Below are 56937 nucleotides of genomic sequence, written 5' to 3'. Positions count from 1 at the left end.
GCGACCGTCGCAATCATGCCGGTGGCAGACGCCAGCGAAGCATAACGCGCAACGGCATTATTCCATGCAGTCTGGGCACTGGCGCGCTTGCCGAAAGCGCCGATCTGCACGACATATTTGCCCTTAACGCTGCGCGATGCCGCCGATGGGGCCAAGGCTGTACGCGATGATTTGGCGACCGGTGCGATTGTTTCGATCTGGAACTGATCCGGCTCAGCCTTGTTTAACGGCGCCACATGTTGAACTGCTGCAAATTGCGCCGCACTGGCGCTCGTCGGGGTATAGTTTTCAACATCACCCGGCGGCATATCGACGGGACCAGTCGCACCCATCGTGTTTTCTGCCGTCGCATTGGGATCAGCAGTCGCCGGGATATTGGCCAGCGCCAATTGCGTGGGCTGACCCGGATCTTCATGCGGTGTCACTTTCAACAGGCTGGCGACCTGATCCCAATTGTTGCTCGGTCGCGCAAATGCTGACCATTGCTCCATCCGCGCCGTCAGTTCATCCGCCGACACATCCTGCGCGGCGGTAGTGCGGGCTTCCGCCCAACGGCCTGCCAATGCATAGCTCAACGCCAAATTCTGACGCTCCCGCGCGCCTGCGCCATCGGTACGGGCGGCGCGTTCCAGCACCTCGATTGCCTGTCCCGTATTACCCGCCAGCGCGAGACCAAGACCGTAATCCGCAGCCGCCACCGATGGACGCGCGCGATCAAGGGCAGCAAGCGCCTGTTCGCGATTGCCCTGTGCGATCTGGGCAAGGGCAAGGTTCATCGACGTACGGCCAGTATCGCCACCCAGTTCAATGCTGTCCTGAAAACTTTGCGCAGCCGAGGCGAAGCGACCGGCAGCCAGATAGGCCCGCCCCAGCAACGCCCGATAATCGGGATTACGCAAATCGTCTGCAACCGCAGCTTCTGCCTCGCCAATAGCATCGGCCAGTGCGTGACGCTCCAGCGCCCGCGCCGCCTTGTCGGCATGCTTTGCCGCCTGCTTAACGCGGCTCGGCGGCGTGGCCGGTGCGAGGTTCGTCGATTGCAGCGATGATTTCGGGCCGATGGTCGAACACCCCACCGCCGTCGTACCGAGCAAGGCGGAAATGAGTGCGATCTTGGCGAAATTACGGGTTTTCATATATGCCCCCTGCACAAACTTGATAACTATACCGCCTTAATGACGACGTGCGGTTGATTTCGCGTTAAGATGGCTGGTCAATTGATCAATATCTTCAAGCCCTTCGAGGAAGCGATCCAGCGCCTCCGTCACCAGCCGCTGTGCCGAACGCCTAGACACTGCCGATGCAAGCCGCAGCCGCAGATGACGGTCTTCGTCGAGCCGCAGCGTAAAGGCGGCCTTATTGACCGCCGGTTCTTTGTTGCGCGCCGCTGGCTCTTCTACCGTCGCACCCAACAGTTCCGCCAATTTGCGCTGCTGCTCCAAGACGGCCGGGATAAAAGGTGTCGCCTCGTCATTGGCGGCCTGCACGATGTCGGCCTGCACTATATCGGCGAACACCGGCGCTTCCTGCACGACTTCAATCTGCACTGCCACAGGCTGAACAGCCTCAGGCAATTCCGGTTCAGCCAATGTTTCAACCGCCACGACCGGCGCTACCACCGCCAATGGTCGTTGCACAGACACAAGCGGCGAGACTTTCAAGGTCTTGTGCGGATCATGCGTTTCGTGACCCATATCGTTCCAGCCGAGATCCTCCGTCGCCATATGTGGCTGATCCGGCTGCATGTTCGTCATCGCCAGCGACGCATAGCCCTGTGGGCGCATCGCGGGCTTGGCCTGACCTTTACGGGCCAGCAAGGATGAAGAAAGCGACGCAATTGGTTTGGTTACGGCCATGTCCATCTCCCCCCTCATTGCCCCACGATCCGACGGCCAAAGCCGCTGCCCTGACCAACGCCCGCGATGGAGCGCTGCGGCACGGCAAAGCCATGGCTGCCCGGCACGGCAAACACCGTCCGGCGAAAATTCTTTTCCAGCCGGTCGGCGATATAATCCCACAATAAGGTGACTTCATTGGCAGAGCGGCCCTTGGCATCTACCTCCATCACCGTGCGGCCATCGATCATCGACGCCGCGAAATCGGTGCGATGATGGAGCGTCACCGGCGCGACCGTCCCATGCTGGGAAAGGGCCACCGCCGCTTCGAAGGTGATCTTGGCCTTGGGCGTTGCGCCATTGATAACGAAGATCAGCGGCTTTCCGGCGCGTTCGCACAGATCGACCGTGGCACCCACGGCGCGCAGATCATGCGGGCTGGGACGCGTCGGGATGACGATCAGTTCCGCCACTGAAATCACGCTCTGGATTGCCATGGTAATGGCGGGCGGCGTATCGATAACGGCCAGTTTGAAACCCTGCTGACGCAACATCTCCAGATCGGAGGCAAGGCGCGAGACGGTCGTTTGGGCGAAAGCAGGCATTTCTGCCTCGCGTTCATTCCACCAATCGGCAAGCGACCCTTGCGGATCAATGTCGATCAATACGACCGGCCCTGCGCCTGCGCGCTGGGCTTGAACGGCCAAATGCCCGGAAAGCGTGGTCTTTCCAGACCCGCCCTTCTGTGATGCCAGTGCCAATACCCGCATAATCGCCTCTTCTCAGCGCCAAAGTCAGTACCTTCATGCCATGCAGAGATTTTAAATTTGGTTAATTATTGCGGATTAGAATTTACGGATTGGTGAGAAATTACGGTTAAGACAAACCGCGCGAAAAACATTAACGTCTGTATAAACTTGCGGCGAAATGCGCGGTTCAAGGGAGTAGTTGCATGCGGAATTCTGTTTTGGTGCGCGGCGTCATGATGACGGCGGTGATCGTCTTGGCTGTTTCCACCGCGCAAGCGGGGGTAAAAGAAGGCGTCGATGCGTGGCAAAATGGCGATTATCCGACGGCTGTAGCCGAATGGCGTGAACCCGCTAAAGCCGGTGACGCCGATGCGCAATTCAACCTTGGTCAGGCATATAAGCTCGGTCGCGGCGTCCCGCTCGATCTTAAAATCGCGGAAGGCTGGTATGCCAAGGCCGCGCGACAAGGGCATCAACAGGCGGAAGTCAATTACGGTCTGGTGCTCTTCCAGAATGACGATCGCGAATCGGCCCTGCCCTGGATTGCCAAATCCGCCCAACGCGGCGACCCACGTGCACAATATGTTTACGCGACCGCCCTGTTCAACGGCGACAATGTGGGCAAGGATTGGATCAAGGCCTATGCCTATATGGCCCGCGCCGCCGCCGCAGGCCTGCCGCAAGCTATCGCCAGCCGCACAGAGATGGAGAAATTCATCACGCCGGAACAACGCGCGCAAGCCATGACGCTCGCCGACAGCCTGTCCGCCAAGCAACTGGCCCAGTCCAATTGGAGTCCGCCACAAACGCCCGGCGCCAATAACAGCGCCGCGAAACCAGCCGCAGATCCGCTGCCGGTCGCAACGCCTGTAACGGCATCAGAAACGCCTGAGGCAATGGCGGCGAAGCCCTCGCCAAAGACAAAGAGTGAAGCCAAACCAAATCCTGTACCAATAGCGGTACAGATGCCGCCCTCAGTGCCAGTTCCTGTGCCGGACCCAATCCCGACCACAGACCCAGTACCGGAAACCACCACAGTTCCGGTACCACAACCTGCGCCAATTGCGGAGGACGCCCCGTCCCCCAGCGGCAACTGGCGCGTCCAATTAGGGGCATTTGCCGATCAACCCACCGCCAAGGGGGAGTGGACGCGGATCAAGCCCAAAATCGCCGGGCTGTCCAGCCTGCAGCCCTATATCGTCAAAGCGGGCAGCATCATCCGTTTGCAGGCCGGGCCGATTGGCACGAAAGCCGCAGCGGATAAGCTCTGCTCTACCGCCAAATCGGCGCGCGTCGCCTGCTTCGTACTCAAGAAATAATGCAGTCCGCCAGTCTCAGTTTCTAAAATCGCACCAACCCATGGCCCATCGGACCGTGGCCCTGACCAAGGCCGGGGGCATGGAGCAATGCCTCGCGCACGAACAATCGGGCGCGGTCGGTGGCGTCGGCCATCGACATGCCCTGCGCGATGCCGGTCGCGACGCCGCTCGCCAAGGTGCAGCCGGTGCCGTGATTATGCGGCGTGTCGATCTTGTCGCCTTCCCAGCGATGGGCAGCCCCGTTGCGATCAATCAACAGGTCGGACAATTTATTCCCCGGCAGATGCCCACCCTTGGCCAGCACAGCGCAGCGATATTGCCGCGACAATTGCCGCGCCGCGCGTTCCAGCGTGTAGCTCGACACAATATCGGCATTGGTCAGCGCCATCAGCTCCGGCACATTGGGCGTGACGATCGTCGCCCGCGACATCAGTCGGTCGAACATCTGCAACGTCGCATCGTCGATCAACCGCGCCCCGCTGGTCGATACCATCACGGGATCGAACACCACCGGCACATCGGGCGATAAGGTCATGAGCCAGTCGAAAATCCGGCTGGCGATTTCCGCCCCGCCCAACATGCCGATCTTGACCGCATCCAGCCCGATGTCGCGGCTGACGCACTCGATCTGCTGCATCACGAAATCCGGCGGCACCGGCATCACGCCATCGACGCCGAGTGTATTTTGCGCGGTAAGCGCCGTTATCGCGGTCATCGCATGGCCGCCGAGCATCGTCACCGTCTTGATATCCGCCTGAATCCCCGCACCGCCACCAGAATCCGACCCGGCAATGATGAGGATACGGGCCATCTTCCCCGCCATCGTCATCCCTTATGGTGCCTGATGGTCGATGCCGGGAACTCCTTCAACTTGGCCTTGGGCCGGGTCGGGCGATCCAGCAATTCGCCGCTGCAATTCGGGCAGCGTTCATCCAGATCATCCGCGCATTCGGCACAAAAAGTGCATTCAAACGAACAGATGAACGCGCCGGACACATCCGCTGGCAGATCGGTGCCGCAACGCTCGCAATCGGGGCGCATCTCCAACATCAGGCCGCCACCTTCTGCACCGCATCACAAATATCGCCGACAAGCTGTTCAACCAGCCCCGCATCCTCGCCTTCCGCCATGACGCGGATCAGCGGCTCCGTCCCCGATTTGCGAATGACGAAACGCCCGCTTGCGCCCAACCGCGCCTCGGCGGCAGCGATCACCTGCTTGACCTGAGGATGATCAAGCGGCTGCCCCCCGGCAAAGCGGACGTTCCGCAACAATTGCGGATAGGGATCGAATTGATGCAGCACCTCGGATGCGGGCTTATCGGCGCGGATCAGCGCCGCCAGCACCTGCAACGCCGCCACCAGACCATCGCCGGTCGTGCCATGATCCGTCATGATGATATGGCCAGATTGCTCGCCACCGACGTTGAAACCGCCCGCCCGCATCATTTCCAGCACATAACGGTCACCGACCGCCGACCGGTGGAGCGCCAGCCCCTTGCCGGTCAGGAACCGCTCCAGCCCCATATTGGACATGACCGTCGCCACGATCCCGCCACCGCGTAATTGATCGGCCTTGTGCCAATCTGCGGCAATCAAGGCCATCAACTGATCACCATCGACGATCTGGCCTTTTTCATCGACGATGATCAGCCGATCCGCATCGCCATCGAGCGCAATGCCGATATCGGCCTTTTCCGCCAGTACACGGGCCTGCAATGCTTCCGGATGGGTCGATCCGCGTTGATCGTTGATGTTGATGCCATTGGGATGAACGCCTATCGCGACCACGTCCGCACCCAATTCCCACAAGGCGCTGGGCGCGACCTGATAGGCCGCACCATGGGCGCAATCGACAACGATCTTCAGGCCATCCAGCCGCAAATCATCGGGAAAAGTCATCTTCGCCGCATGGATATAGCGCCCGCGCGCATCCTCGACGCGCCGCGCGCGACCGATATGGGCAGGGTCCGCCAGTACCGGCTGCTGATCGAGCGCCGCCTCGATGGCCATCTCGTCATGGTCGGACAGCTTATAGCCGTCAGGACCGAATAATTTGATGCCATTGTCCTGATAGGGATTGTGGCTGGCGGAAATCATCACGCCAAGGTCCGCGCGCATTTCGCGCGTCAACATCGCCACCGCAGGGGTCGGCATCGGGCCGAACTGGATGACGTCCATGCCGACGCTCGTAAACCCGGCCACCAGTGCGTTTTCGACCATATAGCCGGACAGGCGCGTATCCTTGCCGATGACGACCCGGTGCTTGTGCCCGCCACGCAAGAAATGCGCCCCCGCGACCTGGCCTACCCGCATCGCGATTTCTGGCGTCATTGGCGCAGTGTTGGTGAGGCCACGGATGCCATCGGTTCCGAAATACTTACGCGCCATGAATCTGATGTTCCTCGTGACAGGGTGCTGCACATTTTTGACCAAAGGATTATGGCCGCCAGTCCCGCTGCTTGCAATGGCTGATGCAGCAAACGACTCGCATGAATCAAATCGACAGCAGCCGTATCGCGCCCTGTTAAACAGTGACAAATGGCGGATTTAAGCCACTTTGATATAGATACATACCATATTGTCGGATGATCATAGAAAGGTTACCTTTCCGTTAACGGGTTGAGTACCGCTAAACGCCAGCATAAGGGTGAACGGTCTTGATAAACGCACTTGGAGAGAAGATCCGCAAATTGCGGAAAGATCATCGCGTAACCATCGCACGGCTGACAGACTTGTCAGATAATAATAAAAGCTATGCATGGAAACTCGACCTTGAAACCATCGAACGTGAATCGATGAACGGCCTGCCCGCTTATCTGAAAAAGCGGACCAAGCGGCCTACGTTTCTGGTCGATGACAACGCCCCCTTGTCCGAAGAAGATGCACGCGATGCGCTGTTCTTCCGGCAATATCGCCAGATGCCGCAAGCGACCAAAACCAAGGTCCGGCAGATGGTGCGGCTGTGGTCTGACGACTGAGGCTTTACGACTGAAATTCAGGTGGATGGGGTGCGCGGTTTAGGCCGCGCCCCCATAGACAGACTTGATTTCGAGATATTCCTCCATCCCGAACACGCCCCATTCACGGCCATTGCCGGACATTTTATATCCGCCAAATGGGGCAGCGGCATCAAGCGATGCCCCGTTCAGATGCACCATCCCTGTCCGCAACCGGGCGGCAACAGCGCGCGCCGCATCAAGGTCTGCGCTCCAGACATAGCCCGACAGACCATAAGGCGTATCATTGGCGATACGGATCGCCTGTTCCACATCGTCATAAGGCATGATCGCCAGCACCGGCCCGAACACTTCTTCATTGGCGATGGTCTTGTCTGGCGTGACATTGCCGAAAATTGTCGGGCAGACGAACAGGCCGGGTTTCAGGTCGTCCGGACAATCAGGCCCGCCAATCAACAATTCGCAATTTTCCTCAATCGCCTGTTCGATCAACGAGACCACGCGGCGATATTGGTTCTGATTGGCAATCGGCCCAAGGTCTGCATTGCCCGATGGCATGCCAACCGACAATTGCTGCGCCGTTTCCACCGCCAGCTTTGCCACCTCTGGATAGAGATCGCGCGGGACGAGCATCCGCGTCGGCGCGTTGCAGCTTTGACCCGAATTACCCATGCAGCCGCGCACCCCACGCGGGATCGCGACGGCAAGATCGGCATCGGGCAGAATGATATTCGCCGATTTCCCGCCCAGTTCCAGCGCCACCCGCTTGATCGTCCGCGCGGCATTGGTCGAAATCGCAATGCCTGCACGGGTTGATCCGGTGAAGGACACCATATCGACATCCGCATGGCTAGTGAGCGCATTGCCAATGCCGGGGCCATCGCCATGAACAAGGTTGAACACGCCTTTCGGCAGGCCGACCTCATCGATGATCTGGGCAAGGATGACCGCATCGAACGGGGCCAGTTCGCTCGGCTTCAACACCATTGTACAACCCGCCGCAATCGCAGGCGCAACTTTATTGGCAATTTGGTTCATCGGCCAATTCCAGGGGGTGATCAACGTGCAAACGCCAATCGCCTCGCGCCGAATCAGGGTCGTCCCCATCGCATATTCAAACGCATAATTTTCCAACACGCGGATGACTTCGCCGAAATGCTGCGGCCCGGAAGGCGCCTGCGCCCCGCGCGACAAGCCCATCGGCGCGCCCATGGCGGCGGTGATGGCATCGGCGATTTCATCATTGCGGGCAATCAGCGCGGCATGGATCGCTTTCAGATAATCGAGCCGTTCCTTGACGCTGGTGCACGACCAATCATCGAACGCCGCGCGCGCCGCCGCGATGGCGCGATCGGCATCGGCTTCGCTTGCCAATGCCACATGGCCGGAAACGGATAGATCCGCCGGGTTGATGACCTCGGCTATGCTGCCCCCCAAAGGCGACACCCATTCCCCATTGATATAGAGTTTTGTCGCATCCCACATGGTCATCGTCCCTCTACACATCACCCGCGGATCACCTGTGTGATCGAGCCTGAATCCATTTATCCTGCATGCGATAGGCGCAGTTATCAATCCGCAGTTTGCCAATTTTCGTCATTATCAGATAGAATCCATCTTTATTCAGACTGGAATTACCGGGCTGATATGCGCTAAGATGTTTCACAATTGGAACGATAATAGCGTAAAACATCAAGGGTCGCCCATCATATGAACGCGTATGTACCGATTGACATACTGGCTCGACATGCATCGAGTGTAGCGGACATGTTGAAATTATTGGCCAATACGCAACGATTGTTGCTGTTGTGCCGTTTGCGCAACGGCGAATGCGCCGTGGGCGAATTGGTCGATGCCTGCGCCCTGTCACCTGCCAGCGCATCGCCTTCCAGCGTATCGCAACATCTCGCAAGACTGCGTGATGCGAAGGTGGTTGCAACGCGGCGTGAAGGCACGACCATTTATTACCGCCTCGCCAATGATGATATACGCAGCCTGATCGACATTCTGTGCGAACGGTTCGGCCCTCAAATCTGAGCAGCCAGCCCCAAATTTAGGTTCTACGCAATAAGGGGGTAAGGTCGACCGGCAAGCCGGCGCGGCGCAGTTCCACCGTCAATCGTGGTTGATCCCTGCCCAGCCGACCGATCAACGCCCCGCGCGTCACATCCTGCCCATGATGCACCGCCAATACAGACATGCCCGTCAACAAGGTAAACCAGCGGCGGCCATGGTCGATGATGACAATCTGGCCATAGGACCGAAACGGCCCGGCAAAGGCGATGCGCCCACGGTTCGGCGCGATCACCTCGGCATTGGGCAGGCCCAACAGGCTGATCCCCCGCTCGCGCACCCCGGCATCCGACACCTCGCCAAAGCCTGTTACCAAAGCACCCTCGATCGGCAGCACATAAGCAGGCAAGCGACGTGGCGGCACCGGCTTTGGCGCGAGAAGGCCGACAATCGGCAGACTAGTGCTGGCGGTCGTCGCAGGTGATAATTCCGGGCGCGGCAACGGTCCCGGCAAATCGATCAATCCGGCCAGTACCGCCTGTTGATTATCGATCTCGCGAATGACATCCAAGGCATCGCGCGCGCGTTCTCCCAAGGCCAGCGCGCGCGCCGCCTCACGCGGGGAAGGCGCGCCACCGCCAGTTAAAGACGCCTCCATCCGCGCCAATTCATCGCGCCGATCGATCAGGGTCAATTGCGTGCGCCGCAGCGCGACCAGCGCCAATGCCGCATCAAGCCGCAATTGTTCACCGCGCGCGATTTCCGCCCTGATCCCGGCAGTCTGCTGCCTGATCCGTGGCAGGGTAGCGGCCAATAAGGCGCGGACATGCGCGATGTCGTTGATTGAACCGGGCTGTGCAATCGCCAATGCAGGCGGCCTGCGCGCCAAGGTTTGGAGTGCCGCCGTCAATCGGGCCAGCCCGCCTTGATGCGCGGCCAGCCGTGCGCGCTGATCTTTGCGCTGACGCTCGATCACCGCCACCCGCGCTTCGCCCGTCTTCAGCGCGGCCTCGGCGCTGGCGATCCGTGCCGCCAATGCCGCCTTGGCGCGGGCTGCACGTTCATGTTCGTTCATGGTGGCTATGGGGTCGGCAACCGGCAGGCTCAAGACCGGCAGATGATGGCCGTTCGGCAAAATTGGCGCATTTTGTGCAGTATTTTTACCGATAGCCGCCATCGGCGCGAGCAGCCCCAAGGCCACGAAAGGCAATAAAGCGCGCGCGTGCATCTGCTTGATCTTCCCAGAGCGCGCTGCCTTCAACCTGACGCAGGGCGCGCGCTCTGGATTGTTTGTTGTCGCATCGTTTGATGCGGAAAACCGGTGCCCACTTTTCCGCACGATGCTCTAGCCTTCCCGATGATAGGGATGATTAGCAAGGATCGATGTCGCCCGCCAGAGCTGTTCCGCCAGCATCGCCCGCACCATCAGATGCGGCCATGTCGCCCGGCCAAAGGAGAAAAAGGCGGTCGCCTGTACACGTTCTTCGTCGTTCAAGCCATCGGCGGCACCGATGAGGAAGCGCAATTCGCGCACACCCGAGTCGCGCCAGCCCTCAAGCTTATGCGCGAACTCCATCGAGCTCCATTGCGCGCCGGTTTCATCCAGCCCGATAACCTGCGTGCCGGGATCGAGTTTCGGGACCTTGCCCCCCACATCGGGAAGCTCGGTGACCTTGACCGGCAGGCTGACCCGTTTGAGGTAGCGTGCCATGATCTCGGCCTCCGGGCTACGCCCGATGCGACCGCGCGCGACCACATGCAACAGCATGGCCGCGCCCGATCTTAGTTGGTGCTATCGGTGTTGTCGCCAAAGCCCCACATGCGTTCCAGATTATAGAAGCTGCGGACTTCAGCACGGAAGAGATGCACGATCACATCGCCCGCATCGATCAAAACCCAGTCAGCCGTTGCCAGACCTTCGATCCGCACCAATTGCCCGGTTTCGGATTTGATCTTCTGCGCCAGCTTGTTAGCCATGCTGGCGACGTGACGGGTCGAACGGCCAGTCGCGATCACGAGATAATCTGCGATGGTGGATTTACCGGCAAGCGGGATGCTCACCACCTCATCAGCTTGATCATCGTCCAGCGAGGACAAGATCAGGTCGTGCAGCCTCTCAACCTCAGAATCGGAACGGGGGGCGGCAGCGGAAGCGGGCAAAATCGGACTCCTGTCAGATGAGGTCATGAGTAATCACGTCGCGTAAGGGGTGATGGGCCATATCACGGTGCCATTCAGGCGACCGCGAGCGCAGCGCCGTAGCGGAACGGGTGTCGGGCCTTGTGCCAATCATCACCAGCGACGGTAAACTCCATGTCGTCCATTGGTCTTTCTGATCTGCGCGTCGGACAAAACGCGCGAACCAACCCATCACGGATGCGAAACGAGCGCTCTTATCATAGCCGGGACGAACCATAACTGCAATCGGCATCAACCGGGCAATCTTGCGCCAATCTTTCCAGCGATGAAATTGCGCCAGATTATCGGCCCCCATGATCCAGATAAAGCGATATTGCGGGTAACGCCGCCGCAATGATCGGAGCGTATCGACGGTAAATCTGGTGCCAAGTCGGGTTTCAATCGCGGTCGGCACGATCCGGCTATGGCGCGCCACGGCACGCGCCGATGCCAGCCGCGCCCGCAACGGGGCCATATCATCCGCATCTTTCAACGGATTGCCCGGCGATACCAGCCACCACATGGCATCGAGCTTGAACGCCTTCATCGCAAACAGGCTGATCCGGCGATGGCCGCCATGCGCCGGGTTGAACGACCCGCCCAACAGCCCGATGGTTTTCAATGATCCGCGCTCATGGGCGACACGTTCCTCACGGACGACATTGGCCCGTGCCGCGCACGACCCATTTATAGGTCGTCAGCCCCTCCAGCGCGACTGGACCGCGTGCATGCATCCGGCCCGTGGAAATCCCAATTTCCGCGCCCAGACCGAATTCGCCGCCATCCGCAAACTGGCTGGAGGCATTCCACATCACAATCGCGCTATCGACGCCATTCAGGAATTTCTCCGCCGCCGCTTCGTCCGACGCCACAATCGCATCGGTATGGTGGGAACTATGGCGGGCGATATGCGCCATCGCCGCGTCTTCATCCTCCACCATCGCGACCGAGCAAATCGGTTCGAGATATTCGGTATCCCAATCCTCGTCCACCGCCGCCACCGTGCGGGGATCAAGCTCCATCACCATATCGTCGCCGCGCACTTCGCAGCCCTTGTCGATCAGGCCCTGCACCAATCCGGCGGGATCGGGATAATTCTGGTCGATCAGCAATGTCTCCATCGCCCCGCAAATGCCGGTGCGCCGCATCTTGGCGTTCAACACAATCGCGCGCGCCATCTCCGGATCGGCAGACGCATGGACATAGGTGTGGCAAATGCCATCGAGATGCGCGAGCACCGGCACCCGCGCCTCTTCCTGCACCCGCGCCACCAGCGATTTGCCCCCGCGCGGCACGATGATGTCAATCAACCCCGCCGCGCGCAGCATCGCGCCGACCGCAGCACGGTCGGTCGTCGGCACCAATTGGATCGCATCTTCGGGCAGGCCCGCCGCCCGCAACCCCGCCAACAGCGCCGCATGGATCGCGCGATTGCTGTGCATCGCCTCCGACCCACCACGCAGGATCGCGGCATTGCCCGCCATCATCGCAAGCGCACCCGCATCCGCCGTGACATTGGGACGGCTTTCGAAAATAATCCCGACAACGCCCAAAGGCACGCGCACGCGGCGCAACTGCATCCCATTAGGGCGCATTGTTTCGTCAATCACCTGCCCCACCGGATCGGGCAATCCCGCCACCGATTCGAGCGCCGAGGCAATGCCATCCACCCGCTTTTCATCAAGCTTCAACCGGTCCAACATCGCAGGCGACAGGCCGCGCTCGGCCCCGGCGGCCATATCCTTGGCATTGGCGGCGAGCACGTGCGCCATATCGGCGCGCAATGCCTTGGCGGCCTCGGTCAGCGCCTTGGCCTTGATCGCGGTCGGCGTTCCCGCCAGCACCGTCATGGCGGCACGGGCACGTTGGCCCATATCCTGAATCAGGTTTTCAGCGTCGATTAATGCAGTCTTGTCAGTCATAAAAAAGCGCATAGCATGATAAATTAGCGACGCAAAAGGGGCTGGCATTCAAATTGCTGGCCGGGGTCAAAGCGCTGGGCTATCCATTGCAGCACGCATCTATATTCGAGGAAAAGGACGCCGCGACAACATATGGGCATTTCGGCTTTCCTGAAACGGCTCGGCCCCGGACTTGTGACCGGCGCCGCCGATGACGATCCCAGCGGTATAGGCACCCATAGTCAGGTCGGCGCGGAATTTGGCTATGGGCTGGCGTGGACCTTCCTCTTCAGCTTCCCGTTGATGGTCGTCATTCAGGAGGTCGCGGGCAAGATCGGGCGCGTGACCGGACGCGGCATCGCGCAGAATTTGCGCCGCCATTATCCCAAGTCTCTGATGTGGTTCATCGTGTCCTTGCTGATCATCGCCAATGTCATCAACCTCGGCGCGGATCTGAGCGCGATGGGGGCAGCCCTGCACCTGTTGGCGGGCGGCAATGCGGCAATTTACACCCTTGGCTTCGGCATTATCTGCGTCGTGCTGGAGGTGATGCTGAGCTATCCCCGCTATGCCAAGGCGCTGAAATGGACGACATTGTCGCTGTTCACCTATGTCGCAGTGGTGATGGTCGCCGGCGTGCCTTGGGGCGAGGCGCTGACAGCGCTGGTCGTGCCGGACATTGAATGGAACGCCGCTTATGCCACGGCGCTCGTCGCCATTTTGGGCACGACGATCAGCCCCTATTTGTTTTTCTGGCAGGCCGGGCAGGAAATCGAGGAACAGCACCGCCACCATGCCAAGCCCTTGTGCATCACACCCAAGGAAGCCGGGCCGGAACTCGCCCGCATCCGCATTGATACGCTGACCGGCATGGCGTTCAGTTCGATCATCTCGCTCGCGATTGTGTTCGCGACGGCAGCCACCCTCCATGCCAACGGCATCACCGATATTGAGACCTCGGCCCAAGCCGCAGAGGCACTTCGACCGATTGCCGGGAACTTCGCCTTTGCCCTGTTCGCCTTGGGGATTATCGGCACGGGGATGCTCGCGGTGCCGGTGTTGGCGGGATCGGCAGCCTATGCCGTGACGGAAATGACCGGGCGGGCGGGCAGCCTTGATGCCAAATTGCTCGATGCACGGTTGTTTTATGCCACGATTGCGGTGACGACGATGCTCGGCACGATGCTGAACTACACCGGCATAGACCCGGCCCGCGCACTTTATTGGGCGGCGGTCGTAAATGGCGTGCTGGCCGCGCCATTGATGGCAGTGATGATGCTGATCGTCCGCAACAAACGCGCGATGGGACGACTGGCTGCATCCGATGGCATGATGATCCTCGGCTGGACAGCCACTGCCGTGATGGCCATTGCTACTGCGATCTTCTTCTTTTTCACGCTGGGTGGGCAGTGATCATAGGTTGCATCGCCGCAACATCACACCATATGAGGTGGCAATGACCAGCTCGCTTGAACTGAGTGACCGCGCCCGCGATGTCTTTCGCGTCGTCGTCGAGTCTTATCTCGATAGCGGCATGCCCGTTGGCTCGCGCACGATCAGCAAAATCGCGGGGCTGGACCTGTCACCCGCCTCGATCCGCAACGTCATGCAGGATCTGGAAGAATTCGGCCTTCTCGCCGCGCCACATGTCTCGGCTGGTCGCATCCCGACCGAAAGCGGCTTGCGACTGTTCGTCGATGGCATGATGCAGGTCGCCGTCCCCTCGCTGCGTGAACGCGATGCGATTGAAACGCAGATCAAGGAAAGCGGCCCGATCGAAGATGCGCTCGCTGCCGCCAGCGCCGCCTTGTCGGGCCTATCCGCCTGTGCTGGCATGGTCTTGGTACCGAAGGGTGAACCGGTGGTGCGCCAAGTCGGCTTTGTCCCCTTGTCCGACCGGCAGGCGCTCGCTGTCCTTGTCGGCAAGGATGGGGCTGTCGAAAATCGCGTGCTCGACCTGCCCGCCGGTTTCCCGATGTCGGCGCTGCAAGAGGCGGCGAATTTCATGAACGCAATGCTCACCGGCCTCACCTTGGGTGAAGCGAGCGCGCGGCTTATTGCCCAGATCAACGAGGGACAGACCCTGCTCGATCAGGCCGCCGCGCAGTTGATCCAGCAGGGATTGGCCGTGTGGTCGAATGACGGGATGGATAATCCCGTGTTGATCGTACGCGGACAGGCGAATCTGATCGACGAACATGCTGCCGAAGACCTCGAACGCGTCCGGCAATTGCTCGAACAGCTCGAAACAAAACGCGACATTGCCCGCTTGCTCGATAACGCGCGCACCGCACGGGCGACCCGCATTTTTATCGGGTCGGAAAACAAACTCTTCTCGCTTTCCGGCTCATCCGTGATAGCAGCCCCTTGGCATGGCAAGGATGGTCAGGTGATCGGCGTGGTCGGGGTTATCGGCCCCACCCGCTTGAACTATGCACGGATCATCCCCATGGTGGATTTCACAGCTCAAACATTAACGAGAATGATTGCATGACCGAACAAAATGACACTGCCGAACCGACCGAAGGCGCGGAAACCGCTGCCGAAGCCGCAACGGGCAATGACCTCAATGCCCGGATTGCCGAATTGGAAGCGGCATTAGAGACGGCGAAACAGGACGTGCTCTATGCACAGGCCGATATTCAGAACACGCGCCGTCGGCTTGAACAGGAAAAGGCGAACGCATCGGCCTATGCCGCGACCGCCTTTGCCCGCGACATCCTGTCGGTTTCCGATAATCTGGTGCGCGCGCTCGAATGCATTCCTGCCGAATTGCGCGATAATGAAAAGCTCGCGCCGCTCATCACCGGGATTGAAATGACCGGCAAGGAAATCGAAAATGTCTTCAGCCGCCACGGCATCAGCAAGATTGTAGCGGTGGGTGAAAAGCTCGATCCCAATCTCCATCAGGCGATGATGGAAATGCCGAGCGATCAGGAACCCGGCACCGTGACCCATGAAATGCAGGCAGGCTATATGATCAAAGACCGTTTGCTGCGCCCTGCCCTTGTCGGTGTCGCCAAGGCGGGCTGAGGCGCTCAATTACGCCCATAAAAAAAGCCCGGTCTCGCAAATTGCGACGCCGGGCTTTTTTTTAATGGGCGACAGAAATTACTTCAGGCCGAGCCACACCAACGCCACCGCCCCCGCCACAATGCGATAATAAGCAAAAGGCGAAAAGCCGAAGCGCGACACCATCGCCACAAATGCCTTGATCACCAGCATCGCGACAACGAACGAAATCATGAACCCGACGCCAATATTGGCGAGCTGATCATGCGGCAAATGCATGCCGTCCTTCAGCATCGCATAGGTGCTGGCGGCCATCATTGTCGGCACCGCGACGAAAAAGCTGAATTCCGCCGCCGTCTTGCGCTCCACGCCCAGCACCAGCGCGCCCATGATCGTCGCGCCCGACCGGCTGACCCCCGGTATCATCGACAGGCATTGAATAGCCCCGATGCCGAGCGCCGTGCGCCAGTGCATCGTTTCGATGCTGTCCACCGTCACCATCTTGGCGATCCGCTCAATCGCGATAATCGCCACCCCGCCGATGATCAGCGCCCATGCGACAATCGTCGGCGATTCGAGCATCGCCTTGATCGCCTGATAGGCAAAGGCCCCGACCACCATTGATGGCAGAAACCCCAGCAAGATATTGCGAGTAAAGGCCACCGGTCCCGATTGCCAACCGGACAGGCCGATCAAAACATCGAAGAACCGCCGCCAATACAGCACCAGCACCGCCAGAATCGCGCCCAATTGGATGACGATGTCGAACGTCTTGCTCGCCTCATCATGATAGCCGAGCAACGCCCCCGCCAACACCAGATGGCCGGTGGACGATACAGGAATGAACTCCGTCACCCCCTCGACAATGCCGAGCAGGACAGGCGTCAAAAGATCTGAACTCATAAAATACGCTGCCTCAAGCCGAGATTTTGGCGGCGAACCGGCCATGAGGGCGATATTGAACGAGCCAGCGCGGCCCCACCGCCTCCAGCGCCTGTGGCGTGATGCCGAGCGCGGCAAAGCCAGCCGCCCCTGCCGCCACGACATTATCACGCTGCAACATGATCCACTGATCCTTGGTGATCGGCGCACCCGGCGCCCAGCCCAAAAGCGATGCCATCGCACCGCCGACGCAATCCGGCACATCGATGATCGCGGGTTTGTTCCCGGTCATCTTGCAAATCAATTCATTCAAGCCGCGCATCGACAGCACTTCCGGCCCGCCGAGTTCAAAAATCTTGCCCGCATTGTCAGCATCATTCAGCACTGCCACCACCGCGCGGGCAATATCGCCGACAAACACCGGCTGAAACTTCGTCTCGCCGCGCAGCACCGGCAGCACCGGCAATTTGGCCATCGCTGCAAAGCGATTCACGAATTGATCTTCCGGCCCGAACACGACCGACGGGCGCAAGATGGTGGCCGTCGGGAACGCCGCGCACACAACGGCCTCACCCTCGCCCTTGGATCGACCATAGCCGGATTCGCTCGATGCATCCGCGCCAATGGCCGACAAATGCACCAACGCCGTTGCGCCTGCCGCTGTGGCGGCCTTGGCGACATTTTCGGCGCCATGCACATGCACGGCGGTAAAATCGCCTGACAGGATGCCGACCAGATTGATCACCGCATCTGCGCCTGCGACGGCGGGCGCGATAGTTTCAGGGCGCAGAATGTCTGCGGCCATGAATTGCACCTGACCAAGATTGCCATAGCTTTTGATCCGCCATGCGTTCTTGGGATGGCGCTCGGCAATCCGCACCCTGCACCCTGCATCCAGCAGCGCCTGCGCCACATAATGCCCAATAAAGCCGCCACCGCCGAAAATCGTGACCAAGCGATTCATGTCTGCAATTTCTCCGTTGCGAGGAAAATTCGATAAAAATGCAATGGCCTCTCTCTCACCAATTGACAAGCGCGAAGCCTCCCCGTAGTTGCCCCTTCACCGCATCTGATGCCCAGGTGGTGGAATTGGTAGACGCGCTGGCTTCAGGTGCCAGTGACCGCAAGGTCGTGGAGGTTCGAGTCCTCTCCTGGGCACCATCAGACAGTTCGCCGATGGTCGCGAACGTCCAGAAAAACCTCAAAAATCTCCTAGAGTAGAGACTCAATTCTCGGGTTTATGCGCTCATGTGCGCGCGTCACCCTCTGCAATTGGGGGCATATTCGGGGGCATCGATTCCCAATCGATGCGGATGATGCCCCATGGTGTTGCATGGCGACAAGATTCGACTGTGGCTCGACAGAGAATCAGCACCAGTTCCGGCGTCTACCCGTCCATGTCTCAGCAAGACCTTCATCAACCAGACGGCTACCCACAGACCGCCCATTGACGAGAACAACCCGCAGGTCGCGCCCATATCTGTCCTGATCCCTGTCAACTGCACGCAATACGACCGGACCTTCGTTGAGCATGACGAGCAATCGCTTGGTCGCCTGATCCGCCAATTGCTTTTCATAGGCACATTGCGGCGCACTTTTCTCGGGCGCATTGATGTCGGCAAGACGGATCTTGCGACCGTTGAGGCGGATAGTGTCCCCGTCAATCACGCAATCGTCGCGCTGGAATCCGCTACACATGCTGAACGAGAACTTTGGGGCGATTTGAGCCTGCGCATAGGGGATATGCAGGCTATCGATATATCTTGGCGCCACCCCGATCGTGACAACAGCACTCAACAGACCCAAGCCAAGGCCGGCTGTTTTGATAGCTAAATGACGCCGACGCCTGTCTCGCTTCTTTCTGCCTTTCTCGAAATCGAGAAGTTTATAGACATCGGAAATATTGTCGCGCCTTACCCGTGGCGTATTACCCATCGCGCCCCATTCCTGCTCTTGCCGTGACAAGATAGTCTATAATTTATTAAATAGACCTGCAACTGGTGCGCCAACATATCCGCTGGGTATTTATGACATTATCAATATATGCGGCTGCCTCACATACGACAGCGCCTCGCTCTGCCCGGCTGCATATAATAATGGTCGGTGTGCCAATTATAGCTGCGATAGCGCTGCTGGCATTTAGAGACATGGCGCACCCATGCTTTTTCGCCCTTGGTCCAATGCCTCGGCGGCTGGCCATAGCGGCTCTGTTCGTTAAGTGGCGTCGGGATAGAATGTGCAGGCGACGTCATATGGCCATGAGGGTCGTGACCCGGTGTTGGCATGGGCATATGGGCCTGAGGCGCGGGCGGTGTCGACATATGGCCATGCGGATCGTGACCGGGCGGCGGCGGCACTGGCTGAGCGGCGACAGAGGCAGCGCCCAGCAACAAGCAGGCCGATAAAATGGCGACACTATAACGCGCCTTCATACGCGTGTGCTTCATCTGACTACTCCCGGCGGATCATGATCAATACAAACTCAGCGGACATTTGCTGAAGAGGGGAATTTTTCGATGAAATCCATGCTGTGCGCTATACGTATTACGCCCAGCCCATCCCCCCATGACAAACGCCGAACAGCTGGATATTCTGCCGCCAAAGCGCAGCTTGCGCAGGTTTTCCAGCGGAGGCGAAAACATCATGTTCGTCGCGGTCTATTGGTGGCGCGTCCACCCCGGCAAGGAAGCGCAATTTCGCAAAGCATGGCGACGCGGGACCGAGTTGATCCGCGAGAAATATGGCAGTTTCGGCTCTCGCCTGCATCTTGATGCCGATGGGCGCTTTGTCGGCTATGCGGAATGGCCGGATGAACAGACCTGGCGCGCCGCTTTCGATCAGAAAATGGTCTATGACGATCCGGAAACACGCGCAGCATTTGTGGATGCCATCGCGGAAACGCCTGTCGATGCAGAACCGATCTTCACCATGACCGTCACGGATGATCTGCTCGACCGTGCGAAAGGGGCAAGCTCGCCTTAACGACCGCCCGATGCGTTGGAGCCGCCCTTCGACCCATTGGCGCTCCCGCTCGATGCGTTGGAACCGCCGCTTGAGGCGTTAGCATTCCCGCTTGAGGCATTGGAGTTGCCGCTTGAGGCGTTGGAGCTACCACCGCCCGTTGAAGAGCTGCCAGAAGACGTGCTGGAGCTTGTATCTCCTCCCGTGCTGCTCGACAAACCCGCGCCGACATTGTTCCGCCCATTTTCGACCATATCTGCGGAACCGGTAATCGCGGCGGAAATCGAGGTGGCGACCGACACCATCGCCATGGCAGTGCTACCACCCAGCAACGCGAGCAATAAAGCATATTCCGCCGAGGAAGCCCCCCGCCTATCACGCATCAAAGAACGCAGGCTCTGCTTTATATGACAGCAACGAGTCATTGTAGCCGTCACCGATCCACGAGTATCGCGCGTGATATCTTTAATCAGCTTCATCTAATGCCCCTTCATGGCCCGATTTAACGCGAGGGCGACGCAGGACTTTAATAACCAATAAACATTAATTCTTTATCAACCGCTTTCGTTTTGACGGTAAATATCGCCATTCAGGTTATATTATCCCGACTGTAAAGATATTTATCACGAAAATGGCCCGACGCTGGTGAGCGTCGGGCCATCCGTTTCCCTCTCAAATTGAGGGGGCATTCATCGATGAAATCAGAACTGGTTCATCGTATTGTGGACGCCACCGGCCTTGAGCGCGGCTTCGCCAGCGAAATATTCCTTATGGTCATCGCCAATGTCGGAACCCGACATGTTCTGGTGCTTCACGCAGGCGATGCCCTGACGGATTTCCTGACGCTGCACGCCAAGGACATAGCCGAGCATGCCAGCTTCGCCGAAATATTCCTTCGCCAGATTGTCGGTCGACAAGGCGGCGGTGTGATAGGTCGGCAGCGTGATCAGGTGATGGAAGATACCGGCACGCTTTGCGGCATCGCGCTGGAAGGTGCGGATGCGCTCATCGGCCTCAATCGCCAATTCGGTCGCGTCATAATCGACGGACATCAGCTTGGTCCGGTCATAGGCCGAGACATCCTTGCCAGCGGCGGCATAGGCATCATACACCTGCTGACGGAAGTTCAGCGTCCAGTTGAACGACGGCGAGTTGTTATAAACCAGCTTGGCATTCGGAAACACGTCGCGGATCTTGTCGACCATCGACGCGATCTGTTCGATGTGCGGCTTTTCGGTTTCGATCCACAGCAGATCGGCACCATTTTCAAGCGCGGTGACGCAATCAAGCACGCAACGATCCGCGCCAGTGCCTTCACGGAACTGGAACAGGTTCGACGGCAACCGCTTCGGGCGCAGCAGCTTGCCATTGCGGTTGATGATGACATCGCCGTTGCGGGCGGTCGCCGGATCGATTTCTTCGCAATCGAGGAAGCTGTTATACTTGTCGCCAAGGTCGCCCGGTGCGTTGCTGACGGCGATCTGCCTGGTGAGACCTGCGCCCAGCGAGTCCGTGCGGGCGACAATCACGCCATCATCGATGCCGAGTTCGAGGAACGCATAACGCACCGCGCGGATCTTCGCGAGGAAGTCTTCATGCGGCACGGTGACCTTGCCATCCTGGTGGCCGCACTGCTTTTCATCCGACACCTGATTTTCGATCTGGATGCAGCATGCGCCCGCTTCGATCATCTGCTTGGCGAGCAAATAGGTCGCTTCGGCATTACCGAAACCAGCATCGATATCGGCGATGATCGGCACGACATGGGTCTGATAATTATTGACGGTATCGAGCAACGCCTGCGCCTTGGCCTTGTCGCCAGCCGCGCGCGCTGCATCGAGATCGCGGAAGATCATGCCGAGTTCGCGGGCATCTGCCTGACGCAGGAAGGTGTAGAGTTCTGCAATCAAGGCCGAGACCGAGGTCTTTTCATGCATCGACTGATCCGGCAGCGGGCCGAATTCCGACCGCAATGCAGCAACCATCCAGCCGGACAGATAGAGATAGCGACGCTTGGTCGAACCGAAATGCTTCTTGATCGAGATCAGCTTCTGCTGACCGATAAAACCATGCCAGCAACCGAGCGACTGGGTGTAATTGGCGGCATCGGCGTCATAAGCAGCCATGTCTTCACGCATGATCTTCGCGGTGTAACGCGCGATATCGAGACCGGTCTGGAAACGGTTCTGCAACCGCATGCGGGCGACGGATTCGGCATTGATGCCATTCCACGTGCCTTTGTAGCTCTGGATGAGCTGGTTCACCTGATCGGTATGCTGCTTGTACGACATGTGATGTCTCCCTGAACGTAACGAGAATCGTGGATAAGCTTGAATTACCGTGCCGCTATAGCCAGCGATTCAGACTTTGTGCAGCTGCGAAGAAGTTCACATGTAACACTTTACAAAAATTCTATGTCATGTTGTAAGGACGAGACACGCACATAGGAGAACGTCCCCTCATGCCGCGCGAACGCAGCGTCTATCTTGGCCCTCGCCTGCGCCGTTTGCGCCGCGATCTTGGCCTGACACAGTCCGACATGGCCGCGGATCTCGATATTTCTCCGTCCTATATCGCCTTGCTGGAACGCAATCAGCGACCCTTGACGGCAGAGATGCTGCTCCGCCTTGCGCGGACCTATCGACTTGATCTGGCGGAGCTGGCCGGGGATGGCGGCGTGGAGTTCAGCACAAAGCTCCAGACTACCCTCAAGGACCCGATTTTCGCGGACATCGACATTCCACCGATGGAGGCAAGCGATGTCGCCACCAATTATCCCGGCATCACCGAGGCGTTGCTGCGGCTGTATACCGCCTATCGCGAGGAACAGCTCGCGCTCGCCGACCGCGATGCGAGCGGCCCGACCAGTCTCACTGACGGTCAGGACCCCGCGGCGGACTCGCGCCGATTTCTCGCGGCACGGCGCAACAGCTTTCCCATGCTCGACGATGTGGCGGAACGATTGGCCCAGATTGTCGCCGACAATGGCGGGCTGATCGGCCATTTGAAAAAGCGACACGGCCTGCGCGTGCGCCGGCTGCCCAGCGATGTGATGTTCGGCTCGATCCGTCGCCTTGATCGTCACCGCGAGGAGTTATTACTGGATGACGGACTGGATAATGCCAGCCAGATGTTCCAGCTCGCGCTCCAGACTGCCTATCTCGAAATGCGCAAAGAATTGGACGGGCTGTTGCAGGAAGGGAATTTCGGCAGCGAAACGGGCGAACGCCTGACCCGACGGGCGTTGGCGAATTATGCCGCCGCCGCATTGCTGATGCCCTATTCCGCTTTTGCCAAAGCGGTCGAGGCGCGCAAATATGATGTGGAATCCCTCGCCCGCCAATTCGGCACCAGCTTTGAACAGACGGCGCACCGGCTCACGACCTTGCAAAAGCCGGGTGAAGAACGCGTGCCATTCTTCTTCATTCGCGTCGATCCGGCGGGCAACGTGTCCAAGCGACTGGACGGCGCGGGCTTCCCCTTTGCGCGCCATGGCGGCGGCTGCCCCTTATGGTCGGTGCATCAGGTGTTCCGCACCCCCCATCAGATCGTCACCCAATGGCTGGAGCTACCGGATGGCCAGCGATTTTTCTCCATCGCCCGCACCGTGACGGCAGGCGGCGGCGCATTCGGCGTGCCACGGGTCGAACGCGCGGTAGCCTTGGGCTGCTCCGCCGAACATGCAGGTCGCCTGATCTACACCCAGAACCGCCCGGATCTCAGCCCCGAAAACGCCACGCCCATCGGGGCCACATGCAGGCTATGCTATCGCTCCAATTGCACCGCGCGCGCCGAGCCGCCGATTGGGCGCCAGATCCTCCCCGACGACTATCGCCGCACGACCGCGCCTTTTGGTTTTTCGGATAGCTAGGGGGCAGGACCTAAATAAAAACGAGAAATCACTGTTCAGATGCGTGTTTTTGGTCACAAAAACGAAGAATTCCCCAATTTATTATTAACCATGAAAACAACGAAAAACCGCCAAAAATAACCACCAAAATGGTGAAAATTCGCATCGCTACGCGGAGAAAAATCGCGATAAGTGCAAAGATTCGTTGAGGAATGGTTAAACTTATGTCAATGATTCAGCACAGCCATTGAAAGGTCGCAGTTCGTGAACAAATATCGTGGTGGTGATGAGTTTACACACGACCCGATGGCGACCTTGAAGCAATCTTCACTGGTCGCCGCCAAAAAACGTCTCGCGATCAGTCCTGAATTATTTGGGCTTAACGAACTTGACGTCATGTATGACGAAGAAGAGGCGACTCTCTGGACCTTTATGAACCCGTCAGGGCGGCCAAGTTTTACGCCGCAACTGCTTGGTGATTTCAGGACATGGCAGGCCGCCATCAGCTCGAGCTTTGGCCCCGATAAAGCGGACCTGCGCTATCTTGTTCTCGGATCGCGGGTGCCGGGCGTATTTTGCTATGGCGGCGACCTTGAACTGTTCGTCTCGCTGATCCGCAACGGGAACCGGCAGGCGCTACTCGATTATGGCTGGGCATGCGTGCGCATCCTCCACCGCAACATCAACGCGCTGGATCTGCCGATCATCACCATCGGCCTTGCCGAGGGCGATGCGCTGGGCGGCGGTCTGGAGGCATTGCTGTCGTTCGACATCATCATCGCGGAACGCGGCGCGTCATTCGGCCTGCCAGAGGCCGCATTCGGCCTGTTTCCCGGCATGGGGGCGCATAGCCTGCTCGTCCGCCGGATCGGTCGCGCCCATGCCGAAGAAATGATCATGAGCGGCGACACCTATTCGGCGGAAAAACTGCACGAATGGGGCCTGATCAACGTGCTGGCCGACCCCGGCAAGGGCAAAGAAGTCACGCAGGAATTCATCCGCAAGAACAGCCGCCGCCATGTGGGCCAATCCGGCGCGTTACGCGCGATGCGGATCGTGAACCCGATCCCGCTCATCGAACTGGAAAAAATTGTCGAGATATGGGCGGAATCCGCCCTGCGTCTGCGCGAACAGGATTTGCGACTGATGCTTCGACTGGCGGGTGCACAATCCCGCCGGGTAGATGGCGAACGCAACACCGCGAGCGCCGCCTGATCTTATATCGACTTGGGGGAGAGCAAACCTCCCCATTTCAACTCAGCCCCTATTTAACTCAAGCCGCCTGATCCAACCGGCCTTGCGCCGTCAGCAAAGCCAGCACCTGTTCGGCGGGCATCGCCGCGCCATACAGATAGCCCTGCCCCTGTCCGCAGCCCACGCCCAATACCGATGCGGCTTGTTCTTCGGTTTCAATCCCTTCCGCAACGATATTCATATCAAGTGTTGCGGCCAGTTCGGCGACAGCCTTGATGATCGCATCCGATTTCTTACCCGCCAGCGCACCGCTGACGAACGAGCTATCGACCTTGATCTTGCTGAAATTATACTGGTGGAGATAGGACAAAGATGAATAGCCAGTCCCGAAATCATCCAGCGCCATCTTGATCCCGACCGCGTCAATGGCCGCGACAAAATCCCGCACCTGCACATTGCTTTCCAACAATGCCGTCTCGGTAATTTCAAGCTCAAGGCGATGGGCGGCTAGCGACGACGCGCGCAACGCGGTCATCACGCCAAGCGATGCGCCTGCCGCCTGCATCTGCACCGGCGAAATATTGACGGCGACGCTGATATCCTCCGGCCAGGCGCTGGCAGCGCGGCAGGCTTCGCCCACCACCCAATTGCCCAATGTGATGATCAGCCCGGTTTCCTCGGCAATCGCGATGAATTCAGACGGGCGTAGCGGCCCGCGCGTCGGGTGATCCCAACGGATCAACGCTTCAAACGCCACGATCTTGCGGGTCGCGACTTCGACGATGGGCTGATAATGCAGTTCAAGCTGATCGGTTTCAATCGCCGCCCGCAGTTCGACTTCCAATTCCTTGCGGCGGATCAAGGCACGGTTCATCGAGGCATCGAACAGGCTCGATTGGTCGCGGCCTGCGGCCTTGCTGCCATAAAGCGCAATATCCGCATTACGCATGACGATATCCGGCTCAACCCCGTGATAAGGCGCAACCGCAATGCCGATGGACCCGCTGACATTGATGACATGGCCATCGATATGGGTCGGCATCCGCACCACTTCCAACAGGCGATTGGAAAGGATTTCCGCTTCCTCAATGCCCATATCGGGGCAGATCACGATAAATTCATCGCCGCCAAATCGCGCCGCCGCCCCCTTGTCGCCCAACACGGCCCGGATCTTGTCGGAAATGCGGATCAGCAATTGATCGCCGACCGGATGGCCAAGGCTGTCGTTCACTTCCTTGAACCGGTCGATATCCATCCACAGCAACGCGACTGGCCGGTCGCCACGCTGGCTGAACACGCTCTCGATATGGGCATTGAGGCCATAGCGATTGGTAAAGCCGGTCAGATCATCCGTCAGGGCGATAATTTCCATGCGATCGGCAAGGTCGCTCTTTTCCTGCGCCATTGAAAAGGAGCGGCGCACCACCTCATAGGTCTGCTGGGTGATGCCGATCATGGCGATGATGAACATGGTCACCGTCACGGCCAAAATCATATAGGTCACCGAACCGATCATCATCAAGGATACAGTCAATGGGATCGTCACCAGCAGGAACTGGCCGATCGCGATCATCGGACGTCCCGCATTGCGGCTGGAAATACCGCCCGCATAGCCAATGGCATTGGCGGCGGCCAATGTGTGCAGGGAGGCATCCTGCGTATAAAGGATGGTCGTCCCGCATAATACGCCAAGAGTGAAGGAATAGGTCCACGCCCCGATTTCATACAGGCGTTCCCAATGGGTGAACTTTGCGCCCCAGCCATTGCGAATTTGCCGCGAAAAGATCAGCGTCGTCCACACGCGCATGATGGCGACGATCGACAAGACTGTCGCAGCCTTGGCGATGGCGATGCTGCCTGAATTGACCGCGATGTAAATGGCCGTCAGCATGCCGCACACTGCGCCGATGATCAGCGATGCAGGTGAACCGAACAATGTCGCCACCAACGCCGAACGCACGCGCTCATCAAGCGGTGTAGTCTCGCCTCTGAGCTTGGGGTTGATGCGGAAAAAGCTGTGCAAAGTCAGTCCAGTTCATTCTCGCCCCCCACAAACAAGGAGGCTTTTCGTCAAGTCCTTCTTTTTACGCTTGAAACTACTTTACCTTTAACGCCGCAACCGAACTTAATGGGACGCCGTCACTGTCGCCATATCCAGCGACCGGATCACATCCAGCCACCAGCGATAGCGACGCATGTCATTCAGAAAAAATGCCCGCTTGGCACATGACTGCGCATGGTCCATCGCGTGGTCGCCATATAATTCGCTGCAAATACGGCTGCGATCGAGGGCCGCTTCATCCAGCATGGCCCCATTGTCATTGGCAGGCGGCGGGCCGAACACATGGCGCGCGCGACCGACGACAAGTCCGTCAATGCGCTGGATCGCCAATGAAAACCGCATTTCATTCTCCCTATCGCCAATATTGGGCGCACAGCCAGTTAAGCGGCGTCCGATATTGGACTTAGGAGAGCTATGACGGCGAACCCCTAACATCGGGTTAATCACGATCTGCAATGTTCAGGAAACTGTGACGGGAGAGGGTTTGCAGCGCGTTTCAGTCGCAACACATTCAGATCAGCCCGCGCGCGAGCCAGAGATCATTTTCTGGCCGCAACCGACCATCATGGTCGCCATTATCGAGGATCAGCTCGGAAAACGCCTGATTTTGAGACATATAGACATGCCCGGTCAGGTCTTTCAACAGATGCGCGTGCTGAAGCGCATCCATCACCGGACCTTTCACCTCGGACAGATGCAGCCGCACGCCGCTATCCGCCAGACGGTGATTGATCGCTTCCAGACTTTCCAGCGCCGATGCGTCAATCGTGTTCACTGCCGAACACATCAAGATCAGATGGCGCATTTGCGGCCTCGCCGCGACGGATTCCAACACAAATTCCTCCAGCCAACCGGCATTGAGATAGGTCAGGCTCTCATCAATCCGGATGCTGAGAAGGTGCGGCGCGGTCAACACATCGCACCGCTTCACATTGCGGAAATGCTCGGTCCCCGGCACGCGCCCGACAATGGCGGCATGAGGGCGCGAGGCACGATACAGATAGAGCGCAAGGTTCAGCCCCACCCCCGCAATCACCCCGATTTCGACCCCCGCCAGCAACGTCACCAGCACGGTCGCGGCCATGGCGGCGAAATCGCCCTTGGCATAATGCCAGACCATGCGCGGGGTCTTGAGATCGACGAGACTTAACACCGCGACCACAATCGTCGCCGCCAATGTCGCCACCGGCAAATGGGACAGCCATGGAGTCATAAACAGGGCCGCAAACGCGATACCGATGGCGGTAAAGGCACCGGCGGCAGGCGTATCGGCCCCCGCATCGAAATTCACGACGGAGCGCGCAAAACCGCCGGTCACGGGATAGCCGCCCGACACGGCAGACGCGAGATTGGACATGCCAAGGCCGATCAATTCCTGATCCGGCACGATCCGCTGGCGCTTGCGCGCGGCCAAGGTCCGGGCGACGGAGACGGATTCGACAAAACCGATCACGCTCAGCAATAAAGCCGGGACCAGCAATCGGACCCATAAGTCCGGGTCGAACCCCGGCATGGCAAAGGGCGGCAGAGATTGCGGGATATGCCCCACGGTCTTGACCCCGGCCCCCTCCAGATCAAGGCTGACGACCGCCAAAATCGACACCGCCACTGCCGCAATCGGCCCTGCCTTGGCCAATAACTCCGCCACGCGCGGTTGCAGGCCAAGGCGCACCAGCAATGGTTTCAGCCCCTTGCGGACCCAGAATAGAAAAAGGGTGGCGCTCATGCCGATGATAAGGGTCGGCAGGTTTGTCTGGCCAATATGGGCGTAGAGCGACCCCAACAGTGCGGGCATCGTATCCCCGCCCGCATTGATGCCGAGCAGTGACTTCAATTGGCTGGTCGCGATAATCAATCCGCTCGCGGTGATAAAACCGGACACCACCGGATGTGACAGCAAATTGGCAAGAAAGCCAAGCCGCAACAGCCCCATCCCCACCATCATCAGCCCTGAAATCAGCGCCATTGCAATCGCCGCCGTCATATATTCAGGTGAACCCTGTGCCGCGATATTCCCGGCTGCGGTCGCAGTCATCAAGGACACCACCGCCACCGGCCCGACCGCAAGCGCGCGACTGGTGCCGAAAATCGCATAAGCGACCAATGGCAGGATCGAAGCATAGAGGCCCACTTCGGGCGGCAATCCTGCCAGCATCGCATAGGCAAGGCTCTGCGGGATCAGCATGATCGTGACGATCAGGGCTGCCACCACATCATTGGTGAACGCCGTTTTATGATAACCCCTGCCCCATTCAAGGATGGGGAAATAGCGGGATAGACTCACCTCACCGCCCTAATGTCAGCCGATGCACGCCCATACCCGCCAGCATCGCCGCGACAAATAATAATGCAGGTCCCGGCACCAGTGCCAGATCAGCAATGGCAGGACCGGGGCAAAGCCCGCCAATACCCCAGCCTGCACCGAATAACAGCGCACCTATCGCCAGATGGCGATCAAGCTTGCGCGTGTCCGGCAGATCGAACACCCCGCCCGCCAATGGGCGATCAAGCCGCGCCTTTATCACCCATGCCATCGTCATGGGCAGAATTGCACCACCCATGACAAAGGCCAATGTCGGGTCCCAATGGCCGAACAGGTCGAGAAAGGCCTGCACCCGCGCAGGATTGATCATCCCGCCGACCGCAAGCCCTGCCCCGAATATCAGTCCGGCAATAAGAGAAATCAGTGGCTGCACAATGTGTCAGCTCTTATCGCAGGTCGATGCCCCGATCAGGCGATATGCCGGACAAAAGCCGATAGCTGCGGTTGCCAGCAACACAATCGCAATCAACAACAATACCACGCCGGGCGTACCGGTCAGATTGCCGGTCGCATAGGCAATAACGATGGCAGCAACCGCAATCACGCGCAGCGCGCGATCCAATGTACCGAGATTCTTCATATGCGCTCTCCCTGTTTGATCATGTAGCTCAAACGCCCAGCAACCCTATCGCCCTCATGATCGCCACGGTCGCAAAACCGCTCGCCATGAATAACATCGTCGCAACAATCGACCGGCGCGAAAGCCGGGAAATCCCGCAGACACCATGACCGCTGGTGCACCCCGACCCCATGCGCGTGCCAAAACCGACCAACAGCCCGCCCGATATCAACGCCGGCCATGAAGGAAAGTCAATGTGCATGGGGCCGATGCACTGAGCCGCGATCCATGCGCCCAAGGGCAGGCCGATCACAAATGCCGCTGCGACCAACCGGGATGTTGCTCCACCGCCAATGCCGGTCGCGCGCGCGGTCATGCCGCTTACCCCAGCAATCCGCCCCAGACCCAGCAGCATGATCGCCGCCGCCACTCCGATCAACAGGCCGCCGATCAGGCCTTGCAACGGTTCGGCTTGGGGGAAAAGCGCTTCCATCAAAGCACATCCAGCGGAATCTTGAGGTAACGCACATCATTGTCTTCTGCCGGGGGCAAATGGCCTGCGCGCATATTCACCTGCACCGATGGCAGGATCAACACCGGCATCGCCAGCCCTGCATCACGCGCATCACGCATCGCGACGAACGCATCCTCAGTCACGCCGTCATGAATATGGATATTATTTTTGCGCTGCGCATCGACCGTGGTTTCCCACGCAATATAATCGCGTTCCGGCGCTTTGTAATCATGGCACATGAACAGGCGCGTTTCCGCAGGCAACGACAGGATACGGCAGATCGAGCGATAAAGGTTGCGCGCATCGCCGCCCGGAAAATCACACCGCGCAGTGCCATAATCCGGCATGAACAACGTATCGCCAACGAACACCGCATCCCCGATCACATAAGCGATACAGGCCGGGGTATGGCCCGGCACATGCAGTACCGTCACTTGCATATCACCGATGTTAAAACTGTCGCCATCCGCAAACAGCCGGTCGAAATCGCTGCCATCACATTTGAACGCAGGGCCCGCATTGAACAATTTGCCGAACGTCTGCTGCACTGTGACGACATCAGCGCCTATGGCGATCTTGCCCCCCAATTTCTGCTGGAGATAGGGCGCGGCGGACAGATGGTCTGCATGGACATGGGTTTCTAGCAGCCAGTCGATGACAAGCTCCTTCTCCCCGGCAAACGCGATCATCTTGTCTGCCGAGGAGAAGGAGGTGCGACCCGAAGCGGGATCAAAGTCCAGCACGCTGTCGATAATGGCGGCGTGCCTGCTTGCGGTATCATATACGACATAGGCAATGGTCGAGGTTGCCTCGTCGAAGAATGGCTCGATCGCCGGAACACCATACCGCGCCTCGCTCACCTGAACCGTAGCGCGATCAAGTGGCTGGTCGGCCATTCATTAGTCCCTTTGACTGATCATGTTATAATTTAGATATTTATAAACTAATGGATCGTCAAGTCTTCAAATTTGATGGGCTTCAGTGCATATTGGGCCATCGCGCGTGCTTGCTCCGACACGCAGCACAGATTAACATCATGATATGGACACGCCGCCCACAATCAGTTTCGATGAATGGCTTATCGAACTGCGCCATTTGGCCAGCATGCGCGAACTAGACTGGTTGCTCGGCTGCGATGACAGCAGCTTTCGCGCCGTCTATGAACGCGGGGTCAGCCCGTGGGAAGAACTCGACCAACTTGACAAAATGGCTGTATGGCGCGGCTGCGGTTGCGGCGGCGGATAATCCATCACCCATGAAACGCACCGATCAGGACGTGGTCCGCGCCGTTCTCGGCCCGACCAATACCGGCAAGACGCATCTTGCGATCGAGCGGTTGTGCGCCCATTCGAGCGGGATGATCGGCTTTCCGCTGCGACTGCTCGCGCGTGAGGTTTATGATCGGGTCGTCGCGATCAAGGGCGCGGCCAATGTCGGGCTGATCACCGGCGAAGAAAAGATAATGCCGCCCAATGCACGCTGGTTGCTCTGCACGGTGGAATCCATGCCGATCAGCCGCGATGTCGCCTTTGTCGCGCTGGATGAAGCGCAGATCGGCACCGACCCGGAACGCGGCCATGTCTTTACTGATCGACTGCTATATGCCCGTGGTCGCGAAGAAACGATGATCCTTGGCTCGGACAGTCTGAAGCCGATCATCCGCGCCCTTATCCCCCATGCCGAGATCATCTCCCGCCCTCGTTTTTCGCAACTGACCCATGCCGGGCCGATGAAGCTCTCCCGCCTGCCCGCGCGTTCGGCCATCGTCGCCTTTTCGGTGGAGCAGGTCTATGCCGTGGCGGAAATGCTGCGCCGGACCCGTGGCGGCGCGGCGGTGGTGATGGGGGCATTGTCGCCCCGCACCCGCAACGCACAAGTCGCCATGTTTCAGGCGGGCGAGGTCGATTATCTCGTCGCCACCGATGCGATTGGCATGGGTCTCAACATGGATGTTTCGCACATCGCCTTTGCCAGCCTGTCGAAATTCGACGGCAAGCGCCAACGGCGGCTGGCGATCAGCGAAATCGCCCAAATCGCGGGCCGCGCCGGACGCCATCAACGTGACGGCACATTTGGCGTACTGGGGGGCATGGGTGATGATCTGACATTGACCGAAGCCGAAATCGACCGGGTCGTGAACCACCGCTTCCCCCCGCTCGATCATCTGCTGTGGCGCAATGCCGAGCCGGATTTTTCCACGCTCGATAATCTCATCGCCTCGTTGGAAGAGGTGCCAGATGAACCGATGCTACGGGCCGCCCCCGAGGCGGTGGACCTTGCCGTGCTGCGTCAACTCGCCGCCCATCACGACATTCGAGACAAGGCCAAGGGCGCGCGCGCCGTGTCCTTATTATGGGAATTGTGCGGCCTGCCCGATTTCCGCAAGGTTGGGCCAAGCTATCACGCCCAATTGGTCGCGCAATTATTCCTGCAACGCGTGCATGGCCCGATTGCCGAGGATTGGTTCGCCCGCGAACTCGCGCGACTGGATCAGGTCGGCGGCGATGTCGACCGGCTGGCATCGCGGCTCGCGGGTGTGCGGACATTGGCCTATATCGCCCAGCGCCCCGATTGGCTGGCGCTGCCCGGACAATGGGCGATCCAGACGATGGCGCTGGAAGAGCGCCTGTCCGATGCCCTGCACCAAAGATTGACCGAACGCTTTGTCGATCGGCGCACGATGGTCCTGATGCGCTCGGTCGGGCGCGATCGGCGCTTGCTCGATGTGCAGGTGGCGACAGATGGCCAAGTCACCGTCGAAGATGAGATGATCGGCCACTTGAACGGCTTTCGCTTTACCGTCGATGGCGATGCCCGGCGCGGCGACCGCAAGATGCTGCTCGCGGCGGCAGAACATCACCTCCCGCGTGAATTGGAACGCCGGGCGCAGGCGCTGGCAGAAGCGCCCGACGATCAATTCAGCCTGTCATTGGTCGCGGGCGCGCCGATCACGCTCTATTGGCGCGGACAGGACATTATCGGGTTCAAGCCCGGCAAGGATCTGCTGCACCCGCAATTCGCCCCCGACCCGACGATTGCCAGCCTGCCCCCCACCCCGCGCAAAGCGGTGATGGAACGGCTCGAACGCTGGCTGCACCACCGCATCGCCGGACAATTGCGCCCGCTCCTCCGCCTAGCCGATATGGCAAGCCATGAAGCAACCTCGCCGAATTTACGCGCGCTCTTGGCCCAGATTGTCGCCAATGGGGGCATCATCTCGCGACATGAGGTGGAGACGGCGCTCCATCATCTGGACCGGCAGGAACGCCATCATTTGCGCCGCATCGGGTTGGAGATCGGGGCGCTCGATCTGTTTCACCCGATGCTGCTGAAACCGGGCGCGGCAAGCCTGCGGCTCGCGCTCCATCATATCCGCGAAAACCTGCCGATGCCGCCGTTGCCAATGGCGGGCCTTGGCCTGTTGGATAAACCCAGCCCCGCGCTTGACGCAGCGGCGGCGCTGGCCGGTTATCGCCGCTTTGGCGATCAGATGCTGCGGATCGATCTTGTCGAAAAAATCGCCCGGTCGGTGCATGACGCGCGTGGCCAGTCGCGCGATTATCTGCCAGATATGGCCTTAGCGACCTCGCTTGGCATCGGGACGGCGACCTTTGCCCGGATCATGCGCGCGCTTGGTTTTGTCGCGACCGGCAATGAGGCCCAGCCGCAATATCGCTGGCGAGGCCGCCCGAAACAACGCCCGATAGAACGTCCGACCAATCCCGCCTTTGCCGCGCTCGCTTCTTGGCACAATATTGATAGAATGGCCCGCAAATGACTGATTTTGGAACATTTGATTATATCGTCATCGGCGGTGGTGCTGCGGGCTGTGTGCTGGCCAACCGCCTGTCCGCCGATCCAGACGTCAGTGTCTTGTTGCTGGAGGCGGGCAATGACGAACGCTGGATCTGGACCAAAATCCCGATTGGCTACATCTATTGCATCAACAATCCGCGCACCGATTGGTGCTACACGACCGAGCCGGAACCGGGCCTGAATGGCCGTTCGATCATCTATGCTCGGGGCAAGGGTTTGGGCGGCTGCACCCTGATCAACGGCATGCTGTATCTGCGCGGTCAGGCGCAGGATTATGACCAATGGGCCGCATTGACCGGCGATCATCAATGGCGCTGGGATGCGGTACGCCCGCTATTCCTCGGCATGGAGGATTTCCAAGGCGGTGAGAACAACCACCATCGTACGGGCGGCGAATGGCGGGTGGAGCAGCAACGGCTGCGCTGGGACATACTCGACCGTTTTGCCGAGGCGGCGACACAGGCAGGCATCAACCCAACCGATGATTTCAATCAGGGCGACAATCAAGGCGTCGGCATGTTCCATGTCAACCAGAAGCGCGGCACCCGCTGGTCGAGCGTGCGTGGCTTTATCGACCCCATCCGCCACCGCCCCAATCTGAAGATCGTGACCGGGGCGCTGACGGACCGGCTATTGATGCAGGGGCGCAAAGTCACCGGCGTTGCATTCCAACAGGGCAATCGCGCCTGCACGGCCTCTGCCAGGCTTGAAACTATCTTGAGCGCGGGTGCAATCGGCTCGCCCGCGATCCTGCAACGGTCAGGCATTGGCGATCCGGCGCTGCTACGGTCTTTGGGCGTTGAAGTCGCGCACGCCCTGCCCGGCGTCGGCCAGAATTTGCAGGACCATCTCCAGCTCCGCAGCATCTATAAATTGCAGGGTATCAACACCCTCAACACCCAAGTCCACAGCCTATGGGGCAAGGCCATGATGGGGCTTGAATATGCCCTGTTCCGGCGCGGCCCGCTCAGCATGGCCCCCAGCCAATTGGGCGCATTCGCCAAATCCGATCCCGACATTGTCTCGCCGGATCTCGAATATCATGTCCAGCCCTTGTCGCTGGAAAAATTTGGCGAGCCCTTGCACAATTTCCCGGCCTTCACCGCCAGCATCTGCGACCTGCGCCCGCAATCGCGCGGCCATGTCACTATCCGCGATACCGACCCGCACAGCGCGCCGAGAATCGCGCCTTGCTATCTCAGCCACGAAGCCGACCGGATCAAGGCCGCCAAGGCGCTGCGGCTGACGCGAAAGATCGTATCGCAACCGGCACTCACACCTTTTCAGCCGGTGGAATATCTGCCGGGGGCCGAATTCACCACGGATGAACAGCTTGCTTATGCGGCGGGCAAGGTCGGCACCACCATCTTCCACCCGGTCGGCACCTGCCAGATGGGGCGCGCCGATGATCCGATGGCCGTTACCGATCCCAGCCTGCGCGTGCGCGGGATTGAGGGCTTACGGATCGCGGACGCATCGATCATGCCGCGCATCACCTCCGGCAATACCAGCTCGCCGACCCTGATGATCGCCGAACGCGCCGCCCATATGATCCGCGCTGATCGCCTGACGCGCCGTTAATGCATCACCAATGGGCCATGATGCTTGATCGGCTTGACCATAAGCGCCAACGGCACCGCCAGCATCATCAACCCGCCCAATATCAGGTAAATATCGCTAAACGCCATCACCGCAGCCTGACGGGCAAAAGCCTGTGACATCAATGCAATCGGCACCTGCCCGCCGCCATCATTCATCAACAGCGCCTGCCCCTGCGCGGCGCTTTGGGTGATCGATTCCGATAGCCGCGCCAAATGCAGTGACTGCCGCCGATCCAACATCGTCGCAATCAGCGCCAGCCCCACCGATCCGCCCAAATTGCGGGCGCAATTGAAAATGGCGGACGCATCATCGACAATCTCATCCTCCACCGACATCACCACGACCTGACTTAGAAATGCCATGGTGAGAAACATCCCCATGCTCATCAACAATTGCGGCATGATGAAAAACGACCCGGCAGAATCCGGCGTCAGCCCCGCCGCCAACAATGAACTGGCGATCAGGCACATTACGCCGCTCGTGATCAAAATCCGGATATCGACCGTCCGCATCAACAACGGAAACACAGGCGACAGCAGCAGGAACGGCACCCCGTTCAACAGCACGACATAGCCCACCTCCGCCGAATTATAGCCCGCGATCAGGCCCAAAAACTGCGGCGTGAGATACAAAGTGCCGAACAAGCCGATTCCCGACAGGACGCTCAATAAAATCGAGTTCAAAAACTGCGGACGACGCAGCAGATACAAGGCGACCGCCGGTGTCTTGGCCCGTAACTGCCCATAAGCGACCATCGCGAAACCGAGCGCGGCAACAAGGCTGAGAAGACGAATAAGCGGCGATTCAAACCACATTTCGCGCTGGCCATCTTCCAGCACAAAAGTCAGCGCGCCCAGGCCGATCGCCAGCCCGAATATCCCCACCCAATCGGCACTGAGCAACAAATCATAACGCGCTTTCGTCGGCGCAAGCCCGGTTAAAATCAGGATCACCAGCACGATGCCGACCGGCAAGTTGATGAAGAAGCTGTAGCGCCAGCTCATATGCTCGGCCAACAAGCCGCCTACAAGCGGTCCCAACACCGGCCCCAACATCACCGTGATGCTGAACAACGCAAAACCGATCGCGCGCTGGCTCGGCGGCAGGCGCGTCGAAACAATCGCCATCGCGGTCGGAATCAGCACGCCGCCGAACAGCCCTTGCCCGATCCGGCCCAAAATCATCATATCGAGACTGTTCGCTATGCCGCACAGCATGGAAAAAGCCGTGAACATAGTGGATGCGATCAATAACAAGCGCCGCAGCCCGAGCAAGCGCTCCAGCCAGCCGCTCAAGATAATCGAAATGATCTCGGCAATCAGGAATGACGTCCCGATCCAAGTCCCATCGCTGCCGCTCGCCCCGATTTCGCCCTGAATGGCGGGCAAAGCGGAATTGATGATCGCAATGTCGAGCGAGGCCATCAACGCGCCCAACGCCCCGGCTGCCACCGCCAGCCACGCGAACAAATCCGCGCGTTCTTCCTTATCCGGTACCGCCTGATCCCCGCTCATGCCCAACCTATCATTATCATCTGACCCAAATCTGGGCGAACTCGGCGTTCCCATATTAAAGAGGTTCATAGTCGAACCGAAACGCCCCGTCGAATTGAACTTGCTGGGTTCAGTCTATTGATAGGCAATCAACATAGTGCGCCACATCGACTGTAACGCCCTCTCACTGCCCACACATATCCCGAAGTATAACGATTTCAATATGGCAACATTCAACATCAAAGTGGTTGAATAATAAAGTCTAATTGAAATGAAATCCACTTCAATCTGGCTTCAGATTAAGGTTGAAATTAACCTTTCAGTAACCTGCCTCGCATTATTTAATAATTATTGCAGCATCAATTAAAAGTTACCGCATAAAGTTCAACAATCAACATCATCATTAGGGGTGTATCATGAAGACGATCCGCAATTTTCTGAAGAACAACAAGGGCGCCACCGCGATTGAATATGGCCTGATCTGCGCCCTGATTTCAGTGGCAGCGATCAGCGCGATGCAGAGCCTGGGCAATAATTTGTCGGGTACGTTCAACAACGTCTCGCAAAAGCTGGCGCAGAACTGATTTTCCGTTCACCGTTGCTGACGACAACGTCGCAGCATCGGCGGATTAACCAGCCCGGCCGGACTCTTTCCGGGCGGGATCGACCTAGGCCTTTTTTGCTCCGGTTGATCCCAACACAATGGCGTCCAACTTCTGGTTCCCAAACCAACCCTGCTTCAACGATATATGATGTTCCAATAATCTGGGGAGGCCACCGCATGGTGCCTCCCCATTTTTTTGCCTATATTTTCATTGGGGAGTTGGTCCTGATGCGGTTCAAGCCCGGATCATTCAGCCCTGCTCATCATCCAGCGGCTCGCGTCCCGTCACGATCAGGCCAAAGCCCTCCAGCGCTGTCAGCTTGGCCGTGCTCGATGTCATCAGGCGCATCCGGCCCACGCCCAGATCCTGCAATATCTGCGCGCCGATCCCATAATCGCGATAGCCATGGCGCAAATGATAATCGCGCCGCCCCCCCTTCACCCGATCCGCGATGGATTGGGGATTGGGGTCCTGCACGAACACCGCGACCGCAGGCCCTTCATAAGCGGCCAGCTTGCGCAAAGCACGCGGCACATAATCGCGATGCGCCGCCGTCCAGCCAAGCAAATCCGCCGTCAGATCGACCTGATGGACGCGGACCAATGTTTCCACTTCCGGGGTGATCACATGGCGAGACAGCGCCAGATGTTCGCCGCCGTCCAAGGTGCTGCGATAGACATGAATGTGATAATCAGCGCCAAAATAGGATTCAAACGGCGCATCCGCGACTTTTTCGACCAATTTCTCCGACCGGCGGCGATAGGCGATCAAATCGGAAATCGCCCCGATCTTCATCCCATGTTCTTTCGCGAACGGGATCAGATCGGGCAACCGTGCCATGCTGCCATCCGGGTTCATCACCTCGCAAATCACCCCGGCCGGGACAAGGCCCGCCAGCCGGGAAATATCCACCGCCGCCTCGGTATGCCCGGCGCGCACCAACACCCCGCCATCACGCGCAATCAACGGGAACACATGGCCGGGCGTGACAATATCGTCCGCGCCCTTGGCGGGGTCGCTGGCGATGAGGATCGTCCGGGCGCGGTCATGGGCCGAAATGCCGGTGGTCACGCCGTCACGTGCCTCGATCGACACCGTAAAGGCCGTGCCATGGCCTGATTGATTATTGGTCGTCATCGGGCGCAAATTCAGCGCCGTCGCGCGCGATTGGGTGATCGCCAGACAGATAAGGCCACGCGCATGCTTGGCCATGAAATTGATGATATCGGGCGTGGTGAATTGTGCCGGGATGATCACATCGCCTTCATTTTCCCGATCATCGGCATCGACCAGAATATAGGGCTTGCCGTTGCGGGCATCTGCGATGATCTCTTCGATCGGGGACAGGGCCGATGTCGTCATGATAATTTCTCGCTCACAGAAGTGAAAATACGCGCACGCAGATGCGGTGGCAATATCTCGCCCAAGCCCTTGGAATAATCCCGAACATAACCGATCATATCATGCGCCACCGAAAATTGCGGTTCGGAAAAAGTAAAGCAACGTCCCTCCCTATCCGGTTCCAAGCTGGTCGCTGCCCCTTGTTGATCGAAAATATAACGGCGCCCACGCGCCACAAAATACGCCTTTTGGATCATCAACGCGCTATCAAGCGCATCGCCCTCGAATTGAGACCCCGCCCACTCGGCAAAGCCGGCAAACAGGCGGCGACCCGCAAATGCCGCAGGTGCGACAATCACATCCTCATGCAGCGCCCAGTCATACGCCAGCACGCCATCGATAAAAAGCTGCACCACGGTATCATCGTCAACGGCATCCGGCAGCACAATGTCGAAAATCTGGGTAAATCGCCCACGTCCGGCACGTTGGATCGCAAGCCGGGCAAGATCGAGCAAATGGGTGCAATTACGCCCCGCTCGCCCTGACCCATAAAAGGATTTCCTATCGCTGTTCAACGCAGTGCCGACCAGTTCCTGCAACGGCACCACCGCGCCGGGGCATGTCGTTTTGGGAATGCGGATTGTGTCGGCCTCGACGCTGCGCACCGTTGTCCCATCATGGCCGATCCGACACCACATCGAATGAAAATCGTCATTCAACACCGCAGTGACGCTGACTTCATCCCCAACCAGCCGTAGCCGACGACGAAAGACGCCAGTCCCATAAGCCGGGTTCAAAGGATAAATTGTCAGCGCCATGTCATGTCCTAGCCAATCGAGCCGGTCTGGAATTGACCATAGCCGCTTTGGAAAAACAACAAGGGCGGGCGGGCGCGATCTGCATTCAAAGCCAATACATGACCAAGGACGATATAATGATCACCCGCCTCGATCACCGACTGGATCTCACATTCGATGGTTGCGATCACGCCATCCAGCACCGGCACATGATGTGCGGATACATGATGCGGGACGCCCTCGAACTTGTCCTCGGCCTTGGAGGCGAAGCGTCGGCAAATCCACTCCTGATCCGCCGCGAGAATATTGACGCAGAAACGCCCCGCCTTCTCGATCTTCGGCCAGCTCGATGAATTTTTATCCGGGAAGAACGCCACCAAGGGCGGATCGAGCGAGACGGAGGTGAAGGAACTCACCGCCATGCCCGCCTGCGTGCCATCATCCTGACGGGCGGTGATGACACACACGCCCGTCGGATAATGGCCCAGCACCTGACGATAGTCAGTGGCTTCGATCTTGGGCTTGGGGCTGCTCACCGCCCTTGTCACCGGCCAGTCCACACCGGCTTGCGACGTTCGGCACCGGCGCGCTCGCCTTCTTTCTTGTCTTCGGTCGCTGCATATTCTTCGATCTGTTCGAACCGGGTCATCAGCGCGACCTCCAGCGGATGGCCAAGCCGACCCAGCACCGCCGCCTTGGCCGCCTGCACCGCCAAGGGCGATGCAGCATTGAGCTTGCCCGCCCAACGCGCCGCCGCTTCCGCCAGATCGGCATAAGGCACAACTTCATTGACCAGCCCATAATGGCGCGCTTCATCGGCCTTGATGCGTTCCCCGGTGAGGATCAATTGCATCGCAATATGATAAGGCAATTGGCGAATGGCGCGATGGACGACACCGCATTCACCGATGATCCCGACCTTGGTTTCCGGCAGGCCGAACTGCGCATTATCCGCCGCGACAATGATGTCGGCGCACATCGCCAGTTCAAAACCGCCACCGACGCAGAAACCCTGCACTGCGGCCACCATCGGCTTTTTGCAGGTCACGAGCGGACCGCCAATGCCGGTCAGGCCACCGCCCAGCGCCATGCGGCTCTTGCGCTCTGCGCCGCCACTGACATCCGCGCCGATGCAGAAGCCCTTTTCCCCTTCCGCCGACAGGATCACCGCCCAAATGTCGGGATTATTGTTGATTTCGTTCCAGCAATCCAACAACGCATCATCCATCTCGGACGTGATCGCGTTCAACCCCTGTGGCCGGTTCAAGCGCACATTGGCGACATGGTTGTCGACGGAAAACAGAATATCAGACATGTTGATCATTGCTCCTTGAATTGGTTGATGAGGGCAGTCGAGGACGGCCCTTTGTACATATCGAGCACTGACTTCAGGCCCTGCGCCGCCATCTGGTCGCGAATGGCCAGCACGGAGGGCGCGAGGTGCAGCAGCGCATCCATTTCGGCGATGCCGCTCAATGCCTGTTTGAAACCCGCTGCCTCTGCTGCGCGGTTGATCGACTGTTTCTTGACCCGCAATACATCCGGCGGGGTCATGGCGATCCGGCCCGCCAGCGCCTCTGCTGCTGCGATCAATTGATCGGCGGGCACGCAATGATTGGCCCAGCCCCATTCAACCGATGTTGGCCCATCGATCCAATTGCCCGGGACATAGGCGAATTCCTTGGCGCGCTTTGTGCCGACCTGCGCTACCCAGACAGGGGCAATATAGCCCCCGCCAATCGGCACGCCCGGTTCGCCAATCCGCACATTATCGGCGACGATGGTGATATCGGCAAAGACGCACAACTGTGCGGACACGCCCATGCAATAGCCATGGACCGCCGCGATCACCGGCTTGGGATGATCCCAGATCGCGAGCCAGCGCGCGATGTTGCGCTGCAACCGCGCCGCATCCGCCACCGGATCGATCTTGCCTGCGCCGCCATATTGGCCAAGGTCCATGCCCGAGCAGAAACCCTTGCCATTGGCGCGAATGCCGATGACGGGTCGCCCTTCGCTTTGCAGCAACTCCAGCGCTGTCGAAAATTGATCGAGCATCGCACCGGACAGGGCATTGGCATGGTCAGGCCGATTGAACACGATCCAGCTGATGTGCTGGGCGTGCTCGATCAGGATCGCCTGTTCCGGTGCGCTGCCCCCGGTCATTCAGCGCGACCGATCGGATTGGCGGCACGGACATGATAATCGGTGGTCATGGTCGTACGCAATTCGCGACGCTTGAACTTCCACTGGCCATCGCGCTTCACGACCGTATCGAAATACTGGCCGTATAAAATGCCGTCCGGACGCTCCTTGGTATAGCGGTGCACCGCCAGCACGATCGAACGGACATTGGCTTCATTATCGCTGACGAAATCGACGACCACATTCGAATTATGGTGCGACGTGCCACGGAAGAACGTGCCGATGCCTTCGAGCGTCTTTTTATAGGCTTCCATGCCGGTTGCGCCGAAATTCGGGGCGTAGCTCACTTCGCAATCATCGACGAACAAGGCCGCGAGCTGATCCGGATGGTTCATATCGAGATGATAGGAATATTCGTACATCATGCTTTCAATCGCCCGGATTTCAACCAGCTTTTGAATATCGGTCATGTCGGCGGCTGCCATAAATTGTCCTTTCGATAGATGTATATATGATGAGAAAACTGCCCCCGCAGGTGCGATACAACGGGACAAAAAACCTAATTTTTATGCCTTAGGCGGGAAATCGGAAGCTGCCGGATCAATCCCCGGCCAACGCACCGGATGCGGCGAGGAAAAGGCCTCGGCCACCTCGGCCCAAGGCGCCACATGGATCGTCCGCATGTCGCGCTTGGCGATGCGCCATTCATGGTTCACCCGGCGATAGCTGTCCTGATAACGCACCGCGCCGAAATAAGAGACGCCACCCAGCACCATTTCCAGATGCGCGCCCACCAGACCATCGGCGCTATCCACCCCCGTCAAGGTGAACAGGCCATAATTCGGCGTATGCAGGGTCAGCCCCATGCTGCTGCGCTGTTCGACCAGAAAAGCGATTACCTTATCCCGGTCCGCGCCACATAAAGCACCGCTGACGCTGAAGGTCGCATCATAAGTGAAGATGTCGTTCAAACCCGAAATATCATCGCCGTCGACCGCCAGAAAATATCGGGCGACCAGATCGTTCAGATTTGCGCGGTCTTCTAGCCGAGCGACTCGGTTGCCCAATTCAGGCATATGCTCCTCACCTCTTTTCGTTCGTTGCGCCTACAATGACTCCAGCTAAAATATTCGTCAACACAATTGTTGACTGATGGGGTGCAAATTCCCTACATCGGTTGTCAATCGCATCAATTTCGAGGATATATGGAACTCAATATCGCTGACCTGCGCACCGAAGCCGAGCGCCTGATCCACGATCTGCCCGATGGCGATCCGCTGGATGGGGTCAGCATCGCGCTGATCGATCTGGGGGTAAAGGCCGCCGTCACCTCGCTGGATATGCCCGCGCTTGATGCCGCGATGCAGGCCGCGCATCAGGCGGGCGCATCCATCGCCCAAATCCAGGAAACCATCGCGTTGATTTCAGGGCTTGGCGTCCATTCGCTGATGCTGACGGCGCGCCGCCTGCTCGACCTCGCCGAAGCGAGCGGCGAAATAACGCGCGGCCCGCTCACAAACGACCAACAGGCCTTATGGGATCAATATGTCGGCAATGACCCATATTGGCAGCCGTTTGAACAGGAGAATCCGGGCTTCATGGATGCGCTGCTGCGGCTTTCACCCGATCTTTTCAAGGGCTTCCACCAATATTGTGCGATCCCATGGCAAAGCGGAACTGTGCGCGCGATCATCAAGGAATTGATCGCCATGGCCTCAGACGCAACGCCGACCCATCGCTATCTGCCGGGGATGCGCCATCATCTCAAAAATGCGGCCCGTCTCGGCGCGGGCAAGATCGCCATCCGCCATGCGCTCGACATCGCGGCGGCGGCGCCCCTGCATGTCGGTGTACGCTGAATATATTAAGGGCGGCGCATTTACGCGCCGCCCTCCCCTTTTAGCCCTCAATCAGATCGTGCTTATTTCGTCGCCCAGACCAGCGGCACATTTTCGACTGCCGCGATGATGCCGGATTGATAGACCGGATTCGCACCGGGCTTCAGGCTGAATGCGGGGATGCGTTTCAGCCATTCCTGCATCGTCACAATCGCCTCCATCCGCGCCAGATGCAGACCGGCGCAGCGATGCGGACCGCCGCCGAAGGTGCTGTGCGAAATCTGCTTGCGGCTGAAATCGAGGTTCATCGGATCGACATTGCTGTCTGGATCAAGCCCATCCAGCGCCGTCGGGATCAGGATCATGTCACCGCGTTTCAGCGACACACCATCATATTCAAGGTCCTTGGCCACCATCCGGGCCTCTGACACCACCGGGAAGCGACGGAACATTTCCTCGGCACCGCGCAGCAAGACCAGCGGATCGCTGTTCAATTCCGCGACTTTCTCCGGATGACGCGCCAGATAGATCATGAAGAAGCTGAGGAAATTGACGACCGTATCAAGGCCACCCAACAGCAACAACGCGATCAGGCCCACCGCCTTGTCATGCGGCATCGGTTCGCCATTGATCTCGCTATTGACCATCAGGCTGATGATGTCATGGCCCGTGCCGCCACGGCGTTGCTGGATGATCGGTTCGACATAAGCGAAAAAGCCCTGGTTCGCGGCATCCAGCACCGCCGCCATTTCTTCCGGCGTATTGCCAGATGGCCGGGTCATGTCGGCGGCAAAGCGGCTCAACATCGGCACATCGCTCATCGGCAGATCGGCCATCGCCATAAACACCCGAACCGGAAAAATCTGGGCATAATCGCGCGGAAAATCGCATTCGCCCTTATCGGCAAATGAATCGATCAGTTCGGCGGCCACTTCGCGCACCTTGTCTTCGACCATGCGGATTTGGGAGGGGTTGAGGCCCTTATCCAGCACCTTGCGATAGGGCGTATGTTCGGGCGGGTCCATGCGGGTCGGAACCATCGCATATTTCTCGCCCGCTTCTTTCGGGAGGAAAATCACCTCGCTCGAAAAGCGCGTTGGATCGCTATAGATTTCCTTGATCATCGCGCCCTTGGTGGCGATCCAATGGCCGCCGGTAAAAGGTGTCCAGATCAGGCCGGGCGTGCCGGGCTGCTGCACCTTTTTCCACGCCTCGTGATAGCCCTCATGCAGCCCATCGAGCGCATACATATCAATGTCGCGGATGCGGTCGGCGGGGACGTTGTCGGGGACAGATGCCTTGACGCGCTGATCCAAATTTGCGGCTTCAGTCATAATACACTCCCGCTTCTCAACGAATAGTCGGATCGATCACTGCCTTGATGGCAGCGCCGGATTTGACGGCAGCAAGCGCCTCGCCCGCCGCATTGATGCCAAAACGATGGCTCACCAGTTCCGCCAGCGGGACCTTGTCCTGCAAGCGCACTGACATGTGCATCGCCTCATAATAATGTTTGGGCTTGGGGAAGGTCGCCCCGGAGACGGTGATATTCTTCGTCGTCATATCGCGCGGCGAGATCGGCTGGGTGCCAATCGCCCCCCACAGGCCCAAAATGATGTAGCGACCGTGATTGCCGGTCAGATCCACGCCTTCCGGAAAAGCCTGCAACACGCCTGCGGCCTCGACCACGACATTGGGACCATGCGGGCCGCACAGATCGTAAATCATCCGCCGCCGTTCCGCCATATCGGTATCCAGCGCAATCGCAGAGGTCGCGCCCAGTCGCTGCGCTACGGCCCGACGCGCAGGCGACCCGTCGATCACGATCACTTCCCGCGCACCGGCCTGCGCCGCGACCAGCACGGACGCGAGCCCGACCGGCCCCGCCCCTTGCACAACCACGGTATCGCCAACCCGCACCCGGCCACAACGGTCGAACCCGCGCAATACCGTCGGCAAGGCGCAACCAAGCGAGGCCACCGCCTCTGGCTGGGCATGGTCCGGCAGGCGAAAGAACGGCAGGCCATTCGGCAACCATGCAAAATCGGCATAGCTGCCCCAATTGGGCTTTTCGGCATGTTCGAAGAATTGCGAATTTTCGCAGGGTGTTTCTTCCAGCACGGTGCAGCTATGGCAACGATGACACAAGGCGATCGGCGACCAATAAACCAGATCCCCCGCCTTGACCGGCACACCGGCATAATCGGTCGTCACGCCCGGCCCGACCTTTTCAATCATGCCCACGCCTTCATGGCCAAGAATGATCGGAAACGGCATTTCACCCGCCTCGCCCGACAGGATATGCACGTCGCTGCCGCACACGCCGCCCAATACGATCCGCACCAATGCGCCACCGGCTTCCGGTTCCGGCACCGGCACTTCCCATGTTTCAAGGCGATCTTTTCCCACCATCACAGCGGCTCTACCGGTACGCATCCTCATTCTCCTCCGATGACACTCGGCCCTGATGTCTGATCTTGCGTCAGTTCATTCGGGCCGATGGCGTGTCCAAATATATTCAGTTCGGCATTTTGACCTTGGGCGCGACCTGTTGGGCCAGACGCTGCAAGGATTCCGTCCAAGGCTTGGGATCGTCGATGCTGTCATGCTGGTTGGCCACAAGCTGGCCCCAGCCGCCGGTCTTGTAGGCCAGTCGTTCCAGCTTTTCGATCACCGTTTCCGGCGAACCACACAGCCAGACATGATCGACGAGAAAATCCTCATTCACATCGTCCGGCTGCAAATCCTTGCCGGAATCCGCAATAATGCCCTCGAACAGGTTGAATTTCTTGTAGATCGGCACAAGATATTCGCGCCATGTCCGGGCAAGGCCGCTCTTCAACGCCAGACGCTTGGCCTCGGCATCGGTGTCGGCAATGAACACATCGCGGCAAATACGAAAACGGCTGCGGTCGGCGACATAGCCTGCGCCAGTGGCGGCTTCCGCCCAAGTGTCCCAATGGCCCTTCATCTGTTCAACGCCGCCGAAAAATGAGATCGGGCTGTAGTTGCGCTCACCCGCGAATTTCATCGAGGCCGAGTTTTTCGACAGGCCGGTGACGGCGATTTCCATCGCATCGCGCCCGCCCCAAGGGTTGTTATTGGCGATTTCGACATCATAGCCCGGCATATTATCCGGCCCCGGAAAACCGGCGCGGAAGGTTTCGCCCTTGTGCATGAACGGTTCGCGCTTCCACACGCGTTCCATCAGGTCGAGGGCTTCCAACTGGACCTTGCCCAATTCCATGATGTTGTCATAGCCGTGCAAGATCGCATCGGTGTGGTGGCCGCCGGGGGCAACACCCAAGAAATAGCGCCCTTCCAAAATCTGGCTGAGCCAACCGATGCGGATCGCAAGGGTTGCGGGGTCGTGATAGGGCAGCAAATGCGCCATCGGGGCGAAACGGATGGTCTTGGTCGACTGGGCAGCCGCCGCGATGATCACATCGGGCGACGGGATATTTTCCCAAGCGAGCGTATAATGCTCGCCAATCATGAAATCGGCGAAACCGGCCTCGTCCGCGATCCGGGCAATATCCACCGCCCAGTCAAACACCTGACGCGCGGTCCGGCTCGGCGGATTATACGGGGTCATGAAAATCCCAGTTTGCATCCAGATTCTCCCAATATTCTTATTTCGCATGGGGGATGCATGACGCACCCCCTCATTTATCAATCAGATCAAACGAGCGTGCCGTCCGCCGCCTTGTTGGAGAAATGCGGCGCGACCTTTTCGATAAAGGCGACCAATTCCTCATTATTGGCTTCCGGTTCCAAATGGCCCTGACCAAACATCAGGAACAAATCGTTGAAACCGAGGCGATCATGCGCCTTGCCGATGCGGTCGATGATTTCGCTCGCGGAACCGATCAACACGTTCGGCATACGCTGGCCATGCGGAATGAACCATTCATCCCAGAACCATTTATGCTCGTTCATCAGATATTCGGCACGGGCCTTGTCTTCGGTGATCATCAAAAAGCCACCCCAAGCAATGGAATCGCCCTTGTCCGGGGTATGGCCCGCACGCAGCGCGCCATCATACCAGCGATTTGACAGCGCCGAACAGAAATCGAGATCCTCGGCCAATACAATTGGCGTGCCATTTTCGCGCGCCCACATATCGACCGTCCGCATCGTGCCGGCAAAGCCGCCAAAGATGCGCGGATGGGGCGATTGATAGCATTTGGGTGCGATGCCGACTTCACGCACAATGCCGTTTTCGTCCTGACCCTTGCCATATTTGGCATAGGCCGGATGCCCGGCAGACCCGGCCAGAGGCGGGAAATTCCAATGCTTGCCATGATGGCTGAAGACATCGCTGGTCCATGCCTTTTTGATGACCTGAATCGACTCCTCAAACACTTCGCGGTTGAACGTGTCCTGATCGTCCTTGGCCTTGGCATTGGCGGGCTGGGTGCAGCCCACGCCCTTCACCGCCGCATAACTATCGACCCAACGCGCATGATAGCCACGGGTAAAGGCGACGTTGAGACGGCCCTTCAACATGTGATCGAGCGTCGCAATTTCTTCGGCAACACGCAGCGGATTATGCGTCGGCAGCGTGTAGCCCATGGCGGACGCGTGCAAGCGCTTGGAATGCATGCCGACGAACAGGCTGAACATGCCGGGATGGTTGTTGACCTCGAACCCTTCGATCTGGAGATGATGCTCCGGCTGGGCATAGCTCGCATAGCCGATATCATCGGCCAGCCGGATATAGCCCTTCACTTCTTCAAGAAAGCGCTGATACAGATCATTGCGCTGACCGGCCATCCCGGCTTCGATTTCATGACGACGGCCAACAACGCCGGTTTGCATCAAATGGAACTTCATGGTCACCCTCCGGATTATGTTCTTATTCGGGTGTTGCCGCCGTCTTATTGGACAGTCAGCCACCCTCGATTCTGCTTACAACGCATGACGGCCCCATAGGCGCGCCGATCGTCAACAAGCATGTTGATATGATTCACTCAAGAGGCTGTCAACGTCAATGTTGAGCCGCGGCGCACATCGCCGCATCAATTCTCCACAGCCAATCAACATATGTGTTGACATGACTGGCCTGACGCGCTGAAATAGACGGCACAAGGAGTGCCATCGACCATTGCCCCCAAGCGGCAAGCCATGGCAGCAGATAAGCAGGAACGAGATAAAGTTGATGACCAACCAGATTTGCACCGAAGTATCGACCATTGGCGACCTGCTGGTGCGGGCGATGGCGTCGCAACCTGATCGTGCGGCCATCATCTTTCCGGATGAACGCGCCAGCTATGCCGAATTATACACCAGCGCACAGCAAGTCGCCCGTGGCCTGCTCGCTTTGGGGGTGCAGCCCGGACAGAATATCGGCCTGTTCCTGCCGAACGGTCTGGAATTTCTCCATGCATTTTTCGGCATCAGCCTGATCGGCTGCGTCGTGGTACCGCTCAACACCCGGCACAAGGCGACCGAACTCGGCTATATCATCAAGGACGCCGATCTCGTCGCCATCATGACCAGTGGGCGCGACACGGAATATGTCGATCTGCCCGCGATATTGGATGACGCCCTGCCCTCGCTGCGCGATCATGCCACCCCCTTTGCCGCCCCGCTCGCGATTGCCGAAGCCCCCAGACTGCGCCATGTCATCGATCTTGGCGGCCCCTCGCGTTCTGGCATGATGGATCAGGCAAGCTTCCTGCCATGGACCGATCGCGCCAGCGCGCAACAGGTGGAGGACGCCCGCCGCCAGACCCGCATCCGCGATACCGCGCTGATCATGTACACCTCCGGCACCACCGCCAATCCCAAGGGCTGTATGTTGAGCCATGAGGCCGTCACCCGTGGCCCGGTGGAACGCGCACGTTATCGCCTCAAATCGCCCGATAAGGATGTGACATGGGCGGCGGGGCCGTTATTCCATATCGGTTCGCTCGCGCCATTTATCGGGTCGCTGGGCGTTGCCGGAACGTTTCTTGCCGATCGCTTCTTCGATCCGGAACGCGCCATCCGCCTGTTGGAAGAAAATGAGGTCACGCTCGTATGGCCGTGGTTCTCGGCAATTGTGCAGGGCGTGATCGATCATCCGCGTTTCGATCCGGCCCGCCTGTCCAAATTGCGCTATTTCTTCCTGATCGCGCCGGAAACCTTGGTCCGCCGGGTACAGGCCTTGTTGCCCAACACCGAAATTCTGCAAGCCTGCGGCATGACCGAAACCGGCGGCGTCTTCGCGTTCAGCCTGCCGGATGACGATGCCGACACCCGCGCCATCACCCAGGGCAAGGCCGCGCCGGGCGTCGGCATTTGCATCGTCGATGCGGAAACCGGCCTTGATTGCGCCGATGGCAAGATGGGCGAAATCTGGGTGCGCGGATTTTGCGTGATGGACGGCTATTACAACCATCCCGAATTGACCGTGGAGACAATCGACAATGACGGCTGGCTCCATACCGGCGATTTGTACAGCCGCTCCGCCACCGGCGATCTGTTGTTTCAGGGGCGGTTGAAGGACATGCTCAAGGTCGGCGGCGAGAATGTCGCAACGATGGAGCTGGAGGCCTTTTTGTGCAGCCACCCCGATGTCAAATTGGCGGAAGTGGTCGGCAAGGCCGATCCGCGACTGGACGAAGTCCCGGTCGCCTTTGTCGAATTGCGCGAGGGCGCGACCTTGCTGTCAGACGAATTGATCGGTTTTTGCCGGGGCAAGATCGCGAGCTATAAAATCCCGCGCGAAGTCTATTTCATGCAGGCGCATGAATGGCCGATGTCCGCAACCAAGGTCAACAAGCGCGCCTTGCGTACAATGTTAAGCGAGGGTTGATCTAAGGCGGTTAGGCCAATCTGGCCAGTATTGCGTCTGGCAGGTTATTACGCGCGCGCGCCCTGCCAGAACAACAGATTGAACGCCGTCGCGACATTCTCGCCCGACAAAGACCCGCCCGGCGTAAACCAGCGATGGGTCCAGTTGAACATGCCGAACAGGGCATTGGTCATCAAACGCGGCGGGATGTCGTTGCGTAATTCACCGGCCTCTGCCCCTTGGCGGATCAGGTCGGTGATGATCGCTTCAAAGCTGCGGGTCTTTTTCAGCATTTCCTGCGACCATGCCGTTTCCTCGGTCGTCACCTGATGCATCTGTTCTTGAATATAGACGTACATATGCGGGAAATTCTGTTCATAGGACCGCATCAGCACCGTGAAAATCTGCTGGATCTTGTCCTTGATCACCAGTTTCGGGTCGTTTGACAACCGCTTGGCTTCGCTCAAATTGGTATCGAGAATGCCCTCGACGGACTCCCGGAACAATTCTTCCTTGCTGCCGATATAATAATAGATCGACGCGCGATCCATGCCCGCGGCGTTCGCAATGTCGGCAAGACGGGTCGACTGATAACCCTTTTCGCGAAAAAGCCCCGCCGCGATCTCGATCAATTCGGCACGCTTGGCGGCATATTCCTCGCCACCTTCTGCCAGCGCCGACCGCCGCCTGCGCGAGATATTGCTGGTTTTCGCCATAAGCTGTTCTTGAACCCCGTTAAAATCTTTTATGCAGCTCAAATCCACTTGAACGTTGACGCATATCGTAAGCCCATCTGCCAGTGGCTATACATAATTTCAAGCAGAGTCATGATGGCGGCTTCCATCACCACCCGCCCCTTTGAGTTCGATCATATTGCCTTCAGGATCATGGACGTACATCGACGGCCCCATGCCCAATGCCCCATAACGTTCCGCAGTTTCACCACATGCGACTTTATGCTGCGTCAGATGCGCGCGAATGCGGCCCTCATCAAAATGTTGCAGCAACAGGCAGATATGATCGACATTGAGCCCGGATGGCTGATGCTCGCCCCCCAAGGGACCGGCAATATCCACCAGATCAATCAGCGCACTGCCCGCCCGCAAATGGGTCAGGCCCAATTCTGGCCGGTGCCAATCCAGCACACAGCCCAGCACATCAATGTAAAACGCCGTCATCAAAGGCACATCGACCACGCGCAACACCACATGGTCGATGCATCGGGCAGCCAGTGGATGGTCCATCATGTCGCCCTTGCCCTCGCTTCCCAAAATCAGGGGGTAAAAAATATCTGCTGCGCGTGCAGCGTATCCATATATTCCTTCACTGACGCAATCTTGCCATCGCGGGTTTCAATCAGGAAATGATATTGGCTATTGTAAATCCGGCCATTCATCAATTCGCCATAGGATTCCGCCTCGACCGCGACCTTGCCATTTTCCGCGATCATTCCCTTGGGCGTGATCCGAAGCGGCCCGCTGCGATACGCATCCTTCACCCCAGCCAGCAACGCGCCAAAGGCCGCCTTGCCATAGGTGCCGGAAAAGCCGTCAACGCTGCCTGACACCCACCAAGTGGCATCATCCTGCATCATATCGAGCAGTGCCGGGACATTGCCCGATGAGAATGTCTCGAAAAAACGCGCGACCAGCGCCTTGTCGGCTGCATTATCCGCCATCATAGCTCGCTCCCATTCCCGATGATTATTGCGCGAGCATCCCGGCATCGACGATATGTTCCGACCCGGTGATATAGCTCGCTTCATCCGAGGCGAGGAACAGCACCAATGCCGTCACTTCTTCCGGCTCGGCAATGCGACCCAATGGGATCAGGCCCAGCGCGTCGCCGCCCTCTTCATCGGTCGCCTCGACCATCATCGGGGTCTGAATAAAGCCCGGATGGACGGAATTGACGCGAATGCCGCGCCCGCCATATTCGATCGCGGCGGCCTTGGTCATGCCGCGCACCGCAAATTTGCTGGCGACATAGGCAAGGCTTGGAAAGCCATAATTGGCGGCAATCCCGGCGATGGACGAGATGTTGACAATCGAACCCTTGCCCGCCTTCAACATCGACGGAATAACTGCCTTCATGCCGAGAAATACGGAATCCTGATTGATCGCGCAGACCTGATGATAGCCCTCTTCTGTCAATTCGACGGTCTGGGCCATTGGCCCCAAAATCCCCGCATTATTGACCAGCACCGTGACCGGGCCGAATGCAGCCTCGGCCTTGGCGACAACATTCGTCCATTGGGCGAAATCCGTGACATCATGATGGACGAACAAGGCATTGGGACCAAGGCTGTCGGCCAGCTTTTGCCCTGCCTCTGCCGAGCGGTCCGTGAGGACGACCTTCGCGCCTTCCGCGATAAAGCGCTTGGCATGGGATTCCCCCATGCCTCTGGCCGCGCCCGTGATGATGGCAACCTTGTCGTTCAAACGTCCCATCTCTTACTCTCCTCATGACGATATTGTTTATGTTGTTTATGCTGCCCGACCGGTGAAAAGCTCACACGGCCTGCAGCGAAATAAAATGATGTTAGCGCACCGAAATCAGCCCGCCATCGACCGGGATCAACTGACCCGTGATGAAGCGAGAACCGTCACCGGCGAGAAAGACAAGGACCGGGGCCAGATCGACATCCGCATCGCCGAATTTCCCGCCCAGCGGAATCTGTTCGGCTGTAGCCTTGTCATGCGCGGCCAGATCCTCTGGCGACAATGCCTCGCGAAATCGCGCGTACATCGGCGTCACGATATAAGGCAGGACCGCGTTGATACGGATACCCCGCGCGCCCCATTCCCGCGCAACGCTGCGCGTCCATGTATGTACCGCCGCCTTTGATGCGCCATAGACAGCATTATTGATTTCGGCGGTCAGCCCGGATTCCGACCCGAAATTAATGATCGCGCCGCCATGCGGCATATGACGATAGGCCGCACCATTGGTATAGATCGTGCCATTGACGTTGATATTAAACAGCCATGCCAAGGTTTCATCCGGCACATCATGGGTCGGCGCGTGGCGATGCACCCCGGCAATATGGGCCAGCACATCAAGCCGCCCCATTTTGGCAACCGCGGCATCGAATGCCGCATCGACTTGCGCGCGATCACCCACATCGCATGTCATGAAAGAGGCCGAACCCGGCCCGGCGGCATTGGCTTTAGCCACCATCGCCTCGCCCTGCACCGCATCGACATCCATGGCGACCACTTCGGCACCGGCGGCGACATAAGCGCGCAATGCAGACGCCCCGATCCCCTGAGCCGCACCGGTCACAATGATTTTCTTATTGCCTAGCGCCATGAGATTGACACCTCATATCCTATAAATGGCAATGCCAGCCGGTGCCTCTCGCACCGGCTGGCATCATCTCGTTCAGAACTTGACCGAAAGTTCTGCGCCAAAGGTCCGTGGTTCGCCCGGATATGCGGTGTTGTAACCGCCCGATGCGCCCATGGCATAGCCTGAGATATAGTACATCTTGTCGCCGACATTCCGGACATAGGCAGCAAGCGACACCTTGCTGTTCATGATGTCCTTCCAGTCATAACGCAGGTTGACCGTCGAATATCCATCCAGCTTGGTGCCGGGGGTCACCGACCCTTCGTTGCTGGAGAAATAGGTCTTGGTCTGCTTGTAGTAATCGGCACGGATGCTCATCTTACCGATCGATTCAGGCACCGGCAGCTTCACCACCGCCGCAGCCGAACCCGACCAGCGCGGGCTGTCAGGATAGGAATCGAAGGTGATGAAATATCCGGCCACACCGGTCAGCGGTTCCATATCCACGATGTTCTTGGTGTATTTCGCGTCGGTATAAGCACCGTTGAAGCTGAGATCCAACCAGTCGGTCAGGCCGATGGCGGCGTCAACTTCGACACCCTTGGTCTTGGATTCCGGCACGTTCAACGTGAAACCGGCAGGGTTACCGTCAATCACCGCATACACCGCATGCTGCGCATTCTTCACGATGACTTCATACACCGCCGTATTGAACTGCACCGGCGCACCGCCGATACGACCGTTGAACTTGTACCCCAGTTCAAAATCATGGACTTTTTCGTTTTTGAAGAAATTCGCAGCCGGGTTCACCGTGCCGTTGAAATTCCCTGCGCGGAAGCTCCCGCGCTGCGAGAAATAGACCATGTTGTTGTTGTCGATTTGATATTGCAGGCTGGCCGTCCATGCCGGTGCCGACAATTTCTTGCGCTGCGGCGGCGTGACCAAGCCGGAGACATTGAACACGTTGCCTTCAGCCTGCGTGATACCCACCGTTTCCCAGGTATAACGACCACCCAGCACCGCGGTCAGCTTGTCCGTCACCTTATAGCTGACCTGACCGAACACCGCCTTGGAGGTGTTCTTGTTGCGATAGGTATAATCGACATCGGCCAAAGTCTGCTCAAGATCGGCGCCGACGTTGATCGGGATGATTTCGAACCTTTTGGCCTTCGAATAATAGACGCCCGCCGTGTAATCGAGGCGATCATCCAATGCCGAGCCCTGCAACTGCAATTCTTCGCTGATGTTTTCCGAACGGAAGGTCTGCCCACCCGGACCACCCTCGCCGGACAGGCCGGAGGGGTTATTCGGGAAGTTGAACAGCCACAATGCGCCGAAAGGACCGCCAGCGAGGTTGCCCGGGGTATGTGCATAACCCTTCATATAGCTGAAGATATTCTTGATCTTCGCATTATCGCTAATCTCGATTTCCGTCGAGTTGGTCACATACGTATTATGCGCCTTGTGCGGCAGGTCGAACTGAAGCCAAATCTTGTAAGGATTTTGCTGCGACCATTTGGCATAGCCTTCAACCCCACCCGGCCAACGGCCCGGTCCATAAGCAGGTCCAGCGGACAGATTGCTGTCGCCTATATAGTCGCCGTTGATATTTTTAAGGGCTACAGAATAGAGATTATACACGGTATCCAGCGTGCTGGTCAGCGCATAGCCATTGTTATTCCGCACGGACGTAAGGCCATTGCTGATGAACTGGCTGCCAATGGCACCCGCGGTGTAATAATTATGTAGGTTACCCGTACCTTCCGTACCCTTCACATCATTATACTGCACCATCAACGTATTCTTGATGGTCTCGGTCGGCGTATAGACAATGGTTGCGCGCCCGGACTTGCTATCCTTGTCGCCCAACGTATTGCCGGTGTTCACATTTTTGATATAGCCATCGGCCTTGGTGTAATCGAACGCCAGACGCACGGCCAGCTTGCCCGGAGCGATCGGCAGATCGACCGCGCCCTGCGCCTGATACGAGTTCCGCTCGCCAGCGCGCAGCGTCAAATAACCACCAAAGTCATCACCCGGCATCGGGGTCGAATACAGCACCGCGCCGCCGGTCGCATTGCGGCCAAACAACGTGCCCTGCGGCCCCTTCAGCACCTGAATCGAACCAAGGTCAAAGAAGGCGGTCGAGGTATTGCCGGGGATATAAGGCGCTTCGTTGACATAGGTCAGCACCGCCGGGCTGGTGCCCGAAAACGGATCGAGCGTCTGGCCACGCATGCTGAAGCTCAGCTGGTTGGAGTTCTGGCCGTTCTTCACCTGCAAACCCGGCACGAGCGAACCCATGTCCTGTTCACTGTTGATGACGCGGGTCTTCAGCATCTCCGCACCAAAGGCGACGACCGACACCGGCACCTTGGACAGCTTTTCCTCGCGACGCTGTGCGGTCACGACGATATCGCCATTCTCAGCGCCGTTTTCGACCGTCTGCGCCCATGAGGCCGACACAGTGGTCGCAGCGAATGCAAGCAACGCCGTGCCAGAGACCAACGTCGCACGGCTCCTGTTCTTAATTTTCAACATCTTCCTCTCCATCACCGTGTTTTGTGGTTATTTTTAATCGAAAGCCGCCACACGGACAGCGGCCCCGAACGAACCAACTCTTATGCGGCTACTGTTTTCGGCAGCGAGATACGCGGCGCGACTTCCTTCGCGATGAGTTCGAGCGAATTGAACCAAGGCGTGGGATCATCATAATAATCATGGGCTTCGACCTGCATCGTGCCCCAGCCGCCACATTCGTGGAACAGCTTGTTGAGCTTCTCGACACAAGTATCGGGCGAACCGACAACGAACACATGCTTGATCAGGAAGTCGAGATTGGCATCCGCCACATCGACACCGGCATCCTTGCAGAAGCCGTCCATCATCCCGAACCGCTTCCAGATCGGGATCAGAT

At 58.5% G+C, this 56937-nt stretch carries 58 protein-coding genes, 1 tRNA gene and 1 pseudogene (1 of these 60 only partly in view); 17 read left to right on the top strand and 43 right to left on the bottom strand.

Annotated features, from left to right (window positions below; genetic code table 11):
* The 3 genes in view from K6117_RS00300 to K6117_RS00290 are tightly spaced (at most 36 nt apart) and all read right to left on the bottom strand, a layout consistent with a single transcriptional unit that may run on beyond the window.
* Nucleotides 1–1136, bottom strand: partial view of an SPOR domain-containing protein gene (locus tag K6117_RS00300; protein ID WP_221791794.1) — the 5' portion only. It extends 181 nt beyond the left edge of the window; 1136 of the gene's 1317 nt are visible here — the first part of the coding sequence; it begins with the start codon at nt 1134–1136; its stop codon lies beyond the left edge, outside the window.
* A gap of 36 nt (nt 1137–1172) precedes the next feature.
* Nucleotides 1173–1856, bottom strand: a complete 684-nt coding sequence (locus tag K6117_RS00295; RefSeq protein WP_221791793.1) for a hypothetical protein — start codon at nt 1854–1856, stop codon at nt 1173–1175.
* 14 nt (nt 1857–1870) lie between these two features.
* The gene (locus K6117_RS00290; RefSeq protein ID WP_221791792.1) at nt 1871–2605 is read right to left on the bottom strand and encodes a ParA family protein; all 735 of its coding nucleotides are present in this window, start codon (nt 2603–2605) and stop codon (nt 1871–1873) included.
* 182 nt (nt 2606–2787) lie between these two features.
* On the opposite strand from K6117_RS00290, the gene K6117_RS00285 reads away from it, so the two are divergent.
* The gene (locus tag K6117_RS00285) at nt 2788–3903 is read left to right on the top strand and encodes an SPOR domain-containing protein (protein WP_246604736.1); all 1116 of its coding nucleotides are present in this window, start codon (nt 2788–2790) and stop codon (nt 3901–3903) included.
* Between the two features lie 22 nt (nt 3904–3925).
* On the opposite strand, the gene thiD is transcribed toward K6117_RS00285, so the two are convergent.
* Genes thiD through glmM form a run of 3 tightly spaced genes read right to left on the bottom strand, consistent with a single transcriptional unit; the run spans nt 3926 to nt 6293 of the window.
* Nucleotides 3926–4714 carry a bifunctional hydroxymethylpyrimidine kinase/phosphomethylpyrimidine kinase gene (gene thiD / locus K6117_RS00280; protein WP_221791791.1) on the bottom strand — a complete coding sequence of 263 codons (789 nt, stop codon included), beginning with the start codon at nt 4712–4714 and terminating at the stop codon, nt 3926–3928.
* Between the two features lie 14 nt (nt 4715–4728).
* The gene (locus K6117_RS00275) at nt 4729–4953 is read right to left on the bottom strand and encodes a DUF1272 domain-containing protein (protein WP_221791790.1); all 225 of its coding nucleotides are present in this window, start codon (nt 4951–4953) and stop codon (nt 4729–4731) included.
* Entirely contained in the window at nt 4953–6293 is a 1341-nt protein-coding gene (gene glmM / locus K6117_RS00270) for a phosphoglucosamine mutase (protein WP_221791789.1), read from the bottom strand. The genes K6117_RS00275 and glmM overlap by 1 nt, the downstream gene beginning before the upstream one ends.
* Before the next feature lie 269 nt (nt 6294–6562).
* On the opposite strand from glmM, the gene K6117_RS00265 reads away from it, so the two are divergent.
* The gene (locus tag K6117_RS00265; RefSeq protein WP_221791788.1) at nt 6563–6883 is read left to right on the top strand and encodes a transcriptional regulator; all 321 of its coding nucleotides are present in this window, start codon (nt 6563–6565) and stop codon (nt 6881–6883) included.
* A 39-nt stretch (nt 6884–6922) separates the two neighbouring features.
* Here K6117_RS00265 and K6117_RS00260 read toward each other — a convergent pair whose 3' ends face one another.
* Nucleotides 6923–8347: an aldehyde dehydrogenase family protein gene (locus tag K6117_RS00260; RefSeq protein WP_221791787.1), complete on the bottom strand. Its 1425-nt coding sequence runs from the start codon at nt 8345–8347 to the stop codon at nt 6923–6925.
* A 282-nt stretch (nt 8348–8629) separates the two neighbouring features.
* Here K6117_RS00260 and K6117_RS00255 point away from each other — a divergent pair, with 282 nt between their 5' ends.
* Nucleotides 8630–8899 (top strand): ArsR/SmtB family transcription factor, encoded by a 270-nt coding sequence (locus tag K6117_RS00255; protein WP_246604735.1) that lies wholly within the window; start codon nt 8630–8632, stop codon nt 8897–8899.
* Nucleotides 8900–8915: 16 nt separating this feature from the next.
* On the opposite strand, the gene K6117_RS00250 is transcribed toward K6117_RS00255, so the two are convergent.
* From K6117_RS00250 to K6117_RS00230, 5 genes are all read right to left on the bottom strand, one after another.
* Nucleotides 8916–10103 carry a murein hydrolase activator EnvC family protein gene (locus K6117_RS00250; protein ID WP_221791785.1) on the bottom strand — a complete coding sequence of 396 codons (1188 nt, stop codon included), beginning with the start codon at nt 10101–10103 and terminating at the stop codon, nt 8916–8918.
* Nucleotides 10104–10220: 117 nt separating this feature from the next.
* Nucleotides 10221–10643: a 23S rRNA (pseudouridine(1915)-N(3))-methyltransferase RlmH gene (locus K6117_RS00245; protein WP_221791784.1), complete on the bottom strand. Its 423-nt coding sequence runs from the start codon at nt 10641–10643 to the stop codon at nt 10221–10223.
* Between the two features lie 14 nt (nt 10644–10657).
* Nucleotides 10658–11062 carry a ribosome silencing factor gene (gene rsfS, locus K6117_RS00240; RefSeq protein ID WP_221791783.1) on the bottom strand — a complete coding sequence of 135 codons (405 nt, stop codon included), beginning with the start codon at nt 11060–11062 and terminating at the stop codon, nt 10658–10660.
* A complete protein-coding gene (locus K6117_RS00235) occupies nt 11049–11675 on the bottom strand; it encodes a nicotinate-nucleotide adenylyltransferase (RefSeq protein ID WP_221791782.1) in 627 nt (208 codons plus the stop codon). The genes rsfS and K6117_RS00235 overlap by 14 nt, the downstream gene beginning before the upstream one ends.
* Before the next feature lie 28 nt (nt 11676–11703).
* Complete coding sequence (locus K6117_RS00230) at nt 11704–12975, bottom strand: glutamate-5-semialdehyde dehydrogenase (protein ID WP_221791781.1); 1272 nt, start codon at nt 12973–12975, stop codon at nt 11704–11706.
* A gap of 132 nt (nt 12976–13107) precedes the next feature.
* Between K6117_RS00230 and K6117_RS00225 the strand changes: the two genes are divergently transcribed.
* Genes K6117_RS00225 through grpE form a run of 3 tightly spaced genes read left to right on the top strand, consistent with a single transcriptional unit; the run spans nt 13108 to nt 15987 of the window.
* Complete coding sequence (locus tag K6117_RS00225; RefSeq protein WP_221791780.1) at nt 13108–14367, top strand: NRAMP family divalent metal transporter; 1260 nt, start codon at nt 13108–13110, stop codon at nt 14365–14367.
* 43 nt (nt 14368–14410) lie between these two features.
* Complete coding sequence (gene hrcA / locus K6117_RS00220) at nt 14411–15448, top strand: heat-inducible transcriptional repressor HrcA (protein ID WP_221791779.1); 1038 nt, start codon at nt 14411–14413, stop codon at nt 15446–15448.
* Entirely contained in the window at nt 15445–15987 is a 543-nt protein-coding gene (grpE, locus tag K6117_RS00215) for a nucleotide exchange factor GrpE (RefSeq protein WP_221791778.1), read from the top strand. The genes hrcA and grpE overlap by 4 nt, the downstream gene beginning before the upstream one ends.
* A gap of 78 nt (nt 15988–16065) precedes the next feature.
* Here the strand turns inward: grpE and K6117_RS00210 are convergent, their stop codons facing one another.
* Nucleotides 16066–16869 (bottom strand): undecaprenyl-diphosphate phosphatase, encoded by an 804-nt coding sequence (locus tag K6117_RS00210; RefSeq protein WP_221791777.1) that lies wholly within the window; start codon nt 16867–16869, stop codon nt 16066–16068.
* Nucleotides 16870–16882: 13 nt separating this feature from the next.
* Nucleotides 16883–17812 (bottom strand): complex I NDUFA9 subunit family protein, encoded by a 930-nt coding sequence (locus K6117_RS00205; RefSeq protein WP_221791776.1) that lies wholly within the window; start codon nt 17810–17812, stop codon nt 16883–16885.
* Between the two features lie 110 nt (nt 17813–17922).
* On the opposite strand from K6117_RS00205, the gene K6117_RS00200 reads away from it, so the two are divergent.
* A tRNA-Leu gene (locus tag K6117_RS00200) sits at nt 17923–18009 on the top strand.
* A 207-nt stretch (nt 18010–18216) separates the two neighbouring features.
* Here K6117_RS00200 and K6117_RS14395 read toward each other — a convergent pair.
* A complete protein-coding gene (locus tag K6117_RS14395) occupies nt 18217–18546 on the bottom strand; it encodes a thermonuclease family protein (RefSeq protein ID WP_246604734.1) in 330 nt (109 codons plus the stop codon).
* Nucleotides 18547–18902: 356 nt separating this feature from the next.
* Entirely contained in the window at nt 18903–19295 is a 393-nt protein-coding gene (locus tag K6117_RS00190) for a hypothetical protein (protein WP_221791774.1), read from the bottom strand.
* Nucleotides 19296–19491: 196 nt separating this feature from the next.
* Between K6117_RS00190 and K6117_RS00185 the strand changes: the two genes are divergently transcribed.
* Together K6117_RS00185 and K6117_RS00180 are read left to right on the top strand one after the other, a co-directional pair.
* On the top strand, nt 19492–19830 hold the full coding sequence (locus K6117_RS00185) for an antibiotic biosynthesis monooxygenase family protein (RefSeq protein ID WP_221792782.1): 339 nt from the start codon (nt 19492–19494) through the stop codon (nt 19828–19830).
* 15 nt (nt 19831–19845) lie between these two features.
* The gene (locus tag K6117_RS00180; RefSeq protein ID WP_221791773.1) at nt 19846–20220 is read left to right on the top strand and encodes a hypothetical protein; all 375 of its coding nucleotides are present in this window, start codon (nt 19846–19848) and stop codon (nt 20218–20220) included.
* 290 nt (nt 20221–20510) lie between these two features.
* Here K6117_RS00180 and K6117_RS00175 read toward each other — a convergent pair whose 3' ends face one another.
* On the bottom strand, nt 20511–22100 hold the full coding sequence (locus K6117_RS00175; protein WP_221791772.1) for an isocitrate lyase: 1590 nt from the start codon (nt 22098–22100) through the stop codon (nt 20511–20513).
* A gap of 170 nt (nt 22101–22270) precedes the next feature.
* On the opposite strand from K6117_RS00175, the gene K6117_RS00170 reads away from it, so the two are divergent.
* Nucleotides 22271–23680, top strand: a complete 1410-nt coding sequence (locus K6117_RS00170) for a helix-turn-helix domain-containing protein (protein WP_221791771.1) — start codon at nt 22271–22273, stop codon at nt 23678–23680.
* 243 nt (nt 23681–23923) lie between these two features.
* Nucleotides 23924–24874 carry a crotonase/enoyl-CoA hydratase family protein gene (locus K6117_RS00165; protein ID WP_343211701.1) on the top strand — a complete coding sequence of 317 codons (951 nt, stop codon included), beginning with the start codon at nt 23924–23926 and terminating at the stop codon, nt 24872–24874.
* Nucleotides 24875–24932: 58 nt separating this feature from the next.
* On the opposite strand, the gene K6117_RS00160 is transcribed toward K6117_RS00165, so the two are convergent.
* The 7 genes from K6117_RS00160 to K6117_RS00130 all read right to left on the bottom strand — a co-directional run bounded on the left by K6117_RS00160 (nt 24933) and on the right by K6117_RS00130 (nt 31207).
* On the bottom strand, nt 24933–26876 hold the full coding sequence (locus K6117_RS00160; protein WP_221791770.1) for a putative bifunctional diguanylate cyclase/phosphodiesterase: 1944 nt from the start codon (nt 26874–26876) through the stop codon (nt 24933–24935).
* Between the two features lie 102 nt (nt 26877–26978).
* Nucleotides 26979–27257: a hypothetical protein gene (locus K6117_RS00155; protein ID WP_221791769.1), complete on the bottom strand. Its 279-nt coding sequence runs from the start codon at nt 27255–27257 to the stop codon at nt 26979–26981.
* A gap of 169 nt (nt 27258–27426) precedes the next feature.
* The gene (locus K6117_RS00150; protein ID WP_221791768.1) at nt 27427–29199 is read right to left on the bottom strand and encodes a SulP family inorganic anion transporter; all 1773 of its coding nucleotides are present in this window, start codon (nt 29197–29199) and stop codon (nt 27427–27429) included.
* A gap of 1 nt (nt 29200) precedes the next feature.
* Nucleotides 29201–29614 carry a DUF6691 family protein gene (locus K6117_RS00145; protein ID WP_221792780.1) on the bottom strand — a complete coding sequence of 138 codons (414 nt, stop codon included), beginning with the start codon at nt 29612–29614 and terminating at the stop codon, nt 29201–29203.
* A gap of 3 nt (nt 29615–29617) precedes the next feature.
* Nucleotides 29618–29818: a YgaP family membrane protein gene (locus K6117_RS00140; RefSeq protein WP_221791767.1), complete on the bottom strand. Its 201-nt coding sequence runs from the start codon at nt 29816–29818 to the stop codon at nt 29618–29620.
* 28 nt (nt 29819–29846) lie between these two features.
* On the bottom strand, nt 29847–30290 hold the full coding sequence (locus tag K6117_RS00135; RefSeq protein ID WP_221791766.1) for a YeeE/YedE family protein: 444 nt from the start codon (nt 30288–30290) through the stop codon (nt 29847–29849).
* Nucleotides 30290–31207: an MBL fold metallo-hydrolase gene (locus tag K6117_RS00130; protein ID WP_221791765.1), complete on the bottom strand. Its 918-nt coding sequence runs from the start codon at nt 31205–31207 to the stop codon at nt 30290–30292. The genes K6117_RS00135 and K6117_RS00130 overlap by 1 nt, the downstream gene beginning before the upstream one ends.
* A gap of 145 nt (nt 31208–31352) precedes the next feature.
* On the opposite strand from K6117_RS00130, the gene K6117_RS00125 reads away from it, so the two are divergent.
* From K6117_RS00125 to K6117_RS00115, 3 genes are read left to right on the top strand one after another with little or no spacing between them, the layout of a single operon-like run.
* Entirely contained in the window at nt 31353–31556 is a 204-nt protein-coding gene (locus K6117_RS00125) for a hypothetical protein (RefSeq protein WP_221791764.1), read from the top strand.
* Between the two features lie 10 nt (nt 31557–31566).
* Nucleotides 31567–34089, top strand: coding sequence for a helicase-related protein (locus K6117_RS00120; protein ID WP_221792779.1), 2523 nt, complete (start codon nt 31567–31569; stop codon nt 34087–34089).
* Complete coding sequence (locus tag K6117_RS00115) at nt 34086–35708, top strand: GMC family oxidoreductase (RefSeq protein ID WP_221791763.1); 1623 nt, start codon at nt 34086–34088, stop codon at nt 35706–35708. Before K6117_RS00120 ends, K6117_RS00115 begins: the two co-directional genes overlap by 4 nt.
* Here the strand turns inward: K6117_RS00115 and K6117_RS00110 are convergent.
* The gene (locus K6117_RS00110; RefSeq protein WP_221791762.1) at nt 35705–37243 is read right to left on the bottom strand and encodes a DHA2 family efflux MFS transporter permease subunit; all 1539 of its coding nucleotides are present in this window, start codon (nt 37241–37243) and stop codon (nt 35705–35707) included. The two genes, K6117_RS00115 and K6117_RS00110, sit on opposite strands and share 4 nt — an antisense overlap.
* Nucleotides 37244–37638: 395 nt before the next feature.
* On the opposite strand from K6117_RS00110, the gene K6117_RS00105 reads away from it, so the two are divergent.
* Nucleotides 37639–37806, top strand: coding sequence for a Flp family type IVb pilin (locus K6117_RS00105; RefSeq protein ID WP_221791761.1), 168 nt, complete (start codon nt 37639–37641; stop codon nt 37804–37806).
* A 270-nt stretch (nt 37807–38076) separates the two neighbouring features.
* Here the strand turns inward: K6117_RS00105 and ribB are convergent, their stop codons facing one another.
* The 7 genes from ribB to K6117_RS00070 form a co-directional block, all read right to left on the bottom strand.
* Entirely contained in the window at nt 38077–39189 is a 1113-nt protein-coding gene (gene ribB / locus K6117_RS00100; RefSeq protein WP_221791760.1) for a 3,4-dihydroxy-2-butanone-4-phosphate synthase, read from the bottom strand.
* Nucleotides 39186–39986, bottom strand: coding sequence for a DUF2889 domain-containing protein (locus tag K6117_RS00095; protein WP_221791759.1), 801 nt, complete (start codon nt 39984–39986; stop codon nt 39186–39188). The genes ribB and K6117_RS00095 overlap by 4 nt, the downstream gene beginning before the upstream one ends.
* Before the next feature lie 8 nt (nt 39987–39994).
* Nucleotides 39995–40501, bottom strand: coding sequence for a flavin reductase family protein (locus tag K6117_RS00090; RefSeq protein WP_343211699.1), 507 nt, complete (start codon nt 40499–40501; stop codon nt 39995–39997).
* Between the two features lie 8 nt (nt 40502–40509).
* On the bottom strand, nt 40510–41280 hold the full coding sequence (locus K6117_RS00085) for an enoyl-CoA hydratase-related protein (protein ID WP_221791758.1): 771 nt from the start codon (nt 41278–41280) through the stop codon (nt 40510–40512).
* A gap of 5 nt (nt 41281–41285) precedes the next feature.
* Nucleotides 41286–42131, bottom strand: coding sequence for an enoyl-CoA hydratase/isomerase family protein (locus K6117_RS00080; RefSeq protein ID WP_221791757.1), 846 nt, complete (start codon nt 42129–42131; stop codon nt 41286–41288).
* Nucleotides 42128–42595 carry a nuclear transport factor 2 family protein gene (locus K6117_RS00075; RefSeq protein ID WP_246604733.1) on the bottom strand — a complete coding sequence of 156 codons (468 nt, stop codon included), beginning with the start codon at nt 42593–42595 and terminating at the stop codon, nt 42128–42130. Before K6117_RS00075 ends, K6117_RS00080 begins: the two co-directional genes overlap by 4 nt.
* 81 nt (nt 42596–42676) lie before the next feature.
* Nucleotides 42677–43186, bottom strand: coding sequence for a nuclear transport factor 2 family protein (locus K6117_RS00070; RefSeq protein WP_221791756.1), 510 nt, complete (start codon nt 43184–43186; stop codon nt 42677–42679).
* Nucleotides 43187–43315: 129 nt separating this feature from the next.
* Here K6117_RS00070 and K6117_RS00065 point away from each other — a divergent pair, with 129 nt between their 5' ends.
* Complete coding sequence (locus K6117_RS00065) at nt 43316–43969, top strand: carboxymuconolactone decarboxylase family protein (RefSeq protein WP_246604732.1); 654 nt, start codon at nt 43316–43318, stop codon at nt 43967–43969.
* 62 nt (nt 43970–44031) lie between these two features.
* On the opposite strand, the gene K6117_RS00060 is transcribed toward K6117_RS00065, so the two are convergent.
* The 4 genes from K6117_RS00060 to K6117_RS00045 all read right to left on the bottom strand — a co-directional run bounded on the left by K6117_RS00060 (nt 44032) and on the right by K6117_RS00045 (nt 48784).
* A complete protein-coding gene (locus K6117_RS00060) occupies nt 44032–45282 on the bottom strand; it encodes a cytochrome P450 (protein ID WP_246604731.1) in 1251 nt (416 codons plus the stop codon).
* A 16-nt stretch (nt 45283–45298) separates the two neighbouring features.
* Nucleotides 45299–46384, bottom strand: a complete 1086-nt coding sequence (locus K6117_RS00055) for a zinc-binding dehydrogenase (RefSeq protein WP_221791755.1) — start codon at nt 46382–46384, stop codon at nt 45299–45301.
* 82 nt (nt 46385–46466) lie between these two features.
* Nucleotides 46467–47561, bottom strand: coding sequence for an LLM class flavin-dependent oxidoreductase (locus K6117_RS00050; protein WP_221791754.1), 1095 nt, complete (start codon nt 47559–47561; stop codon nt 46467–46469).
* A 68-nt stretch (nt 47562–47629) separates the two neighbouring features.
* Complete coding sequence (locus K6117_RS00045; protein WP_221791753.1) at nt 47630–48784, bottom strand: LLM class flavin-dependent oxidoreductase; 1155 nt, start codon at nt 48782–48784, stop codon at nt 47630–47632.
* A gap of 325 nt (nt 48785–49109) precedes the next feature.
* Here K6117_RS00045 and K6117_RS00040 point away from each other — a divergent pair, with 325 nt between their 5' ends.
* Nucleotides 49110–50750, top strand: a complete 1641-nt coding sequence (locus K6117_RS00040) for a class I adenylate-forming enzyme family protein (RefSeq protein ID WP_221791752.1) — start codon at nt 49110–49112, stop codon at nt 50748–50750.
* Nucleotides 50751–50797: 47 nt separating this feature from the next.
* On the opposite strand, the gene K6117_RS00035 is transcribed toward K6117_RS00040, so the two are convergent.
* From K6117_RS00035 to K6117_RS00005, 7 genes and pseudogenes are all read right to left on the bottom strand, one after another.
* Nucleotides 50798–51445, bottom strand: coding sequence for a TetR/AcrR family transcriptional regulator (locus K6117_RS00035; protein ID WP_221791751.1), 648 nt, complete (start codon nt 51443–51445; stop codon nt 50798–50800).
* Between the two features lie 99 nt (nt 51446–51544).
* Complete coding sequence (locus K6117_RS00030; protein ID WP_246604730.1) at nt 51545–51976, bottom strand: VOC family protein; 432 nt, start codon at nt 51974–51976, stop codon at nt 51545–51547.
* 26 nt (nt 51977–52002) lie between these two features.
* Nucleotides 52003–52410 carry a nuclear transport factor 2 family protein gene (locus tag K6117_RS00025; protein ID WP_246604729.1) on the bottom strand — a complete coding sequence of 136 codons (408 nt, stop codon included), beginning with the start codon at nt 52408–52410 and terminating at the stop codon, nt 52003–52005.
* 22 nt (nt 52411–52432) lie between these two features.
* Complete coding sequence (locus tag K6117_RS00020; RefSeq protein ID WP_221791750.1) at nt 52433–53179, bottom strand: glucose 1-dehydrogenase; 747 nt, start codon at nt 53177–53179, stop codon at nt 52433–52435.
* Nucleotides 53180–53270: 91 nt separating this feature from the next.
* On the bottom strand, nt 53271–54041 hold the full coding sequence (locus K6117_RS00015) for an SDR family NAD(P)-dependent oxidoreductase (RefSeq protein ID WP_221791749.1): 771 nt from the start codon (nt 54039–54041) through the stop codon (nt 53271–53273).
* 72 nt (nt 54042–54113) lie between these two features.
* Nucleotides 54114–56561 (bottom strand): TonB-dependent receptor, encoded by a 2448-nt coding sequence (locus K6117_RS00010; protein ID WP_246604728.1) that lies wholly within the window; start codon nt 56559–56561, stop codon nt 54114–54116.
* Between the two features lie 80 nt (nt 56562–56641).
* A pseudogene (locus K6117_RS00005) lies at nt 56642–56937 on the bottom strand (LLM class flavin-dependent oxidoreductase); the annotation flags it as partial.

The organism is Alteraquisediminimonas sediminicola (genome assembly GCF_019740335.1).
In the GTDB taxonomy this organism is placed as follows: Bacteria; Pseudomonadota; Alphaproteobacteria; order Sphingomonadales; family Sphingomonadaceae; genus Alteraquisediminimonas; species Alteraquisediminimonas sediminicola.
This window is presented reverse-complemented; position numbering and strand designations above follow the sequence as displayed.

Coding starts and splice junctions, on each gene's coding strand:
- K6117_RS00295 (WP_221791793.1), bottom strand. CDS start 1,856: ATGGCCGTAACCAAACCAATTGCGTCGCTTTCTTCATCCTTGCTGGCC.
- K6117_RS00290 (WP_221791792.1), bottom strand. CDS start 2,605: ATGCGGGTATTGGCACTGGCATCACAGAAGGGCGGGTCTGGAAAGACC.
- K6117_RS00285 (WP_246604736.1), top strand. CDS start 2,788: ATGCGGAATTCTGTTTTGGTGCGCGGCGTCATGATGACGGCGGTGATC.
- thiD (WP_221791791.1), bottom strand. CDS start 4,714: ATGGCCCGTATCCTCATCATTGCCGGGTCGGATTCTGGTGGCGGTGCG.
- K6117_RS00275 (WP_221791790.1), bottom strand. CDS start 4,953: ATGTTGGAGATGCGCCCCGATTGCGAGCGTTGCGGCACCGATCTGCCA.
- glmM (WP_221791789.1), bottom strand. CDS start 6,293: ATGGCGCGTAAGTATTTCGGAACCGATGGCATCCGTGGCCTCACCAAC.
- K6117_RS00260 (WP_221791787.1), bottom strand. CDS start 8,347: ATGTGGGATGCGACAAAACTCTATATCAATGGGGAATGGGTGTCGCCT.
- K6117_RS00255 (WP_246604735.1), top strand. CDS start 8,630: ATGTTGAAATTATTGGCCAATACGCAACGATTGTTGCTGTTGTGCCGT.
- K6117_RS00250 (WP_221791785.1), bottom strand. CDS start 10,103: ATGCACGCGCGCGCTTTATTGCCTTTCGTGGCCTTGGGGCTGCTCGCG.
- K6117_RS00245 (WP_221791784.1), bottom strand. CDS start 10,643: ATGCTGTTGCATGTGGTCGCGCGCGGTCGCATCGGGCGTAGCCCGGAG.
- rsfS (WP_221791783.1), bottom strand. CDS start 11,062: ATGACCTCATCTGACAGGAGTCCGATTTTGCCCGCTTCCGCTGCCGCC.
- K6117_RS00230 (WP_221791781.1), bottom strand. CDS start 12,975: ATGACTGACAAGACTGCATTAATCGACGCTGAAAACCTGATTCAGGAT.
- K6117_RS00225 (WP_221791780.1), top strand. CDS start 13,108: ATGGGCATTTCGGCTTTCCTGAAACGGCTCGGCCCCGGACTTGTGACC.
- hrcA (WP_221791779.1), top strand. CDS start 14,411: ATGACCAGCTCGCTTGAACTGAGTGACCGCGCCCGCGATGTCTTTCGC.
- grpE (WP_221791778.1), top strand. CDS start 15,445: ATGACCGAACAAAATGACACTGCCGAACCGACCGAAGGCGCGGAAACC.
- K6117_RS00210 (WP_221791777.1), bottom strand. CDS start 16,869: ATGAGTTCAGATCTTTTGACGCCTGTCCTGCTCGGCATTGTCGAGGGG.
- K6117_RS00205 (WP_221791776.1), bottom strand. CDS start 17,812: ATGAATCGCTTGGTCACGATTTTCGGCGGTGGCGGCTTTATTGGGCAT.
- K6117_RS14395 (WP_246604734.1), bottom strand. CDS start 18,546: ATGTGTAGCGGATTCCAGCGCGACGATTGCGTGATTGACGGGGACACT.
- K6117_RS00190 (WP_221791774.1), bottom strand. CDS start 19,295: ATGAAGCACACGCGTATGAAGGCGCGTTATAGTGTCGCCATTTTATCG.
- K6117_RS00185 (WP_221792782.1), top strand. CDS start 19,492: ATGTTCGTCGCGGTCTATTGGTGGCGCGTCCACCCCGGCAAGGAAGCG.
- K6117_RS00175 (WP_221791772.1), bottom strand. CDS start 22,100: ATGTCGTACAAGCAGCATACCGATCAGGTGAACCAGCTCATCCAGAGC.
- K6117_RS00170 (WP_221791771.1), top strand. CDS start 22,271: ATGCCGCGCGAACGCAGCGTCTATCTTGGCCCTCGCCTGCGCCGTTTG.
- K6117_RS00155 (WP_221791769.1), bottom strand. CDS start 27,257: ATGCGGTTTTCATTGGCGATCCAGCGCATTGACGGACTTGTCGTCGGT.
- K6117_RS00140 (WP_221791767.1), bottom strand. CDS start 29,818: ATGAAGAATCTCGGTACATTGGATCGCGCGCTGCGCGTGATTGCGGTT.
- K6117_RS00135 (WP_221791766.1), bottom strand. CDS start 30,290: ATGGAAGCGCTTTTCCCCCAAGCCGAACCGTTGCAAGGCCTGATCGGC.
- K6117_RS00130 (WP_221791765.1), bottom strand. CDS start 31,207: ATGGCCGACCAGCCACTTGATCGCGCTACGGTTCAGGTGAGCGAGGCG.
- K6117_RS00125 (WP_221791764.1), top strand. CDS start 31,353: ATGGACACGCCGCCCACAATCAGTTTCGATGAATGGCTTATCGAACTG.
- K6117_RS00120 (WP_221792779.1), top strand. CDS start 31,567: ATGAAACGCACCGATCAGGACGTGGTCCGCGCCGTTCTCGGCCCGACC.
- K6117_RS00115 (WP_221791763.1), top strand. CDS start 34,086: ATGACTGATTTTGGAACATTTGATTATATCGTCATCGGCGGTGGTGCT.
- K6117_RS00110 (WP_221791762.1), bottom strand. CDS start 37,243: ATGAGCGGGGATCAGGCGGTACCGGATAAGGAAGAACGCGCGGATTTG.
- K6117_RS00105 (WP_221791761.1), top strand. CDS start 37,639: ATGAAGACGATCCGCAATTTTCTGAAGAACAACAAGGGCGCCACCGCG.
- ribB (WP_221791760.1), bottom strand. CDS start 39,189: ATGACGACATCGGCCCTGTCCCCGATCGAAGAGATCATCGCAGATGCC.
- K6117_RS00095 (WP_221791759.1), bottom strand. CDS start 39,986: ATGGCGCTGACAATTTATCCTTTGAACCCGGCTTATGGGACTGGCGTC.
- K6117_RS00085 (WP_221791758.1), bottom strand. CDS start 41,280: ATGTCTGATATTCTGTTTTCCGTCGACAACCATGTCGCCAATGTGCGC.
- K6117_RS00080 (WP_221791757.1), bottom strand. CDS start 42,131: ATGACCGGGGGCAGCGCACCGGAACAGGCGATCCTGATCGAGCACGCC.
- K6117_RS00075 (WP_246604733.1), bottom strand. CDS start 42,595: ATGGCAGCCGCCGACATGACCGATATTCAAAAGCTGGTTGAAATCCGG.
- K6117_RS00070 (WP_221791756.1), bottom strand. CDS start 43,186: ATGCCTGAATTGGGCAACCGAGTCGCTCGGCTAGAAGACCGCGCAAAT.
- K6117_RS00065 (WP_246604732.1), top strand. CDS start 43,316: ATGGAACTCAATATCGCTGACCTGCGCACCGAAGCCGAGCGCCTGATC.
- K6117_RS00060 (WP_246604731.1), bottom strand. CDS start 45,282: ATGACTGAAGCCGCAAATTTGGATCAGCGCGTCAAGGCATCTGTCCCC.
- K6117_RS00055 (WP_221791755.1), bottom strand. CDS start 46,384: ATGCGTACCGGTAGAGCCGCTGTGATGGTGGGAAAAGATCGCCTTGAA.
- K6117_RS00050 (WP_221791754.1), bottom strand. CDS start 47,561: ATGCAAACTGGGATTTTCATGACCCCGTATAATCCGCCGAGCCGGACC.
- K6117_RS00045 (WP_221791753.1), bottom strand. CDS start 48,784: ATGAAGTTCCATTTGATGCAAACCGGCGTTGTTGGCCGTCGTCATGAA.
- K6117_RS00040 (WP_221791752.1), top strand. CDS start 49,110: ATGACCAACCAGATTTGCACCGAAGTATCGACCATTGGCGACCTGCTG.
- K6117_RS00035 (WP_221791751.1), bottom strand. CDS start 51,445: ATGGCGAAAACCAGCAATATCTCGCGCAGGCGGCGGTCGGCGCTGGCA.
- K6117_RS00030 (WP_246604730.1), bottom strand. CDS start 51,976: ATGATGGACCATCCACTGGCTGCCCGATGCATCGACCATGTGGTGTTG.
- K6117_RS00025 (WP_246604729.1), bottom strand. CDS start 52,410: ATGATGGCGGATAATGCAGCCGACAAGGCGCTGGTCGCGCGTTTTTTC.
- K6117_RS00020 (WP_221791750.1), bottom strand. CDS start 53,179: ATGGGACGTTTGAACGACAAGGTTGCCATCATCACGGGCGCGGCCAGA.
- K6117_RS00015 (WP_221791749.1), bottom strand. CDS start 54,041: ATGGCGCTAGGCAATAAGAAAATCATTGTGACCGGTGCGGCTCAGGGG.
- K6117_RS00010 (WP_246604728.1), bottom strand. CDS start 56,561: ATGTTGAAAATTAAGAACAGGAGCCGTGCGACGTTGGTCTCTGGCACG.